At 64.5% G+C, this 42991-nt stretch carries 43 protein-coding genes and 2 pseudogenes; 10 read left to right on the top strand and 35 right to left on the bottom strand.

Annotated features, from left to right (window positions below; translation table 11 throughout):
- Positions 1 to 175: 175 nt before the first annotated feature.
- Entirely contained in the window at positions 176 to 1561 is a 1386-nt protein-coding gene (gene cysS, locus ACE3N6_RS11085; RefSeq protein WP_374245740.1) for a cysteine--tRNA ligase, read from the bottom strand.
- Positions 1562 to 1772: 211 nt separating this feature from the next.
- Between cysS and ACE3N6_RS11080 the strand changes: the two genes are divergently transcribed.
- Genes ACE3N6_RS11080 through ACE3N6_RS11060 form a run of 5 tightly spaced genes read left to right on the top strand, consistent with a single transcriptional unit; the run spans position 1773 to position 6025 of the window.
- Complete coding sequence (locus ACE3N6_RS11080; protein WP_374245738.1) at positions 1773 to 2936, top strand: tetratricopeptide repeat protein; 1164 nt, start codon at positions 1773 to 1775, stop codon at positions 2934 to 2936.
- Between the two features lie 20 nt (positions 2937 to 2956).
- Positions 2957 to 4132: a L,D-transpeptidase family protein gene (locus tag ACE3N6_RS11075; RefSeq protein WP_374245736.1), complete on the top strand. Its 1176-nt coding sequence runs from the start codon at positions 2957 to 2959 to the stop codon at positions 4130 to 4132.
- 52 nt (positions 4133 to 4184) lie between these two features.
- Complete coding sequence (locus ACE3N6_RS11070; protein ID WP_374245734.1) at positions 4185 to 4754, top strand: peptidylprolyl isomerase; 570 nt, start codon at positions 4185 to 4187, stop codon at positions 4752 to 4754.
- Positions 4755 to 4780: 26 nt separating this feature from the next.
- On the top strand, positions 4781 to 5275 hold the full coding sequence (gene ppiB / locus ACE3N6_RS11065) for a peptidylprolyl isomerase B (RefSeq protein ID WP_374245732.1): 495 nt from the start codon (positions 4781 to 4783) through the stop codon (positions 5273 to 5275).
- 24 nt (positions 5276 to 5299) lie between these two features.
- Positions 5300 to 6025 carry a UDP-2,3-diacylglucosamine diphosphatase gene (locus ACE3N6_RS11060; RefSeq protein WP_374245730.1) on the top strand — a complete coding sequence of 242 codons (726 nt, stop codon included), beginning with the start codon at positions 5300 to 5302 and terminating at the stop codon, positions 6023 to 6025.
- A gap of 48 nt (positions 6026 to 6073) precedes the next feature.
- Here the strand turns inward: ACE3N6_RS11060 and ACE3N6_RS11055 are convergent, their stop codons facing one another.
- The 26 genes from ACE3N6_RS11055 to fdxA form a co-directional block, all read right to left on the bottom strand.
- A complete protein-coding gene (locus ACE3N6_RS11055) occupies positions 6074 to 7252 on the bottom strand; it encodes an O-succinylhomoserine sulfhydrylase (protein WP_374245744.1) in 1179 nt (392 codons plus the stop codon).
- A gap of 11 nt (positions 7253 to 7263) precedes the next feature.
- Complete coding sequence (purF, locus tag ACE3N6_RS11050; protein WP_374245728.1) at positions 7264 to 8793, bottom strand: amidophosphoribosyltransferase; 1530 nt, start codon at positions 8791 to 8793, stop codon at positions 7264 to 7266.
- Between the two features lie 10 nt (positions 8794 to 8803).
- On the bottom strand, positions 8804 to 9295 hold the full coding sequence (locus ACE3N6_RS11045; RefSeq protein ID WP_374245726.1) for a CvpA family protein: 492 nt from the start codon (positions 9293 to 9295) through the stop codon (positions 8804 to 8806).
- Between the two features lie 17 nt (positions 9296 to 9312).
- Complete coding sequence (locus ACE3N6_RS11040) at positions 9313 to 10116, bottom strand: SPOR domain-containing protein (protein ID WP_374245724.1); 804 nt, start codon at positions 10114 to 10116, stop codon at positions 9313 to 9315.
- 14 nt (positions 10117 to 10130) lie between these two features.
- Positions 10131 to 11405 carry a bifunctional tetrahydrofolate synthase/dihydrofolate synthase gene (folC, locus tag ACE3N6_RS11035; protein ID WP_374245721.1) on the bottom strand — a complete coding sequence of 425 codons (1275 nt, stop codon included), beginning with the start codon at positions 11403 to 11405 and terminating at the stop codon, positions 10131 to 10133.
- 1 nt (position 11406) lies between these two features.
- Positions 11407 to 12282 (bottom strand): acetyl-CoA carboxylase, carboxyltransferase subunit beta, encoded by an 876-nt coding sequence (gene accD, locus ACE3N6_RS11030; protein WP_374245719.1) that lies wholly within the window; start codon positions 12280 to 12282, stop codon positions 11407 to 11409.
- On the bottom strand, positions 12279 to 13091 hold the full coding sequence (gene trpA, locus ACE3N6_RS11025) for a tryptophan synthase subunit alpha (protein ID WP_374245717.1): 813 nt from the start codon (positions 13089 to 13091) through the stop codon (positions 12279 to 12281). The genes accD and trpA overlap by 4 nt, the downstream gene beginning before the upstream one ends.
- A 54-nt stretch (positions 13092 to 13145) precedes the next feature.
- Positions 13146 to 14357 (bottom strand): tryptophan synthase subunit beta, encoded by a 1212-nt coding sequence (gene trpB, locus ACE3N6_RS11020; RefSeq protein WP_374245715.1) that lies wholly within the window; start codon positions 14355 to 14357, stop codon positions 13146 to 13148.
- Complete coding sequence (locus ACE3N6_RS11015) at positions 14344 to 14967, bottom strand: phosphoribosylanthranilate isomerase (protein WP_374245713.1); 624 nt, start codon at positions 14965 to 14967, stop codon at positions 14344 to 14346. Before ACE3N6_RS11015 ends, trpB begins: the two co-directional genes overlap by 14 nt.
- 2 nt (positions 14968 to 14969) lie before the next feature.
- On the bottom strand, positions 14970 to 15764 hold the full coding sequence (truA, locus tag ACE3N6_RS11010; RefSeq protein WP_374245711.1) for a tRNA pseudouridine(38-40) synthase TruA: 795 nt from the start codon (positions 15762 to 15764) through the stop codon (positions 14970 to 14972).
- Positions 15761 to 16363: an energy-coupling factor transporter transmembrane component T gene (locus ACE3N6_RS11005; RefSeq protein WP_374245708.1), complete on the bottom strand. Its 603-nt coding sequence runs from the start codon at positions 16361 to 16363 to the stop codon at positions 15761 to 15763. The genes truA and ACE3N6_RS11005 overlap by 4 nt, the downstream gene beginning before the upstream one ends.
- A gap of 51 nt (positions 16364 to 16414) precedes the next feature.
- Positions 16415 to 19180, bottom strand: a complete 2766-nt coding sequence (locus ACE3N6_RS11000) for a FimV/HubP family polar landmark protein (RefSeq protein WP_374245706.1) — start codon at positions 19178 to 19180, stop codon at positions 16415 to 16417.
- A gap of 283 nt (positions 19181 to 19463) precedes the next feature.
- A complete protein-coding gene (gene asd, locus ACE3N6_RS10995) occupies positions 19464 to 20588 on the bottom strand; it encodes an aspartate-semialdehyde dehydrogenase (protein ID WP_374245704.1) in 1125 nt (374 codons plus the stop codon).
- A gap of 39 nt (positions 20589 to 20627) precedes the next feature.
- Positions 20628 to 21689, bottom strand: coding sequence for a 3-isopropylmalate dehydrogenase (gene leuB, locus ACE3N6_RS10990; protein WP_374245702.1), 1062 nt, complete (start codon positions 21687 to 21689; stop codon positions 20628 to 20630).
- A 58-nt stretch (positions 21690 to 21747) separates the two neighbouring features.
- On the bottom strand, positions 21748 to 22386 hold the full coding sequence (gene leuD / locus ACE3N6_RS10985) for a 3-isopropylmalate dehydratase small subunit (protein ID WP_374245700.1): 639 nt from the start codon (positions 22384 to 22386) through the stop codon (positions 21748 to 21750).
- Entirely contained in the window at positions 22387 to 22512 is a 126-nt protein-coding gene (locus ACE3N6_RS10980) for an entericidin A/B family lipoprotein (RefSeq protein ID WP_374245697.1), read from the bottom strand. It abuts the gene before it with no gap.
- Positions 22513 to 22530: 18 nt separating this feature from the next.
- The gene (gene leuC / locus ACE3N6_RS10975) at positions 22531 to 23940 is read right to left on the bottom strand and encodes a 3-isopropylmalate dehydratase large subunit (protein WP_374245695.1); all 1410 of its coding nucleotides are present in this window, start codon (positions 23938 to 23940) and stop codon (positions 22531 to 22533) included.
- A gap of 50 nt (positions 23941 to 23990) precedes the next feature.
- A complete protein-coding gene (locus ACE3N6_RS10970; RefSeq protein ID WP_374245693.1) occupies positions 23991 to 24833 on the bottom strand; it encodes a M48 family metallopeptidase in 843 nt (280 codons plus the stop codon).
- Positions 24834 to 24861: 28 nt separating this feature from the next.
- Complete coding sequence (locus ACE3N6_RS10965) at positions 24862 to 26007, bottom strand: MFS transporter (protein WP_374245691.1); 1146 nt, start codon at positions 26005 to 26007, stop codon at positions 24862 to 24864.
- Positions 26008 to 26076: 69 nt separating this feature from the next.
- A complete protein-coding gene (locus ACE3N6_RS10960) occupies positions 26077 to 26319 on the bottom strand; it encodes a YdcH family protein (RefSeq protein ID WP_374245689.1) in 243 nt (80 codons plus the stop codon).
- A gap of 87 nt (positions 26320 to 26406) precedes the next feature.
- Positions 26407 to 27546 (bottom strand): chorismate synthase, encoded by a 1140-nt coding sequence (gene aroC, locus ACE3N6_RS10955; protein ID WP_374245687.1) that lies wholly within the window; start codon positions 27544 to 27546, stop codon positions 26407 to 26409.
- Between the two features lie 81 nt (positions 27547 to 27627).
- Positions 27628 to 27963 (bottom strand): acetolactate synthase small subunit, encoded by a 336-nt coding sequence (ilvN, locus tag ACE3N6_RS10950; RefSeq protein WP_284188136.1) that lies wholly within the window; start codon positions 27961 to 27963, stop codon positions 27628 to 27630.
- Positions 27964 to 27981: 18 nt separating this feature from the next.
- A complete protein-coding gene (gene ilvB, locus ACE3N6_RS10945; protein WP_374245685.1) occupies positions 27982 to 29646 on the bottom strand; it encodes an acetolactate synthase large subunit in 1665 nt (554 codons plus the stop codon).
- Positions 29647 to 29967: 321 nt separating this feature from the next.
- Positions 29968 to 31632 (bottom strand): long-chain-fatty-acid--CoA ligase, encoded by a 1665-nt coding sequence (locus ACE3N6_RS10940; protein WP_374245682.1) that lies wholly within the window; start codon positions 31630 to 31632, stop codon positions 29968 to 29970.
- A gap of 201 nt (positions 31633 to 31833) precedes the next feature.
- Positions 31834 to 32283 carry a CBS domain-containing protein gene (locus tag ACE3N6_RS10935; protein WP_374245680.1) on the bottom strand — a complete coding sequence of 150 codons (450 nt, stop codon included), beginning with the start codon at positions 32281 to 32283 and terminating at the stop codon, positions 31834 to 31836.
- A gap of 160 nt (positions 32284 to 32443) precedes the next feature.
- A complete protein-coding gene (gene fdxA / locus ACE3N6_RS10930) occupies positions 32444 to 32767 on the bottom strand; it encodes a ferredoxin FdxA (RefSeq protein WP_374245678.1) in 324 nt (107 codons plus the stop codon).
- Between the two features lie 361 nt (positions 32768 to 33128).
- Here fdxA and trxA point away from each other — a divergent pair, with 361 nt between their 5' ends.
- Together trxA and rho are read left to right on the top strand one after the other, a co-directional pair.
- On the top strand, positions 33129 to 33455 hold the full coding sequence (gene trxA / locus ACE3N6_RS10925) for a thioredoxin TrxA (RefSeq protein WP_374245676.1): 327 nt from the start codon (positions 33129 to 33131) through the stop codon (positions 33453 to 33455).
- Positions 33456 to 33621: 166 nt separating this feature from the next.
- Positions 33622 to 34881, top strand: a complete 1260-nt coding sequence (gene rho, locus ACE3N6_RS10920) for a transcription termination factor Rho (protein WP_374245674.1) — start codon at positions 33622 to 33624, stop codon at positions 34879 to 34881.
- A gap of 143 nt (positions 34882 to 35024) precedes the next feature.
- Here rho and ACE3N6_RS10915 read toward each other — a convergent pair whose 3' ends face one another.
- From ACE3N6_RS10915 to ccoN, 7 genes and pseudogenes are all read right to left on the bottom strand, one after another.
- On the bottom strand, positions 35025 to 35264 hold the full coding sequence (locus ACE3N6_RS10915) for a hypothetical protein (protein WP_374245672.1): 240 nt from the start codon (positions 35262 to 35264) through the stop codon (positions 35025 to 35027).
- An 83-nt stretch (positions 35265 to 35347) separates the two neighbouring features.
- Positions 35348 to 35869 carry a FixH family protein gene (locus ACE3N6_RS10910; RefSeq protein ID WP_374245670.1) on the bottom strand — a complete coding sequence of 174 codons (522 nt, stop codon included), beginning with the start codon at positions 35867 to 35869 and terminating at the stop codon, positions 35348 to 35350.
- A gap of 191 nt (positions 35870 to 36060) precedes the next feature.
- Positions 36061 to 36975 carry a cytochrome-c oxidase, cbb3-type subunit III gene (gene ccoP, locus ACE3N6_RS10905; protein WP_374245668.1) on the bottom strand — a complete coding sequence of 305 codons (915 nt, stop codon included), beginning with the start codon at positions 36973 to 36975 and terminating at the stop codon, positions 36061 to 36063.
- Positions 36968 to 37159, bottom strand: a complete 192-nt coding sequence (locus tag ACE3N6_RS10900) for a cbb3-type cytochrome oxidase subunit 3 (protein ID WP_374245666.1) — start codon at positions 37157 to 37159, stop codon at positions 36968 to 36970. Before ACE3N6_RS10900 ends, ccoP begins: the two co-directional genes overlap by 8 nt.
- A 39-nt stretch (positions 37160 to 37198) precedes the next feature.
- A complete protein-coding gene (locus tag ACE3N6_RS10895; RefSeq protein ID WP_374245742.1) occupies positions 37199 to 37594 on the bottom strand; it encodes an OmpA family protein in 396 nt (131 codons plus the stop codon).
- A pseudogene (ccoO, locus tag ACE3N6_RS10890) lies at positions 37580 to 38179 on the bottom strand (cytochrome-c oxidase, cbb3-type subunit II); the annotation flags it as partial. The gene ACE3N6_RS10895 and the pseudogene ccoO, both read right to left, overlap by 15 nt.
- A gap of 18 nt (positions 38180 to 38197) precedes the next feature.
- Positions 38198 to 39619 (bottom strand): cytochrome-c oxidase, cbb3-type subunit I, encoded by a 1422-nt coding sequence (gene ccoN, locus ACE3N6_RS10885; protein WP_374245664.1) that lies wholly within the window; start codon positions 39617 to 39619, stop codon positions 38198 to 38200.
- A 364-nt stretch (positions 39620 to 39983) separates the two neighbouring features.
- Here ccoN and ACE3N6_RS10880 point away from each other — a divergent pair, with 364 nt between their 5' ends.
- Positions 39984 to 40904 (top strand): Tim44 domain-containing protein, encoded by a 921-nt coding sequence (locus tag ACE3N6_RS10880; protein WP_374245662.1) that lies wholly within the window; start codon positions 39984 to 39986, stop codon positions 40902 to 40904.
- 117 nt (positions 40905 to 41021) lie between these two features.
- On the opposite strand, the gene nhaR is transcribed toward ACE3N6_RS10880, so the two are convergent.
- Positions 41022 to 41942, bottom strand: coding sequence for a transcriptional activator NhaR (gene nhaR, locus ACE3N6_RS10875; protein ID WP_374245661.1), 921 nt, complete (start codon positions 41940 to 41942; stop codon positions 41022 to 41024).
- A 123-nt stretch (positions 41943 to 42065) separates the two neighbouring features.
- On the opposite strand from nhaR, the gene ACE3N6_RS10870 reads away from it, so the two are divergent.
- Both ACE3N6_RS10870 and ACE3N6_RS10865 read left to right on the top strand, forming a co-directional pair.
- Positions 42066 to 42389 (top strand): hypothetical protein, encoded by a 324-nt coding sequence (locus ACE3N6_RS10870; protein ID WP_374245659.1) that lies wholly within the window; start codon positions 42066 to 42068, stop codon positions 42387 to 42389.
- A gap of 76 nt (positions 42390 to 42465) precedes the next feature.
- Positions 42466 to 42991: pseudogene (locus ACE3N6_RS10865) on the top strand (hypothetical protein); the annotation flags it as partial.

The raw sequence follows: 42991 nt of genomic DNA, 5'->3' as shown, positions 1-42991 counted from the left end.
ACCGAGAGCTTAAAAGCCAGGCTGTAATCCCGCTGGGTCCGCTTGTGCTTTGATTCCATTGACGCTTCCTTGCTACGGCAAAAAAGTGTCAAGCTATTTCAGGACGGGTCACCGCCAACAAAAAGGGCGCCTTGCGGGGCGCCCTTTTTGTTTCGTTTGCCTCGACCGGCTGGTCTCAGGCCCGCCGCCAGACGGTACCCTGCGGCGTGTCCTCCAGCGCGATGCCATCGGCGAGCAGCTCGGCACGAATGCGGTCGGCCTCGGCAAAATCCTTCGCCTTCTTGGCGGCGATGCGTGCGGCGATCCGCGCCTCGATGGCCGCCGCCTCGTCGCTGCCACCGGCCTCGACGCCGCCCTGCAGGAAGGCCGACGGCGCCTGCTCCAGCAGCCCGAGCACGCCACCCAGAGCCTTGAGCTGGGCCGCGGCCTCTGCCGACTGGCTGCGGTTGACCTCGTTCGCCAGATCGAAGAGCACCGCGATGGCCTCGGCCGTGTTGAAGTCGTCGTCCATCGCCAGCTTGAAGCGGGCCGGCATCGGCGCAGACCAGTCGATCTCACCCCCCTCTGCAGCCGGCACATTGCGCAGCGCAGTGTAGAGCCGCGACAGGGCCTGACGCGCATCGACCAGGTGAGCGTCGGAATAGTTGAGGGGGCTGCGATAGTGGGCGCGCAGGATGAAGAAACGCACCACCTCCGGCGCGTACTCCTTCAGCACGTCGCGGATGGTGAAGAAGTTGCCGAGGCTCTTCGACATCTTCTCGTCGTCCACCCGCACGAAGCCGTTGTGCATCCAGTAATTGACGAAGCTGCACTGGTGCGCGCCCTCGCTCTGGGCGATCTCGTTCTCGTGGTGCGGGAACTGCAGGTCGGCCCCGCCACCGTGAATATCGAAGTGATGCCCCAGCAGCTCGGAACTCATCGCCGAGCACTCGATGTGCCAGCCCGGCCGGCCCGGCCCCCAGGGCGAGGCCCACTTCACCTCGTCGGGCTCCTCCGGACGGGCGTGTTTCCAGAGCACGAAGTCGAGCGGGTCGTGCTTGCCGCCGGCCACCTCGACGCGCTCGCCGGCCCGCAGCTCGTCCAGCGACTTGCCGGACAACTTGCCGTAGCCCTCGAACTTGCGCACCGCGTAACACATGTCTTCATTGGTCGCCTTGTAAGCGAGACCGTTGTCCACCAGATTACCGATCAGCTTCTGCATCGGCTCGACGAACTCGGTCGCCCTTGGCTCGTGATCGGGCCGCAGCACCCCCAGGGCGTCCGCGTCCTCGTGCATGGCGGCGATGAAGCGATCGGTAAGGACGCGGATGCTCTCGCCGTTCTCCTGGGCGCGCTTGATGATTTTGTCGTCGATGTCGGTGATGTTCCGGACGTACGTGACGTTATAGCTGCTGGCCCGGAGCCATCGCGCAACCATGTCGAAAACCACCATCACCCGGGCGTGTCCGAGGTGACAGTAGTCGTAGACCGTCATGCCGCAGACGTACATGCGCACCTTGCCGGGTTCGATGGGGGTGAACTGCTCCTTTTTGCGCGAAAGGGAGTTATGAATTTTCAACATGAGAAAGACCGCAATGAAACCGAGTGAAAGAAGGGAACGGGACAGGATGCAGCCGGAGACGCGCCCAGCCGGGCAGGCGTACTCATCCGGCGACAGGGAATCGGGGGGCGCGCATGGTCGGCGACTGCGCTTCTTGATAAAATGGCTGGCTTGTAGCAACCCGACCAACACGCCATTTCGCGCGCCCGCGTACGCCGGCGGATCATATCACATGTCAAAACGTGCTCTCGCCGCCTCCCTGCTCCTGGCCACCCTGTTTTGCGGGCCCGCCCGGGCGGATTCCCTGCAGGATCTGCAAACCCTCGTCAAACAGGGGCAGCTTACCCAGGCCCTCGAAAAAGCCGATCAGCTCCTCGCCGCCAAGCCGCGGGATGCGCAGGTGCGCTTCCTGAAGGGTGTCGTGCTGTCCGAACTCAACCGCGGCGGCGAAGCCATCGCGGTCTTCCAGAAGCTCACCGAGGACTACCCGGAGCTTCCCGAGCCCTACAACAACCTGGCCGTGCTCTATGCCCAGCAGCGCCAGTACGACAAGGCCCGCAACGCGCTGGAGATGGCGATCCGCACCCACCCCAGCTACGCCACCGCCCACGAGAACCTGGGCGACATCTACGCCCGTCTCGCCAGCCAGGCCTACGACAAGGCGCTGGCCCTCGACTCCTCCAACACGGTCGCCCAGAACAAACTGGCGATGATTCGCGAGATGATGAGCGTCACCGGCAAGACGACCCGCCCGCCCGCGCCGGTTGCCGCAGCGCCGGCGAGCAAGCCGGCTGCAGTGGCTGTCGCCGCGCCGACGCCCGCGCCCGTCGTGCCGGCCGCCAAGCCGGTTGCGCCACCGCCGGTTGCCGCCTTGGCTACGCCAGCGCCCGCCCCGGCCAAGCCCGCCGCCGCGCCGGTCGCACCGCCAGCGCCCGCTCCCGCACCGGCAGCCAAACCTGCAGCGCCGGCCCCGGTCGCCGTCGCGCAGGCACCTGTCGTCAAGGAAGAACCCAAGCCCGCCAAACGCCCGGAGCCCAAGGACGACACCCCCGCCCAGGCCGCGGCGATCGCCAAGTCGGTCCAGAGCTGGGCCGCTTCCTGGTCGCGCAAGGACGTCAAGGGCTACCTGGGTCACTACGCCCGGGATTTCGATCCGCCGAAGGGGCTCAACCGCAAGGCCTGGGAAGAGGAGCGCAACCAGCGCCTCACCAAACCGGGTGACATCGAGGTCAACCTCGAGAACGTGAAGGTCGTCAGCGTCTCGGGCGATCGTGCAACCGTGAAGCTGCGACAGCACTATCGCTCCGCCAACTTGTCCACCTCCTCGAACAAGACACTCAATCTTGTCCTTCAGGATGGCAAATGGGTGATTCAACAGGAGCGGGTTGGCGGTTGATGCAGCACTTGCAGTCTGCGTTGCGCAGAGGGCTCGCACTCCTCCTGACGTGCGGGCCGCTGCTGGCTCTGGCGGCCGGTGAGGCGCCCGCGCGCAGCAGCGATCCCGACGCGGCGCTGGGCGCGGTGTTCCAGGACATCGAGCGGAGCCGGCTCGACAGCGCCCTCGAGAAGATCGATGCGCTGATCAACGCCTATCCCAATTTCCGCCTGGCCCACCTGATCCGGGGCGATCTGCTGCTCGCCCGGGCCCGGCCCCTGGCCACATTTGGCAATCAACCCGACGCGCCGGCCGACAAGCTCGCCGACCTGCGCGAGGAGGCCGTCGCCCGCCTCAAGGCCTACCGCAACCGCCCGCCCAGCAACTACGTGCCGCGCTACCTGTTGCAGATGGAACCGGAGCAGAAGTACGCCATCGTGGTGGACACCCAGCGGGCCCGCCTCTACATCTACCAGAACGACAACGGGCGGCCCCGCTTCGTGGCCGACTACTACATCAGCCACGGCAAGCTCGGGTCCGAGAAGCTGCGCGAGGGCGACAAACGCACGCCGGTCGGCGTCTATCACGTCACCGCCAACCTACCCCGCCAGAAGCTCTCCGACTTCTACGGCAACGGCGCCTTCCCGATCAGCTACCCCAACGAGTGGGACCGCCAGCAGGGCCGCGACGGCCACGGCATCTGGCTGCACGGCACGCCCAGCGACACCTATTCCCGCCCGCCCCGCGCCTCCGACGGCTGCGTGGTGCTCACCAACCGCGATCTCGACGCCCTCGCCAGCTACCTCCAGATCGGCCTGACGCCCGTCATCATCAGCAACACCGTCGAGTGGCTGAGCGTGGACGATTGGGCTGCCGAACGCGCCGCCCTCAACCGCCAGATCGAAAGCTGGCGCAAGGATTGGGAGAGCCGCGACGTGGATCGCTACCTGGCCCACTACTCGAAGAGCTTCCGCAATAACGAAGGCGGCTACGACCGCTGGGCCGAACAGAAGAAGGCCGTCAATGCCAGCAAGAGCTGGATCAAGGTCCAGCTCGACAAGGTGAGCGTCTTCCGCAGCCCCGGCAAGCAGGATCTGGTCGTGGTCACCTTCGAGCAGGATTACCGCAGCAACAACCTCTCCAACGTCCTCAAGAAGCGCCAGTACTGGCTCAAGGAAGGCGGGCGCTGGAAGATCGTCTACGAAGGTTTCGCCTGATCCGCTGCCCCAGCCGGCAGCGCTATTCCCCTCCCCACAGGAAAGCCCCTCCATGAACAAGATTCTGCTCGCCGTTGCCCTCGCCAGCCAGGCGCTGATCGCTGCCGCTGCCAACCCCCTGGTCGAGATGAAGACCAGCGCCGGCACCATCGTGCTCGAACTCTACCCGGAAAGCGCCCCCAAGACGGTCGCCAACTTCCTCGAGTACGCCAAGAGTGGCTTCTACGACGGCCTCGTCTTCCACCGGGTCATCGACGGCTTCATGATCCAGGGCGGCGGCATGAACGCCAAGATGGAAGAGAAAGCCACCCGCGCCCCCATCGAGAACGAAGCCAAGAACGGCCTCAAGAACGACGCCGGCACCATCGCCATGGCCCGCACCCAGAACCCGCACTCCGCCTCCGCCCAGTTCTTCATCAACCTCGAGAACAACCGCGCCCTCAACTACCCGTCGCCCGACGGCTGGGGCTACGCGGTGTTCGGCAAGGTCACCGACGGCATGGACGTCGTACGCAAGATCGGCAAGGAGCCCACCACCACCCGCGGTTTCCACCGCGACGTGCCGGCCACCCCGGTCCTCATCCAGTCGGTCCGCCAGCTGCCCGAAAAGCCCGCCAAGTAACCCCACTTTCCCAACAGGAGCACCTCATGGCTGTCAAACTCACCACCAACCACGGCGACATCGTCATCGAACTCGACGCCGACAAGGCCCCGGAAACCGTCAAGAACTTCCTCGCCTACGTCGAAGCCGGCCACTACGACAACACCATCTTCCACCGCGTCATCAACGGTTTCATGATCCAGGGCGGCGGCTTCGAGCCCGGCATGAAGCAGAAGGCCACCCAGGCCCCGGTCAAGAACGAAGCCAACAACGGCCTCAAGAACGAAGCCGGCACCATCGCCATGGCGCGCACCCAGGATCCGCACTCCGCCACCGCCCAGTTCTTCATCAACGTGGCCGACAACGACTTCCTCAACTTCAAGGCCGAGAACGTCCAGGGCTGGGGCTACTGCGTGTTCGGCAAGGTCTCCGAAGGCATGGACGTGGTCGAGAAGATCAAGGGCGTGAAGACCGGCAACGCCGGCTTCCACCAGGACGTGCCGAAGGAAGACGTGGTCATCCAGCGCGCCGAAGTGGTCTAAGCAGCCAGGCGGGGCGAACGACGCATGCCAATCCATTTCATCTCCGATCTGCATCTGGGTGCCGACCGCCCTGCCCTCACCGCGCTCTTCGAGCGCTACCTCGCCGGCCCCGCCCGGGCCGCGAGCCGGCTTTACATCCTGGGCGACCTTTTCGAATACTGGGCCGGCGACGACGATCTCGACGACCCGCTGAACACCCGCGTCGCCGACCAGCTCGCCGCCCTCGCGGATGCCGGCACGCAGGTCTTCTTCATGCCAGGCAACCGGGATTTCCTGATCGGCGGCGACTTCGCCCGCCGCGCCCGGCTCACCCTGCTGCCCGACCCAAGCCCGCTCGACCTTGACGGCCAGCCGGCCCTCCTGTGTCACGGCGACAGCCTGTGCACCGACGACCTCGCCTACCAGGCCTTCCGCCAGCAGGTGCGCAACCCCGCCTGGCAGGCCCAGTTCCTCACCCAGCCCCTGGCCGTGCGCAAGCAGATCATCGCCGGCGTGCGCATGAAGAGCGAGGAAGCCAAGTCCGAGAAGGCCGCGGCGATCATGGACGTGAACGCCGACGCCGTCGCCGCCCTCCTCCGGGCGCACAGCTTCCCGCGCCTCATCCACGGCCACACCCACCGCCCGGCTGTGCACGCCATCGACGTGGACGGGCACGCCTGCGAGCGCTGGGTGCTCGCCGACTGGCAGGACGACCAGGGCGAAGTGCTGGTCTGGGCTGATGGGCAACTCACCCGCCACACCCTGAAATGAAAAACGGCGCCCAACGAGGCGCCGTTTCTCTTTGAGCGAACAGGCGAATCAGGCGCCGAGCTTGGCCAGCCCCCGGGCCAGATCGGCTTTCAGGTCTTCGACCGCCTCCAGGCCCACCGCAACCCGCAGCAGGCTCTCGCGGATACCGGCAGCCTCGCGGGCCTCCGGCGAGATCCGGCCATGGGTGGTGGACGCCGGGTGAGTGAGGGTGGTCTTGGTATCGCCCAGGTTGGCGGTGATCGACACGACACGGGTCGAATCCACCACCGTCCAGGCTTCCGCGCGGCCGCCCTTCACTTCAAAACTCACGATCGCCCCCCCGCTGCGCTGCTGGCGCTGGGCCAGCTCGTACTGGGCGTGGGAAGGCAGGCCCGGATAGAACACCCGCGCCACCTGCGGCTGGGCCTCCAGCCAGGTGGCCAGTTCGAGCGCGCTGGCGGATTGCGCCGCCATGCGGATCTTGAGGGTTTCCAGCCCCTTCAGGATCACCCAGGCGTTGAACGGCGAGATGCACGGGCCGGCAGTGCGCAGGAACTTCAGCACCTCGTCCACCAGCACCTTGCTGCCGCACACCGCGCCGCCCAGCACTCGGCCCTGGCCGTCGAGGTACTTGGTGGCGGAATGGATCACCAGATCGGCACCCAGCTTGAGCGGCTGCTGCAGCGCCGGCGAGCAGAAGCAGTTATCCACCGCCAAGAGGGCTTTGGCCTCGTGGGCGACGGCCGCCACCGCGGCGATATCCACCAGCTCGGTGAGCGGGTTGGACGGCGACTCGATGAAGAACAGTTTCGTCGACGGCGTGACCGCAGCGCGATAGGCGTCGAGGTCGGTAGCCGGCACGAAGGTCGACGCGATGCCGAAGCGCGACAGGATGTTGCCGAAGAGCTGCTGCGTGGCACCGAACACCCCGCGGGACACCACCACATGATCGCCCGCCGACAGCAGCGCCATCACTGTGGAGAGGATCGCCGCCATGCCGGACGCCGTCGCAATGCAGGCCTCGGCCCCCTCCAGCGCCGCGAGGCGCTGCTGCATCGCGGTGACCGTCGGGTTGGTGAAGCGGGCGTAGACGTTGCCCTCCTCCTCGCCGGAGAAGCGCGCAGCGGCCTCGGCCGCGCTGTTGAAGACGAAGCTCGAGGTGAGGTACAGCGCCTCGGCGTGCTCGTTGAACTGGCTGCGCTCGATGCCAGCGCGAATCGCCAGGGTATCCGGATCGAGGCCCTGCATCGGATCGTGACTCAAGTTTCGCTCCGGGAGACGAGGTTCAGGTCCATCTGACCGCCACCCTCTTCGGAAGCCGGCTTGCTGGCCGCGTCGTTGCGCTGGTTCTCGACGCCCGACAGGTACTCGTCGGTGACGTCGCCGGTCACGTAGCAGCCGTCGAAGCAGGAGGTCTCGAACATCGAGATGGAGGCGTTGATGGCCTGAACGGCCGCCTTGAGGTCGTCGAGATCCTGATAGATCAGCGCGTCGGCACCGATCTCGCGGCAGATTTCCTCTTCGGTACGGTTGCTGGCGATCAGCTCGTTCTTGGTAGGCATGTCGATGCCGTACACGTTGGCGTAGCGAACCGGGGGTGCCGCCGAGGCCATGTACACCTTGGTCGCACCGGCATCCCGCGCCATCTGGACGATCTCGCGGCTGGTGGTGCCGCGCACGATGGAGTCATCCACCAGCAGCACCGCCTTGCCCTTGAACTCCTGGTGGATCGTGTTGAGCTTCTGGCGCACGGATTTCTTGCGGATCGCCTGCCCCGGCATGATGAAGGTGCGGCCGATGTAGCGGTTCTTCACGAAGCCTTCCCGGTACGGCACGTTCAGGTGATGGGCCATTTCCATCGCCGACGGACGGCTGGAGTCGGGAATCGGGATCACCACGTCGATCTTGAGATGGGGCATCGTGGCGCGCAGCTTGCGGGCCAGGAACTCGCCCATCTTGATCCGCGCGTCGTACACCGAGATGCCATCGATCAGCGAATCGGGACGAGCCAGGTAAACGAACTCGAACATGCACGGCGCCAGCACGGTGTGACCGGCACACTGACGGCTGTGGAAGCGGCCTTCGGTGTCGATCAGGATCGCCTCGCCCGGCGCCACGTCCCGCACCAGCTTGAAACCCATCACGTCGAGGGCGACGCTCTCGGAGGCCACCAGCCACTCGGTGCCGTTGGGGGTGTCGTTGCGGCCGATCACCAGCGGACGGATGCCGTAGGGGTCGCGGAAAGCCAGCAGGCCGGTGCCCGAGATCATCGCCACGGTGGCATAGGCACCCCGGCAGCGACGATGCACGCCAGCCACGGCGGTGAACACGGTTTCCTCGTCCAGGCGGAAGCTCTTGGCAGCGGCCTGAAGCTCGTGGGCCAGCACGTTGAGGAGCACCTCGGAGTCGGAGTTGGTGTTGATGTGCCGCAGATCCGACAGGAACATCTCCCGCTTCAGCTCTTCCGAGTTGGTGAGGTTGCCGTTGTGGGCCAGCATCAGGCCGAACGGCGAGTTCACGTAGAAGGGCTGCGCCTCGGCAGCGGCCGACGCCGAACCGGCGGTCGGATAACGCACATGGGCGATGCCCCAGTTGCCGGGCAGATCGCGCATGTTGCGGGTACGGAACACATCCCGCACGAGGCCGGAGCCCTTGTGCATGTGGAAGCGCCCGTCCTGCGACGTCGCAATGCCGGCAGCGTCCTGCCCACGGTGCTGGAGCACCTGCAGGCCGTCATAAAGAAGCTGATTGACGGGTGTCGTTGCTACTACGCCCAGAATCCCACACATTTCAAACCACCTATCGGTATCGAAGTCTTTTTGCCAGCGGCTCAGGGAGCCAGGGTCGGGAAGCGCTCACGGCGGTCTCGAGGGGTGCCGACAGGCTGGCCTCCCGCCACCACGCTTCCTTCGCGAATCCGCCGAGTCCGACGAGCAACGCCATTGCAAACACGATCAGACCGCCTCTCGCCGCGCCGAAGCAGGCTCCGAGAAGACGGTCGGCCACCCCGAGCCCGGCTGCACGAATCAGTTCGCCCAGCATCCAGCGCAGGATCGCCACAAGAATGAGTACGACCACAAAAATGGTCAGAAATGCCACCGGCCCCTGCAGAAGCGGCTCGCGCACCCAGTTGGCCAGCAGCGGCTGCACTTCGGGCAGGAAGGCCCTGGCCGCCATGAAGGCAAGCACCCAGGCCCCGAGGGCGATGATTTCCGAAAGCAGCCCGCGCCAGAAACCAAGCAGGGCGGATAGCCCCACGAGGCCAAGCAGCACGTAATCCAGTCCGGTCAAGGTTCGTCACGTCCGGACTACTTGGCCGCCACGGAAGCCTGCACGCCCAGTATCTTCTGGATCCGGGCAGCCGCCTTGTCGGCCGCAGCCTTGTTGGGGAACGGGCCGGCGCGCACGCGCACCTTGTCGCCCACGGTTTCGGTGTAAGAGGGGTAACCTTCGGCCTTGAGCTTGGCCCGCAGGATGGCCACGTTGCCCGCTTCGCGGTAGGCCCCGAGGGACAGCACGTGGGGTTTGGCGACTTCGTCCTTGGGGCTGGCGCCGGCCAGCAGCGCCTTGGCGCGCTCGGCTTCGGCCTGAGCCTGGGCTTGGGCCTTCTCGCGCTCCCGCTCCTTCTGCTCCTTCTCCTTCTGCTTGGGATCGGGCTTGGGCGGCTCGGGCTTCTTCGGCTCGGGCTTGGCTTCGGGCTTCGGCTCAGGTTTCCTGGGCTCGGGCTTGACCAGCTCGGCCTTGGGCGGATCGAGCTTGCGCGGCGGGGGGATGAGTTCCTCACCCGGCTTGAACACGGGACTGCCCTGCTCCAGATCGGGCTTGCGACCGGACTGGGGCTTTTCGTCGACGACCGGCGCGGTACTTTCCTCGGCGATCACGCCGGCGACGGGCTGGCTCGGCGCAGGCGCCTTGCCGGCGATGACGCGGGAGGTGAAGTTGCTGCCCTCCTGGCTGGGAATGCGGATCTGCACATCCTGGGACGGCGGCCGGGGCTCGTGATCCATGACCATCGGCAGCACGATGGCCGCCGCCAGCGCCAGCGCGGCAGAGCCCACCAGGCGCCGACGGGCACGTTTTTTCAGGTCGATCTGGGAATCGTTGTCGGCCATTCTTGCAGCAACACCTATTGCGGCGACTTCCTGACGGCCATGGCGTCGGCCACGGTCAGGAAAGAGCCAAAGACAACAATTCTATCACTCTCGGCCGCACGGCCCGCTGCGACCTGGTACGCACTGGCCGGCGAAGGGTGTTCGGAGATGTCGCCATTGACACCCACCTCTCGCAGGATCTCGGCCAGCCGGGCCGCGGAGAGCCCCCGCGGGCCGGGCAGCGAGGCGAGCAGCCAGTGGTCGACCCGGTCGCGCAGCAGGCGCACCACGCCGGCCACATCCTTGTCGCCCAGCATGCCGAGCACCGCCCAGGTTTCGGGGAAGAAGCCCATGCTCGCGAGGTTTTCGTTGAGCACCCCGGCCGCCTGCGGGTTGTGGGCCACGTCGAAGACCACCGCCGGACGCCCCGGCATCACCTGGAAGCGCCCCGGCAGATCGACCAGCATGAAGCCCTGGCGGATCGCCTGCATGGGTACCGGGAGGATGTCACGCACCGCTTCGCAGGCGGCCATCACCGCCGCCGCATTGAGCAACTGGTTGGTGCCCCTCAGCGCGGGATAGGCCAGACCGCCCCGGCGGCTGCCGCCAGCCGTCCAGAAAGCCCACTGGTTCTGATCGCCGGCGAAGCCGAAATCGCGCCCGCTCACCTGCAGGTGGGCGCCGATGGCTTCGGCGTGGGCCAGCAGGGATTCGGGCGGAACCGGGTCGCCGCAGATCGCCGGCTTGCCGGGCCGGAAGATCCCCGCCTTCTCGAAACCGATGGCTTCGCGGGTGTCGCCCAGGTAATCCATGTGGTCCATGGCGACGCTGGTGACGATGGAGCAGTCGGGCTCGAACACATTGACCGCGTCGAGCCGACCGCCCAGGCCCACCTCGAGGATGATCGCGTCCAGCCCGGCACGGCTGAAGGCGACCCAGGCCGCGAGGGTGCCGTGCTCGAAATAGGTGAGCGGCGTATCGCCCCGAGCACGCTCGACCTCGGCAAAGGCGTCGACGAGCACCGCGTCGCTCGCCTCGCGGCCGTCGATGCGAACCCGTTCGTTGTAGCGCAGCAGGTGCGGCGAGGTGTACAGCCCCACCCGCTTGCCGGCCGCCAGCAGCACGGCTTCGAGGAGCGCGCAGGTCGAGCCCTTGCCGTTGGTGCCGCCGACGATGAAGAGCGGACAGGTTTGCGGAAGATCGAGCGCATCGCGCACGCAGCGCACGCGGTCGAGGCCAAGCTGGATCGACTGGCCGTGGCGGGCCTCCAGCAGGCCCAGCCAGCCATCGAGTGTTTCAGGCAGCTGCATGTCAGGCGGCGGAACGGACGGACGCTTGCCGCGTCAGCAGGGTGAGGAGTTCGGCGAGGCGGTCGCGCAGCTCGCGGCGATCGATGATGAGATCGATGGCGCCCTTTTCGAGGAGGAACTCGGAGCGCTGGAAGCCCTTGGGCAGGGTCTCGCGCACGGTCTGCTCGATCACGCGGGGGCCGGCAAAGCCGATCAGCGCGCCGGGTTCGCCGATCACCAGGTCGCCCATGAAGGCGAAGCTGGCCGACACACCGCCCATGGTCGGGTCGGTGAGCAGCGTGATGAAGGGTAGCTTGCGTTCGGACAGCAGGGTGATGCCGGCGGTGGTCTTGGCCATCTGCATCAGGGAGAACAGGCCTTCCTGCATCCGCGCGCCGCCGGAGGCGGTCACGCAGATGAACGGCAGGCGCTGCTCGACCGCGGCCTTCACGCCACGGATGAAGCGCTCGCCGACCACCGAGCCCATCGAACCACCGAGGAACTCGAACTCGAAGCAGGCGATCACCACCGGCACGGTCTTGATGGCGCCCTGCACCACCACGAGGGCGTCGGACTCTTCGGCATCGGCGTTGGCGGCCGCGAGACGATCCGGGTAGCGCTTGGAATCCTTGAACTTGAGCGGATCGACCGGTACGACCTCCGCGCCGATCTCGAACTGGCCTTCGGGATCGAGCAGCAGCTCGATGCGCTGGCGAGCCCGGATGCGCTGGTGGTGGCCGCACTTGGGGCAGACGTTGAGGTTGCTCTCGAGATCGGAGCGGTACAGCACCGCCTCACAGGCCGGGCACTTGCTCCACAGGCCTTCGGGGATCGCCTTGCGGCCCGACGGGGCGTCGCGCTTGATCTTCGGCGGCAGCAGTTTCTTCAACCAGCTCATCGGCGCTCTCCTGCGTTGTCCATGGCAGTGCGGATGCCGCGCAGGAAGGCGGTGACCTTCGCCGGGGCCTCTTCGCGGCTGCTCTGTTCGATTTCCTCGATGATCCGGCTGCCGATCACCACGGCGTCGGCGAGGCTGGCGATGCGCGCCGCGGTGGCCGCGTCGCGGATGCCGAAGCCCACCCCCACCGGCATGCCGACCTTCTCGCGGATCGCCGGGATGCGCCGGGCAACCTCGTCCAGATCGAGGGTGGCCGAGCCGGTGACGCCCTTGAGGGAGACGTAGTAGATGTAGCCGCTGCCCACCGCCGCCACGTCGGCGAAACGCTGTTCGGTGGAGGTGGGCGCCAGCAGAAAGACCGGATCAAGCCCGGCCGCGCGGCAGACCTCGGCAAAGGTGACGCACTCCTCGGGCGGATAATCGACCACCAGCACGCCGTCGACACCGGCTTCGGACGCCGCTTTGGCGAAGGCCTCCAGGCCCATCGCCTCGATGGGGTTGGCGTAGCCCATCAGCACGATGGGCGTCTTGTCGCCGGTGGCCCGGAAGGCGCGGACGATGTCGAGCACCTTGCGGGTGCTCATGCCGGCCGCCAGCGCCCGCTCGGAGGCGCGCTGGATGGTGGGGCCGTCGGCCATCGGATCGGAAAAGGGGACACCCAGCTCGATGATGTCGGCGCCGCCGGCCACCAGGGCCTGCATCAGCGGGAGCGTCATTTCGGGTGCGGGATCGCCAGCGGTGATGAACGGGATGAGCGCCTTGCGCCCTTCGTCGGCCAACCGCTTGAAGGTCTGTTGGATTGTGGACATGGGTGGTATGAATGGTCAGCGACCCCACCGGCACCGCCGGCGGGGTCGTGAAGATCAGAACTGGATGCCGGATTTCTCGGCGACGGTGTGCATATCCTTGTCGCCGCGGCCGGAGAGGTTGACCAGCAGGACCTTGTCCTTGGGCAGCGTGGGAGCCAGCTTGGCGGCGTAGGCCAGGGCGTGGGACGACTCCAGCGCCGGGATGATGCCCTCGAAGCGACACAGGTCGTGGAAGGCCTGCAGGGCTTCGGCGTCGGTGATCCCGACGTACTCGGCGCGGCTGCTATCCTTCAGCCAGGCATGCTCGGGGCCGACGCCGGGGTAGTCGAGGCCGGCGGAGATCGAGTGGGTCTCGATGATCTGGCCGTCTTCGTTCTGCAGCAGGTAGGTGCGGTTGCCGTGCAGCACGCCGGGGCGCCCCGCCGACAGGGAAGCGGCGTGCATGCCGGAATCGATGCCGCTGCCGGCCGCCTCGACGCCCACCAGCCGCACATCGGCGTGCTCGATGTAGGGATGGAAGATGCCCATCGCGTTGGAGCCACCGCCCACGCAGGCGATCACGTAATCCGGCTGACGCCCGGCGAGTTCGGGCATCTGCTCGATGCACTCCTTGCCGATCACGGTCTGGAAATCCCGCACCATCATGGGGTAAGGGTGCGGACCGGCGACGGTGCCGATGATGTAGAAGGTGTTGCCGATGTTGGTGACCCAGTCGCGCATGGCCTCGTTGAGGGCATCCTTGAGGGTCTTGGAGCCGCTCTCGACCGGCACCACGGTGGCGCCCAGGAGCTTCATCCGATAGACATTGGCGGCCTGGCGGCGCACGTCTTCGGAGCCCATGTACACCACGCACTCCATGCCATAGCGGGCCGCCACGGTGGCGGTGGCCACGCCATGCTGGCCGGCGCCGGTCTCGGCGATGACCCGCGGCTTGCCCATCCGCCGGGCGAGCATCGCCTGGCCGATACAATTGTTAACCTTGTGGGCGCCGGTGTGGTTGAGGTCTTCGCGCTTGAGATAGATCTGCGCGCCCCCGAGCAGGCCCGACCAGCGCTTGGCGTGGTAGATCGGGCTCGGGCGGCCCACGTAGTGCTTGAGCTCGTACTCGAACTCGGCGACGAAGGCGGGGTCGTTCTGAGCCGCTTCATAGGCCTGCCGAAGTTCGGTCAGCGCCGGGATCAGGGTCTCCGCGACGAACACGCCACCGTACGGACCGAAGTGGCCCCGGGCATCGGGTAGATCGTAGGGGGCATCAGCCATGTGCATTTTGGACTCCGGCAACAAATTCGGTGATACGGGCGGCATCCTTGATGCCCTTGGCTGCTTCCACGCCACTCGAGACATCCACCGCCCACGGGCGGACGCGCTGGACGGCTTCGGTCACGTTTCCGGCGTTGAGCCCGCCGGAGAGTATCAGGGGCAAGGGCAGCCCGGACGGGATGAGCGACCAGTCGAAGGTTTCGCCACCGCCGCCGTAGCCCTCCACGAAGGCATCCAGCAGCAAACCCTGGGCCTCCGGGAAGGAAGCCGCGTATTTTAACAGATCGAACCCCTGCCGCATCCGGGCTGCCTTGATGTAAGGCAGCCCGAAGCCGACGCAGTCGGCCTCCGACTCGTCGCCGTGAAACTGCAGCACCTGCAGCGGCACGGCCTTCAGGGCATTGTCGACGTACTCGCGACCGGCGTTGACGAAGAGCCCGACGACGGTCACGAAGGGCGGCACGAGCCGCGCCAGCGCAGCCGCCCGCTGAAAATCGACGTAACGCGGGCTGGGCGGATAAAAGACGAAACCGATCGCGTCGGCGCCGGCCTCGACGGCGGCGCGGACGTCCTCCTCGCGGGTGAGCCCGCAGATCTTGATTCGGGTACGCGGCACGTTCAGGGGAGCAGCAGTTGGGGAGGAGCGATGATACGCCCCCCGCCCGGCAGCGGCCACCGCTGCGGATACTCGACGCCACAAAGGTAGAGGCCGTCCGGCGCGAAGGTCGGCGCGGCGATCGTGCGATTGCGCGCCGCCAGGACCTCGGCCATCCAGCCCACCGGCCGACGCCCCAGACCCACGTACACCAGCGACCCCACCAGATTGCGGATCATGTGATGCAGGAAGGCGTTGGCGTGAAAATCGAAGACCACCACATCCCCCTGGCGCGCCACCTCGACCGCGTGCATCGAGCGGATCGGCGAGCGCGCCTGGCACTCTGCCGCGCGGAAGGACGTGAAGTCGTGCTCCCCGATCAGGCACCGGGCCGCCTCGTCCATGGCCACCACATCGAGGGCGCCGTGGGTCCAACCCACCCGCCCGCCCAGCAGCGCGGGTCGCACCCGGCGGCTGAGCAGCACGTATCGGTAACGGCGGGATTCCGCGCTGAAGCGGGCATGGAACGTCTCATCCACCTCCACCGCCCACTGCACGCCGACGCTCGCCGGAAGGTGGCTGTTCACGCCACGCACCCACGCCTCGAGCGGCCGCCGGGCCGTGGTATCGAAGTGCGCCACCTGGCTCGTGGCATGCACACCGGTATCCGTGCGCCCCGCGCAGACGAGCTGGACCGGCGCCTGGGCGATCTTCCTCAGCGCCGTCTCGAGCGCATCCTGCACCGTTCGGCCGTGGGGCTGGGTCTGCCACCCCTCGAAGGCGTTGCCCGCGTACTCGACCCCGATGGCGATCCTCACAAGCTTGCCCCCAGAAACATCGCCGCCACCAGGCCGGAGATGGCCAGCCAGTCGCGCCCGTGCAGGCGGGCCTGGGTGACCAGCAGCGGCTCGGCAGGCGCCGCGTCGCCCGGCTCGTCCAGCAGCGCCCGCCAGCCCCCCGCCGGCGGCATCTCGACATAACGGAACACCAGCAGGATGCGCACCGCCAGACGTTCGACCGACAGCCCGAGCGGCTTCAACGGCGCCGCCAGCACCATCAAGCCGGCCACCAGCGCCTGCTCGCCCGTCCGCGCGAGGAGGATCGCCACCAGCATCGCGACCACCGCCAGACGGGTAATGTGCTGAGCCGCCAGCGCCACCCCTTCAAGGGTCGGACCGGCTTGCCCGACGGAGGGAATCAAGGCCTCACCGGGGGTGAAGAAAGCAAACAGGATCACAAGGACGAGCATGAGGATACGCACCCGCTTCAGCAGGCGCCGCGCTCGCTCCGGTGCCAGCACCAGCGCAGCCGCCAGAACGAAAAGCCCGAATCCCCACAGAACGGGGCCTCGGGCAAGCTGAGAACAGACCACCAGCGCAACCCAGAAGACGATGCGCGTCGCCGGGTGAAAGGACATTGTCACCGGAAGAGAAAAGAAACAAGGGGGCCAGACCGGCCCCCTTCGGGATCAGGAAAGACGGGCCAGAATCTGTCGCGCCTCGTCCTGCTGACGCCCGGAACCCTCGCGAAGCACCTCTTCAACCAGCTCCCGTGCGCCATCCTTGTCCCCCATCTCTTCGTAGGCGCGCGCCAGTTCGAGCTTGGTGGCCACCTCCTGCTGGAGATCGAGGTCGAGGGGGGGTTCGGTGGGCGGGCCGGCATCGGGAAGATCGGCGCTGGGCAGCTTGAAGTCAAGATTGGTGGACTTCAGGTCCGCCACCAGAGGCTTGCCGACGCCCTTGGTCTCCGCCTTGTCGTCCAGCTCGAAGTCGAAATCGAGCAGGCTGCTGTCGAAGCTGGTGCGCTCAAGATCGACGGTTGCCGAATCCACCGGCTCGCGCAGCGCGTCTTCGGCCAGCGTTGCGGTGAGATCCACATCGACGGTGGAATCCCCGGCCTCGCCGTTCTCGCCGAACTCGGAACTCAATTCAAAATCCAGATCGCTCGGATCGGGCAGATTGAAGTCACCGGCAAGCCGCTGCGGCCGGGTGGAGGTCGATTCCAGATCCCGCACCGTGGCATTGCCGGCCACCAGCGTGGCGCCCATGGCGCCGACCGACTTGTCGAAGCCGAGATCGAAATCCAGGCCGTTGCTTGAGGACGACGTAGCGCTGTTGAGCGTCACCGTCTTGGCGCTGTTGCCGTCGTCGCCGGCGTTCAGGTCGAGATCGAAATCCAGCACCGCAGGCTCGACCCGCGCCGGCTCGGAAGCCTGGTGGGTGTCGCTGACAGCCCGGTCGATATCCTCCATGCTGGTGTACTGGTTGAGATCGCCCGGCAGCGCCCAGGTATCCTTCAGCTGCGACGGGGACTCCAGGGGGTCTTCATTGCTCAACGACTGGGGCAGCGGCTCGTTGGCGATGAAGGCCGGCGCCACCGCAGGCGTGCGCGCGGCTACAGGTTGAGCGAACCCGGCAGCCGCCGGCGCCACCCCGGCGACGGTGCTGGGCACCGGCGGCACCGGCGCGGCCGGTGCGCTGCCCGGCGCAGGAATCCGATAGAGCGGGCTGTCTGGATCGACCTTGCGCCCAAGGGCTGCGGCCTTCTCCCAATCCTGCCCGTTGCCACCGGTGAGCGAATAGAGTTCGGTGGCGGTGGTCTCGAACTGCTTGAGGTTCTTGCGCTGGGCGTAGATCTCAAGCAGCTTGAGGTGTACGCCGGTGCGCCCCGGATCGGTCTTGAGGGCGTCGAGGAGGATCTCCTCGGCCTGGGCATCGCGCCCGTAAGCCATGTAAACGTCGGCTTCCGCCACCGGATCGACGCCTTCGTCGGTATCGATGGAGGACAGGCCGGACTGGCTGAAATCGGTCTGGATCTGGCTGCTGCTGCCGGTATCGACGCTCTGCCCCCCCGCCCCGCCGAAGACGGAACTGGAGCCGTCGCCGAACTCGGAGAGTGCCGGGGTGGTGGTGGGCGCGCCTTGCCCGTTGCGACGCTGGTAGAGCTTGTATCCGCCCCAGCCCAGCAACAACGCCAACACGCCACCGACGCCCATGTACAGCGCGGAGTCGTCCTGGGTGGAGGTAGGCTGCGCTTCAGGCGGTTTGACGGGCGCGGGGGCCGGCGCAGGCGCGGGCTTGGGCGGCTCGGGCGGCGGCGCCACCGGCTTGACCTCGGCGGCGGGCTCCGGCTCCTTGGGGGGTGCGGGGCGCTCGGGTTCGGGTGCGGGCGCAGCGGCAACCGGCGGCGGCGCAACGGGTGCGGGGGCCGGCGGCGCGACCGCGGCCGCGGGGGAGGCCTCGGACTGGATCTGGGCCATGCCCTGACTCTTCAGTTCGACGAGGCGCTGGAGTTCCTTGATGCTCTTTTCGAGTTCGGCGAGGCGGGCGTTGGCTTCCCGCAAGGCTTTGTCGCGGGAGACCAGATCTTCTTCGAGGGCCTGCAGCCGGCCGGGAGACTTGTCACCGGCGGCGCCTGCACCTCGCAGGCCTTCCTCGCTCTTCGACACCTTCAGCTGATCGGCAGAGGCGCCCGCTGCGGGGGCGCGATCCTCGACCTTGGCGCCGATCTTGCCGCCGCTCCCGCGCTGGGCCGGCGCTTCCTTGGCCGGCGCGGCGGCAGCTTGCTCGGCAAGCTTCTGGCGATAACGACCGAAATCGGACGAATGGGCTACCACCTGCTGACGACCACCGTCGCCAGCGGCCTGACGGACGCCCTCGGCGTCGGGGATGCGCAGGATCTTGCCGGCCTGGAGGCGATTGATGTCGTCCCCCGCGAAGGCCGAACGGTTGCCCTGGAACAGAGCCATCAGCATCTGTTCCATCGAGACGCCGTCCGGACGGTTCTCGAGGGCGATGCGATTGAGGGTGTCGCCGGGCTGGACGAGATACGAGCGCCCGGCGCCCGGTGCGGCGACGGCAGGACGCGCGGCACGGACCGCTGCGCGACGCGGCACGGCGGGCTCGGCCCGGCCATACGCCAGACGACTCTCCGGCGTGGCAACCGCGACGGCGGCGCGGTTTGCGCCGGTGTCGGGCGGGTCGAGGAGGAAGGTGTATTCGCGGATCAGGCGCCCGGCGGACCAGTTGAGTTCAACCAGCATGTCGACGAAGGGCTCGTTGATCGGCCGATCGCTGCTCACCTTGACGACGGCACCGTTGCCCCGGCGCTCGACGCTCATGCGAAGGCCGCTGACGGACGGGGAGAAATCGATGCCGGCCTGCCGGAATGCTTCGGCAGATGCCAGCCGGGCAGTCATGTTCTGGAGTTCTTCGGGCGCCGCGGCGATTTCCACCTCCGCACGCAGAGGCTGCCCCAAGCCGCTGAGGACCGTGATGCGCCCCAGACCGGCAGCACTTGCACTAAGGGAGAGGGCACCGATGGAAGCGGCGAGAAGGGTGCGTTTGAGCCGGCTTTTCACAAGAATCTTAGGCACGAAGGCAGATCATCGAAATCGAGTTATCGATGAACATAACATCATGGGTTTGGTGAGGCAAGTTCAAGCGTCGATTGAACTGGCTAGTAAATTACACTCGACATAAAAAAGGCGGCTTGCGCCGCCTCTTTCACCTGTCTTTTCAAGCTTCGAGCAGGATGCGCAGCATACGGCGCAGCGGTTCGGCCGCGCCCCACAGAAGCTGGTCGCCCACCGTGAAGGCTGAGAGGTACTCGCCGCCCATCGACAACTTGCGCAGCCGGCCGACCGGAACGGTCAGGGTGCCGGTGACGGCGGTGGGGGTGAGATCCCGCATCGACGCTTCGCGCTGGTTGGGGACGACCTTCACCCAGTCGTTGGCGGAAGCCAGCATGGCTTCGATCTCGTCGACGGGGATGTCCTTCTTGAGCTTGAGGGTGAGCGCCTGGCTGTGGCAGCGCATGGCGCCGATGCGCACGCACAGGCCGTCGATGGGCACCGCCGGGGCGCTGAAGCCTTCGCCGCGACCGAGGATCTTGTTGGTCTCGACGCCGCCCTTCCATTCTTCCTTGGACTGACCGTTGCCCAGATCCTTGTCGATCCAGGGGATCAGCGAGCCAGCCAGCGGCACGCCGAAGTTGGAGGCCGGGAAGGCGTCGTCGCGCATGGTGCCGGCAACTTCGCGGTCGATGTCGAGGATGGCCGAGGCGGGATCGTCGAGCAGCTCCTTGACCGAGCGGTTGAGTTCGCCCATCTGGGAAAGCAGCTCGCGCATGTTCTGGGCGCCGGCGCCGGAGGCGGCCTGGTAGGTCATGGAGGTGGCCCACTCGACCAGATCGCGCTGGAACAGGCCGCCGAGGGCCATCAGCATCAGCGACACGGTGCAGTTGCCGCCGATCCAGTCACGGCCGCCCCTGGCGAGGGAATCCTTGATGACGTGCATGTTGACCGGATCGAGGATGATGACGGCCTTCGGGTCCATGCGCAGGGACGAGGCTGCGTCGATCCAGTGGCCGTTCCAGCCCGCCGCGCGCAGCTTGGGGTACACCTCGTTGGTGTAGTCGCCGCCCTGACAGGTGATGACGATGTCCATCGCCTTCAGTTCGTCGATGTCGCGCGCGTCCTTGAGCGCGGGCGCCTCCTTGCCGAAGTTGGGCGCCTTGCCCCCGGCGTTGGAGGTGGTGAAGAACACCGGCTCGATCAAGGCGAAGTCGTTTTCCTCGCGCATGCGCTGCATGAGCACGGAACCGACCATGCCGCGCCAACCAACCAGACCCACTCTTTTCATTTGTATCCCCGATCAGACTTGAATGTTGTTTTGGATTGCTTACAGCGCCGCGATGACCGCGTCGCCCATTTCCTTGGTGCCCACGCGGCGGGTGCCGGGCTCGTAGATGTCGCCGGTGCGATAGCCGGCGGCCAGCACTTTCTTGACGGCGGTTTCGATACGCGCAGCCTGGGTTTCGAGATTGAAACTGTATCGCAACATCATCGCAGCCGAGAGCATGGTGGCCAGCGGGTTGGCGACGTCCTTGCCGGCGATGTCCGGCGCGGAGCCGTGGCTGGGCTCGTACATGCCCTTGCCGGCGGCGTTGAGCGAGGCGGACGGCAGCATGCCGATGGAGCCGGTGAGCATCGAGGCTTCGTCGGAGAGGATGTCGCCGAACATGTTGCCGGTGACCATCACGTCGAACTGCTTGGGCGCGCGCACGAGCTGCATGGCGGCGTTATCCACCAGCATGTGGGAGAGCTCCACGTCCGGGTAGTCGGCGGAGAGTTCGATCATCACGTCGCGCCACAGCTGGGTGGTTTCGAGGACGTTCATCTTGTCCACCGAGCACAGCTTCTTGCCGCGCTTGCGGGCGGCCTCGAAGGCCACCTTGCCGATGCGGCGGATCTCGGATTCGGCGTAGATCATGGTGTTGAAGCCGACGCGCTCGCCGTTTTCTTCACGGATGCCGCGGGGCTGGCCGAAGTAGATGTCGCCGGTGAGTTCGCGGACGATCAGGATGTCGAGGCCGGAGACGATCTCGGGCTTGAGGGACGAGGCGTTGGCAAGCTCGGGGTAGAGGATGGCCGGGCGCAGGTTGGCGAACAGCTCGAGCTGCTTGCGGATGCCCAGCAGGCCGCGCTCGGGGCGCTGGTCGCGGGGGTAGTTGTCCCACTTGGGGCCACCGACGGCGCCCAGCAGCAGCGCGTCGGCTTCGTCGGCCAGCTTGACGGTGGCTTCGGGCAGCGGGGAACCGGTGGCATCCACCGCCGCGCCGCCGACGAGGGCGAATTCCGCTTCGAAGTTGACGCCATCGCCGCGCAGCGCTTCGAGCACGCGCAGGGTCTGGTCCATGATTTCAGGACCGATGCCGTCGCCCGGCAGAACACAGATTTTCATCGTAAGTTTCCGTTTTTGTATCGTAAGGAGTTCCGGTGGCCCGCAGGCCGCCGGGCGATCAGGCGAACAGCCAGGGCTGGTCGATGCGGCGACGGGCTTCGAAGTCGCGGATCTTGTCGGCGTGACGCAGGGTCAGGCCGATGTCGTCCCAGCCGTTGAGCAGGCATTCGCGGCGGAACGGGTCCACGTCGAAGGGGATCGCCTTGCCGTCGGGGCGGGTGATCGTCTTGGCGTCGAGATCGACGTTGAGCCGGTAGCCGGTGGTGGCGTGGCACTGGGCGAACAGCGCGTCCACTTCGTCGGCCGCCAGCTTGATCGGCAGGAGGCCGTTCTTGAAGCAGTTGTTGAAGAAGATGTCGGCGAAGCTCGGGCCGATCAGCACGCGGAAACCGAAGTCTTCCAGCGCCCACGGGGCGTGCTCGCGGGAGCTGCCGCAGCCGAAGTTGTCGCGGGTGAGCAGCACCTGCGCGCCCTGGTAGCGGGGCTGGTTGAGCACGAAGTCGGGGTTCTTGGGGCGGCCGGAGTTGTCCTGGCCGGGCTGGCCGACATCCATGTAACGCCACTCGTCGAACAGGTTGGGGCCGAAGCCGCTGCGCTTGATCGACTTGAGGAATTGCTTGGGGATGATCGCGTCGGTGTCCACGTTGGCGCGATCCATCGGCGCCACGAGCCCGTCGAGTTTGGTGAACGGCTTCATTTACTTGACTGCCTTCTGGATGGCCTCGCCACCCTTTTCGATGTCTTTGCCCAGGCCCTGCACGGTGTTGCAGCCGGCCACCAGCAGCATGGCCAGCGCGGCGATCAGTGCGGTGAGTTTGCGCATGGTCGAATCCTCCGGAGATCAGGCGAGTTGACGGACGTCGGCGAAGTGGCCGGCGATCGCCGCTGCGGCGGCCATTGCCGGGCTGACCAGATGGGTGCGGCCGCCGGCGCCCTGACGGCCCTCGAAGTTGCGGTTGGACGTGGAGGCGCAGCGCTCGCCCGGATCGAGGCGGTCGGCGTTCATGGCGAGGCACATGGAGCAGCCCGGCTCGCGCCACTCGAAACCGGCGGCGACGAAGATCTTGTCGAGGCCTTCGGCTTCGGCCTGACGCTTGACGAGGCCGGAACCCGGCACCACCAGCACCAGCTTGACGTTGTCGGCCTTGCGACGGCCCTTGGCCACCGCGGCGGCGGCGCGCAGGTCTTCGATGCGCGAGTTGGTGCAGGAGCCGATGAACACCTTGTCGATGGCGATGGCGTTGATCGGCGTGCGCGGGGTGAGGCCCATGTATTGCAGGGCGCGCTCCATGCCTTCGCGCTTGACCGGATCTTTCTCGAGGGCCGGATCGGGGACGATGCCATCGATGGCGGCGACCATCTCGGGCGAGGTGCCCCAGGTGACCTGCGGCTTGATCTGGGCCGCGTCGAGTTCGACCACGGCGTCGAAGACGGCACCGTCGTCGGAGTGGAGGGTGCGCCAGTATTCGACGGCCCGATCCCACTGCTCGCCGCGGGGCGAGAACGGGCGATCCTTGAGGTAGGCGACGGTCTGGTCATCCACGGCCACCAGACCGGCGCGGGCGCCCGCCTCGATGGCCATGTTGCAGATGGTCATGCGGCCTTCCATCGACAGGCTGCGGATCGCGCTGCCGCCGAACTCCATGGCGTAGCCGGTGCCGCCGGCGGTGCCGATCCTGCCGATGATGGCGAGCACGATGTCCTTGGCCGTGACGCCGGCGCCGAGCTTGCCCTCGACGCGGATCAGCATGGTCCTGGACTTCTTCTGGAGCAGACACTGGGTGGCCATCACGTGCTCCACCTCGGACGTGCCGATGCCATGGGCGAGGCAGGCGAAGGCGCCGTGGGTGGAGGTGTGGGAGTCGCCGCAGACGACGGTCATGCCCGGCAGGGTGGCGCCGTTCTCGGGCCCGATCACGTGGACGATGCCTTGCCGCTCATCCTTGAACGGGAAGTAGGCCAGCGCACCGACCTCGCGGATGTTGGCGTCGAGGGTTTCAACCTGCTGGCGGGAAACCGGATCCTGGATGCCCTGATCCCAGTGGTCGGTGGGGGTGTTGTGATCGGCCGTGGCGACGATGGAGTTCACGCGCCAGGGCTTGCGCCCGGCCAGCTTGAGGCCCTCGAAGGCCTGGGGGCTGGTGACTTCGTGGACCAGGTGGCGGTCGATGTAGATCAGCGCGGTGCCGTCGTCCTCGACGTGCACCACGTGGCTCGACCACAGTTTTTCGTAAAGCGTCTGCGCTTGCATGGGCGAATGTTCGGTCTGGGTTGAAACCGGAAAGGGCGGAAAAACTTTTATTATTTCACAGGCCTAGCGCCCTGAGTAGCTTGCTCGTAGAGCGGCATCACCCGTTCGGCGTAGACCCGCAGATCCTGCTGGCGCGTTTCGTTGGACGGATGGGTGGACAACCACTGGGGCGGCGCGCCGTTGGACGCCTTCGCCATCTTCTGCCACAGCACGATGGCGGCGCGGGGGTCGTAGCCCGCGCGGGCGGCCAGCTCGACCCCGATCCGGTCGGCCTCCGTCTCGTGCTCGCGGCTGTTGGGCAGCTCGAAGCTCACCTTGGCCACCGTACCGAGCAGATCGGAACCCGCCTGCCCCACGCCCAGCGCAGCCCCCACGATGGCGACCCCGACGTTTGTCACCATCGCCCGCGAGGCCCGCTCCCGAGCGTGCTCGCGCAGCGCGTGGGCGATCTCGTGGCCCATGATCGCGGCGATCTCGTCGTCGGTCAGGTTCAGGCGCTCGATGATCCCGGAGTAGAACGCGATCTTGCCCCCGGCCATGCACCAGGCGTTGAGTTCGTTGGAGGTGAGCACATTCACCTCCCAGCGCCAGCCCGGCGCGTCGGGACGGAAGGCTCCCGTTGCGGGGATCAGCCGGCGGGCCACGGCACGCACCCGCTCCACCTGCTCCTTGTTGCGGTTGAGGGCGTTCTTCTGGCCGGCCTGCTGGAGGATCTGGTGGTAAGACTGGCTGGCCGCCTGATCCATCTCCCTGGCCGACACCATCATCGACTGCCGGCGCTCGATGCCGACCGCACCGCCCTGGGTGGTCTGGACCGTCTGGCAGGCCGTCACCGCGCCAGCCGCCAGCACCGCCGGCAGCAGGCCCCGCAGCCACGTGAATCGCTCGCTCATGTCTCTCCTGTTCCTTCTTGTGTCCCCGTCAGGCAGCGGAAGAACGCACCCGCCACCCCGTCATCAGCACGACCAGCCCGGCCAGCGCAAACAGCGAACCGGCCGAGTACGTCCAGGCCGGGCCGATCCACTCCCAAGTGTAGCCGCTAATCAAACCGCCGATCATCCCGCCCGCGCCGAACGAGACGCTGCCGTACAAGGCCTGCCCGCGGGCCTGGTGGCGGGTGCCGAACCAGGCGTTCACCGCCGCCACCGCCGCCGCGTGATAGGCGCCGAAGGTGGCGCCGTGGAGGAGCTGGGCAAACAGCAGCACCGCCAGCGACTCCGCCCCCCAGCCGATCAGCGCGAACCGCAGGACGGCCGCCACGAAGCTGAACACCAGAATCCCCCGCAGCGAGTACACCTTGACGAGCCGCGGCATCCCCATGAAGACGAGGATCTCGGCCACCACGCCCAGGGTCCACATCCAGCCCACCACCGACTTGCTGTAGCCGTGCTCCACCAGATGCACCGAATAGAAGACGTACAGCGCGCCGTGGGCGGCCGACATGAAGAAGCACGCCGCCAGCAGCGCCCGCACCTCCGGCCGCTGCAGCACCTCCCGCAGTGGCACATGGGCCTCGTGGGGCGCCTGCGAGCAGGCCTCGGGAATGGTCAGCGCACACAGCAGGATTCCGCCCAGGGTCGCCATCGAGATCCACAGCAGCGCCCGGATCGGCAGGTCGTCGAGCAGATACCCCAACCCCAGCACCGCAACGATGAAGCCGACCGAGCCCCACACCCGGATGTTGCCGTAACGCCCGGCCTGCCCCGCCAGATGACTGAAGGTGAGGGTCTCCACCAGCGGCAGCGCGGCGCTCCAGAAGAACGCCAGCAAGGCCATGCTGACAAACTGCGCCCCGTAGGCGTCGCTCACCAGAAACCCGCTGAACCCCATCACCGAGAGCAGCGCCGACAGACGCACGATGGGCGTGCGCACCCCCACCCTGTCGGCGAGCCAGCCCCACAGGGTGGGCGCCAGCATCCGCATCACCGACATGAGGGACATCAGCACCGCGATCTGCCCGGCGTTGCGACCGATCGCCTGAAGGTAAAGGCTGAAGTACGGAGAGAAGGCGCCGATGAAGGCAAAGTAGAAGAAGTAGTAGCCCGACAGGCGCCAGTAAGGAATCATCGCTGCGATTGTACCGCCCAAGAAAAAAGAGCGCCCGAGAGCGCTCTTTCTGTAACGGCACGCTGCCGATCAGTTGACGGCGTGGGTCTTCAACATCTCGTGCAGTTCATCCTTCAACTTCAGACGACGCTTCTTGAGGTCTTCGAGTTCGAAGTCGGTGGCCAGTTCGGCATTGATCTCGACACGTACCACATGGCGGTTGATGTCGTGGTACTCATCGAACAGCCGGGCGAAGTGGCCGTTGGACACCTTGAGTGCATGAATCTGATCCCGATACTCGGGGAACTCGTGGTGAAGATCGTGTTGCTCCATGCGTTTGCCTCCCAATCAATGATCGTGTTTCTGTTGGTATCGTGGTTTGACTGTACGCCCCCGACGCCCACAAAAAGTTGACCGCGATCAATCCTTGCGGAGCGGCGAGGGGACCGCCTGCACGCCTTCAGGCGCCAGCCCGGCGATCTTCGGGGTGGCGCAGGCGACGTCAGCATTCTGGGCACGGTGGCGCAGGGCGTGATCCATCAGCACCAGCGCCAGCATGGCCTCGGCGATGGGCGTGGCGCGGATGCCGACGCACGGATCGTGACGGCCGTGGGTGTTCACCACCACCGGCTCGCCTGCGGTGTCGATGGAGCGACGGTCGAGCCGGGTGCTGGAAGTCGGCTTGATCGCCATGCTCACCAGGATGTCCTGGCCGGTGGAGATGCCGCCCAGCACGCCGCCGGCGTTGTTGGACAGGAAGCCTTCCGGCGTCATCTCGTCGGAGTGCTGGGTGCCAAGCTGGGCGACGCTGGCGAAACCGGCTCCGATCTCGACCCCCTTCACCGCATTGATGCCCATCATCGCGTAGGCGATCTCCGCGTCGAGGCGGTCGTAGACCGGCTCGCCCCAGCCCACCGGCACGCCGGTGGCCACCACGTTGATGCGCGCCCCCACCGAATCGCCGGACTTGCGCAGCGTGTCCATGTAGGCCTCGAGCTGCGGCACGATGGCCTGATTGGGCGCGAAGAAGGCGTTGCCGTCGATCTCGTCCCAGGACACGAAGGGGATCTCGACCGGGCCGAGCTGCGCCATGTAACCGCGGATCGCGATGCCGAAACGCTCCTGCAGCCACTTGCGGGCAATGGCGCCGGCCGCGACGCGCACGGCGGTCTCGCGCGCCGACGAGCGGCCGCCGCCGCGGTAGTCGCGGATGCCGTACTTCTGCCAGTAAGCGTAGTCGGCGTGCCCCGGGCGGAACTGCGCCGCGATGTTGCCGTAGTCCTTCGAGCGCTGATCCTGGTTGCGGATCAGCAGCGCGATGGGCGTGCCGGTGGTGACGCCCTCGAACACGCCCGAGAGGATCTCGACGGTGTCGGGCTCGCGCCGCTGGGTGACGTGCCGCGAGGTGCCAGGCTTGCGCCGGTCCAGTTCGATCTGGATGTCGGCCTCGCTGATCGCCAGCCCCGGCGGACAGCCATCCACCACGCAACCGATGCCCGGCCCGTGGGATTCGCCGAAGGAGGTGACGGTGAACAGCGTGCCGAAGGTATTACCGGACATGAAACACTCTCGCAGGGAACGAAAAACCGCCGGAGTCTAGCACGCCGCCGGCACCGGGCCAGCAGCGTGAAGACCGCTGACTTACTGGAAGAACTCGTCGAGGCGCCCGAAGACCGGGTGCTCGCCGTCATGCTTTTTGACGTACAGCACGTCTTCGAGTTTCTCGACCTGGCGGATCATCTTCTCGAGACGCTCGTCCTCGAAGATCAGCAGCCAGATGCGGCTCGTCTCGCCGCCGCCGACCGGCATGCACAGGATGCCCTCGACGTTGAACGCGCGGCGGGCAAACAGGCCGCAGATGTGGCTCATCACGCCGGGGTGGTTAGCCACGCCCAGCTCGAGCACGACCTTGTGAAAGCCGTTGTGCTCGGGAACATCGGGGATGTACTCGGAAAGGTTGGTGTTCTGTTCGGACATCGTGTTCTCTCCTCGGGCTCAGCCGATCATCTCGGAGTTGGCGGCACCCGGCGGCACCATCGGGTAGACGAATTCGTTCGGATCGATCGTCGCGTGGATCAGGCAGGGGCCCGGCGTGTGCAGGGCTTCGGCCAGGGTGGCGCGGGGGTTCGGCGAGGGATCGAGATTGACCGCACGCATGCCGAAGCCTTCGGCGATCTTCAGGAAGTCGGTCGGGCGCTCGTAGCGGGACGCCATGATGCGCTTGCCGTAGAAAAGGTTCTGCTGCTGATGCACCAGACCGAGGGACTGGTTGTTGAACAGCACGATCTTGACGTTGACGTTCTCCTGGGCGGCGGTGGCCATCTCCTGGATGTTCATCTTCAGGCTGCCATCACCGGAGAAGCACACCACGGTGCGATCCGGTTCGGCCAGCGCGGCGCCGATGGCCGCCGGGAAGCCGAAGCCCATGGTGCCCAGGCCGCCCGAATTGAGCCACTGGCGCGAACGACGGAACGGATAGGCCTGGGCCACCCACATCTGGTGCTGGCCCACGTCGCTGGTGATGATCGCGTTGTCGTCCAGGCAGTTGGCCACGGCGTGGATCAGGCCGTAGGGCGAGCGCGGGTTGTCGATGCCCGGCATGGCCAGCGGGAAGCGGCCCTTGAGGCTCTCCACGTGGGACAGCCAGCGCTTGCGCAGCTGCGGCTTGACCCGCGGCAGCAGCTCGGAGAGCACCTGCCCCACGTCGCCGGCGATGGCCACGTGGGCGTTCTTGACCTTGTGCAGCTCGGAGCGATCGATGTCGATGTGGATGATCTTGGCGTTGGGGCAGAACTCGGCGGTCTTGCCGATGGCGCGGTCGTCGAAACGGGCACCGACGCAGATCAGCAGGTCGGCCTCTTCGAGCACGTAGTTGGTGTAGCGCGCGCCATGCATGCCCAGCATGCCGATGGACAGCGGGTGGTCCATCGGCATTGCACCGAGGGCCATCAGGGTCATGGTGGTGGGCAGCGAAGCCTGCTCGGCCAGGGTCACCGCCATCTGGGCGGCGCCGGAGTGGATCACGCCGCCACCCAGGTAGAGCACCGGACGCTCGGCGGCCTCGATCATCTTCGCGGCCTCTTCGATGGCGGCGATGTCGAAGCTGGGCGCCGCATCGGGCACGACCACATCGGGGAACGCGTCGAAGCTGACCATCTGGTTCTGGACGTCCTTCGGCACGTCGATCAGCACCGGGCCGGGACGATCCGACATGGCGATGCGGAAGGCAGCCGGCACCACGTTGAGCAGATCCTTGGCCGAACGGACCAGGAAGTTGTGCTTGGTGATGGGGATGGTCAGCCCGTAGGTATCGACCTCCTGGAAGGCGTCGGTACCGATCATCGACAGAGGCACCTGGCCGGTCAGCGCGATCATCGGGATCGAGTCGAGCTTGGCGTCCGCGATGGCGGTGATCAGGTTGGTCGCACCCGGGCCGCTGGAGGCCAGGCAGACCTCCGGGCGGCCCGACACCCGGGCCATGCCCTGGGCGATGAAGCCGGCACCCTGCTCGTGACGACACAGGACGTGGTGAATCTGCTCGCTCTTGGAGAGCGCGTCGTACATCGGCAGCGCCGCGCCGCCGGGCACACCGGCAATGGTGCGGATTCCTTGCCGTTCGAGCAGCTTCACAATCAGGTCTGCTCCAGTCATTTGCATCATCGAGATTCTCCTAGTGGCTTGGGAGCCGAACCGCGCAATCCAGGCCGGGGCGCAACAAAAGACAAGACCCCCGCCGGTTGCGCGCCGGCGGGGGTCTGAAATTTCCTTGGACTGAGCTGGACCCTTACGACGCGCGAACACCTACGCTTACTACGCGTACTACGGCTACGACGTCGACAGGCAGGGAGGTAGCGAAAAGAGTCACGGCAAAGTCACGAAGTCATATACAAGACTGACTCTGGATTATTCTCACAACGGCTCGAAAACACAAGTGATTTTTTGCGACTCGGGCTCATCCGATGACGCATGTCACACCGCGGCCTACGAATCGCGCAACACCCGACGAAGAATCTTGCCGACATTGCTCTTGGGCAGCTCATCCCGGAACTCCACGAACTTGGGCACCTTGTAGCCCGTGAGCCCTGCCCGGCAGTGGGCGATCAAGCCTTCGGCGGTCAGACTGGCGTCCTTGCGGACGACGAAGATCTTCACGGCCTCGCCGGAATGCTCGTCGGGCACACCCAGCGCCGCCACCTCCATCACGCCAGGGTGCGACGCAACCACGTCTTCGACCTCGTTCGGGTACACGTTGAAACCCGACACCAGGATCATGTCCTTCTTGCGATCGACGATGCGGACAAAACCCTGCTTGTCGATGGTGGCCACATCGCCCGTGCGCAAATAGCCGTCGTGGGTGAAGGTTCGCGCGGTTTCCTCCGGGCGGTTGTAATAACCCTTCATCACCTGCGGCCCCTTCACGCACAGTTCGCCGGGCATACCCAGGGACACCTCGTAGCCGTCGTCGTCCCGCAGGCTCACATCGGTAGACGAAATCGGCAGCCCGATCGAATGGTTGAAGTCCGGCAGATCGAGCGGGTTGATGCACACCGCCGGCGAGGTCTCGGTCAGCCCGTAGGCCTCGGCCAGGGTCTTGCCGGTCACCTTCTTCCAGCGCTCGGCGACCGCCTGCTGAACCGCCATCCCCCCACCCAAGGCCACCTTCAAGGACGAGAAGTCGAGCTTCTCGAACTCCGGATGGTTCAGCAGCGCGTTGAACAGGGTATTCACGCCCGTAATCACCGTGAACGGGTACTTGCCAAGCTCGGCCACAAAGCCGGGAATATCCCGCGGATTGGTAATCAGGATGTTCGTCGCGCCGATCTTGAAGAAGGTCAGGCAGTTCGCGGTGAGCGAGAAGATGTGATACAGCGGCAAGGCCGTGACGATGATCTCCTCGCCCTCCTTCACGTAGGGGCCGATCCAGGCGTGCGCCTGCTGGAGATTGGCAACGATGTTGCCGTGGGTCAGCATCGCGCCTTTGGCAACGCCGGTCGTACCGCCGGTGTACTGAAGGTAAGCCAGATCGTCGTGCCCGATCTCGACGGGCTTGAGCGGATGTGCGGCCCCCTGCCCCAGCGCCTCACGGAAGCCCACCGACCCAGGCAACTGCCACGGGGGCACCATCTTCTTCACATGGCGAACCACGAAATTGACCAGCAGCGACTTCGGAAAACCCAGCATGTCGCCAAGGCCCGTCACCACCACATGACGCAACGCCTTCGCGTTGGCGATGACCTCCTGCAACGTGTGGGCGAAGTTCTCGACGATGACGATCGCCTCGCACCCCGCGTCGTTGAGCTGATGCTCCAACTCCCGCGCAGTGTACAGCGGATTGACATTCACCACGGTGAAACCGGCCCGCAACACACCGAACATCGCCACCGGATACTGCAGGCAGTTCGGCATCATCAGGGCGACGCGTGCGCCCTTGGCAAGCTTCAACTCGCCCTGCAGGTAGCCGGCGAACTGCCGGGACAGCAGATCAAGCTCGCCATAGCTGATGGACTTGCCCATGCAGACATAGGCGGTACTGTCGGCGAACTTGCGAACGCCTTGATCGAATAGATCGGCCAGCGACGAGAACTCGCCGAGATCGATTTCGGCGGGCACGCCAGGGGGGTAGCTTTGCAGCCAGATCTTGTCCATCTTGTCTCCTTTGTAGTTGGTGATCGAGCCCGGACAGGCCGTGCTCTGCGGCACGACGCCATCGGAACCCCGCCCTCCCCAGGCGGCCCCGGCACCCACGGGCGCCGGCCTCCAACATACCTTTCGACAGGCGTTTTGACGCCTTGTTTTATCGGCCGCTCACCCCCTGCGCGAACGGCCTTGAATCACATCGACCTGAGGTCAGGCCTGATCTTCTTCTGCCGGCCAGTTCCGGATGTAGTTCTTGAGCATCCGGTTCTCGAAACTCTGCTCCTCGAGCACAGCCTTCGCCACATCGTGGAACGACACAACGCCCATCAGCGTGGTCTCATCCATCACCGGAAGATAGCGCTGGTGATGCTCCACCATCTGGCGACGCAACTCGTCCATTTCCATGTTCACCGACGCCGCCACCGGATTCTTGAGCATCGCCTCTTCGACAGGCAGCGCCTGCCAGCTCGGCCCCGCCTTCTGGGTGGCAAGCAGCACCTCCCGGAAGGTCAGCAGACCGACCATCGAACCCTTGTCAAAGACGACGAGCGAGCCGACGTCCTGCTCCGTCATGATCGCAACGGCTTCGGAGAGAGGCCGGGCAGGCGAAACAGTAAAAAGAACCTTGCCCTTGATCGCCAGAATTTCGCTAACCAGCATATTGATTCCTCAGAACGGCGCGCTTACGCCTAAAACCATACTGTCCCGCATGGTATTCGATTGCACGAGCCGGGAGAAGCCTTGGGGGATCAGGGCTTACCCTGAGAGCGCGTTCGTCCATCACGGCCTCGTGCAGGTCCGCAACGTCGCGCGCCAGGAATCAGCGCTCCAGAAGGCGGAGCTTGTCTTTGACGCCCCGCCACTCATCGGCGTCCGCCGGCGGATCTTTCCGCTCGACGATCGGCGTCCAGGTCTTGGCCAGTTCGGCATTCAGCCCGATGAAAGCCTGCTGATCCGCCGGTACATCGTCTTCGGCGAAGATCGCTTCAGCGGGACACTCGGCCACACAAAGCGTGCAGTCGATGCACTCCTCGGGATCGATCACCAGAAAGTTTGGCCCTTCCCGGAAACAATCGACCGGGCACACATCAACACAGTCCGTGTATTTGCAGCGAATGCAGTTTTCAGTAACGACATAGGTCATGGAGTACTCCTGAGCACACATCGACGCTCAACACGCCCGTCGCCAAAACCGACGGCTCGCGCGATGCAAGGAGGTGAAATATACCCCATTACCAGTTTCTGCGAGCCAACGGCCGAAACATCGCCCCACCCAGCCCACAGACCGTTTAGAAATGAGACAAGCACGAGCCTGACAGACTGTCGCCCCCACCCCCGGATAACACAGATTCCTCCCGGCAGCGAGAAAAGCGCTTTTCTTGAGGGAGAATATTCGCTAGCATCCCGCTGTCCAAGTGTGCTACTTGAGCACACCGGTATCCTTGACCCGGCTCACTCTTGCCCGGCGGCATCACCAACACCCCAAAAGATATTCGAGAGGAATCATGAGCGAACATATTCACTACGTCACCGACGCAAACTTCGAGGCCGAAGTGCTGCAGTCCTCCACGCCGGTCCTGGTCGACTACTGGGCTGAATGGTGCGGTCCCTGCAAGATGATCGCCCCCATCCTGGACGACGTGGCACAGGAATATAACGGCAAACTCAAGGTTGCCAAGCTGAACATCGACGAAAACCAGGAAACGCCCGCCAAGTACGGCATCCGCGGCATTCCGACCCTCATGCTGTTCAAGGGTGGCAACATTGAAGCCACCAAAGTGGGTGCCCTGTCCAAGTCCCAGCTGGCTGCTTTCATTGACAGCCACCTCTAAGCAGGTTAGATTCATACCAGCATTCAGTTTTGACGGCACCGTCGGGGTTATCCACAAGTAACCCCGGTGCCTCGTACAGTCCGAGCACTTCTGCTGCTGTACGCATCGCGGCAATCTCGCCGCCACCTCCTTACACCCCTTTCCTCCTCTCCCCTCGCAGCCAGCCATGCAACTCTCGGAGCTCAAGTCTCTCCACGTCGGCCAATTGCTCGAAATGGCCATCGCCAACGAAATCGAAGGCGCCAATCGCCTGCGCAAACAGGAACTCGTCTTCGCGCTGCTCAAGAACCGCGCCAAGAAAGGCGAACCGATCTACGGCGACGGCGTCATGGAGATTCTACCGGATGGCTTCGGCTTCCTGCGCTCGCCCGACACGTCCTACCTCGCCGGCACCGACGACATCTACGTCTCGCCGAGCCAGATCCGCCGCTTCAACCTGCACACCGGGGACACAGTCGAAGGGGAAATCCGGACACCCAAGGAGGGCGAACGTTACTTCGCGCTGGTAAAGGTCGACAAGGTCAACTTCGAACCGCCCGAGGCGGCCAAGCACAAGATTCTGTTTGAGAATCTGACGCCGCTCCACCCCAACCAGTGCCTCAAACTCGAGCGGGACATCCGAGGGGAAGAGAACATCACCTCGCGAGTGATTGACATGATCTCCCCGATCGGCAAGGGTCAACGCGGTTTGCTGGTCGCACCGCCAAAGAGCGGCAAGACGGTGATGCTGCAGCACATCGCCCACTCCATCACCTCCAACCACCCGGACGTCGTGGTGATCGTCCTGCTGATCGACGAACGCCCGGAGGAAGTAACCGAAATGCAGCGCTCCGTAAAGGGCGAGGTGGTCGCCTCTACCTTCGACGAGCCTGCCATCCGGCACGTCCAGGTGGCCGAAATGGTCATCGAGAAGGCCAAGCGCCTGGTCGAACACAAGAAGGATGTGGTCATTCTTCTTGACTCCCTCACCCGACTGGCCCGGGCCTACAACACCGTTGTTCCCGCCTCCGGCAAGGTGCTCACCGGCGGCGTGGATGCAAACGCCCTTCAGAAGCCGAAGCGATTCTTTGGCGCTGCCCGCAACATCGAAGAAGGTGGCTCCCTGACCATCATCGCGACAGCCCTCATCGACACAGGCAGCCGCATGGACGATGTGATCTACGAAGAGTTCAAGGGCACGGGCAACATGGAAATCCACCTTGATCGCCGCATGGCCGAAAAGCGGGTTTATCCAGCCATCAATGTCAATCGCTCTGGCACACGTCGGGAAGAGTTGCTGCTCAAATCGGACGTACTCCAAAAGGTCTGGGTCCTGCGCAAGCTACTCTACGGCATGGATGACATCGATGCGATGGAGTTCCTGCTCGACAAGATCAAGGCCACCAAGAACAACGGGGAGTTTTTCGACGCCATGCGTCGAGGTTGAGCTTCAATCCTGTTCAATCGGTCGCCTGCACAGACAAAGGCCTCGCAAATGCGAGGCCTTTGTCTATTCTCGATACAGTCCTGAAACAATCAGCCGGATCGCCTGCCGCGCAAGCGTCCTCAAACAGCGAGCACAAACGCCCCTCAGCTATCGATCCTGTTGATCTGTTCCGATGTCTGCTGAAAGAAAAGCGTCGCCAGACTCGAGGCGGCACAAACGAGCCAAAATCCAAAAAAACCGAGGGAGTAGGTCGCAACCCCAGAAAAATGCACTGGCGCACCAAATAAATAAAGTGCCTGCGGATCAATGACCGTGAAGAAGACGATCTCTGCAATGCCCGCCACAAGAAAAGACGGCCACAAAACCTGGATCAATTTCAACATTCAATTTCTCCCTCTGCACAAACCAAGCTGCTTGATCGACCGGAGCCGCAAACCGCCGGCCTCAAGCTGCTACAAACCGCAGGTCAATCGACCGGCTTTACGTCCGCTGCATCCATTTTAAGCTCAGTGACAGTCGGTAGAAATGCCGTACCAGACAACCGCCAACTCTGCGCCTCGTCTTCCAGTAATACTTTCCAATGGGCACTCGCGATTGCAGCAGTGACGACACCCAGATAACGGCCATCATCTCTACGCTCAAGGAAAAATTGCTGATCCAAGCCCCCCTTGGTCGGGTGCGCGAGCGTGAACAACAGCCGCGTGGGCAATTCGATGCCCGGCTTTGCCCTCAACTCAACCACAATATTCTCTGCCGAGAACCGGACGACACCCACGAGACCATTTTCCCGAGCGGCGATAACCTTTGCCAGCGTCTGGTTGATGGCTAGCCCCTGCTTGTAGTAGTCATCTGCAACCAAGCCGTCAAAAGACTTGATCGCAAGCCATAGCGTGATGAAACCTGCAACGATGGCTGTTGCGGGCATCAACATCAACAGCCACGTCCAGGGTTCTTTGTACCAAGGCTTTGATTGCTGCGCTGCTTGCATATTAATCACATTCAAAGATGGAAAAGACTGAAGCCAAAACCACATAGACTCACTGCATTCAAGCAGTTATCCACTAGGCACCTAAGCAGCCAAACAACAAACACACAGAGACAGCCGCCAACATAAAGCGAAAGAGCTCCCCAAGGAAAACCTCGGGGAGCCCAATCCGATGTGCAACCTCAGCAGAACAATTACTTCGCGTCAGCAGGTGCAGCCTTGGAGAGGCTCAGCACATAGGCAGCCAGCAGATGAACCTTATCTTCACCCAAGAATTCCTTGAATGCAGGCATCTGATTGGTGCGACCGTTGGTGACGGTTTCGATGATCGTCGCTTCCGCCGAACCATACAGCCAAGTCTTGTCCGTCAGGTTGGGGGCACCAAGAGCCGGGGTACCTTTGCCTTCCGGACCGTGACATGCGGCGCAATTCTGGGCAAAGAGATCCTTGCCCTGCTGAGCACGCAGGGAATCGTGAGCCAGACCAGACAGGGAGCGGACGTAGTTTGCGACGTTCTTGACGCCATCGGCACCAAGCGCCGGACCAAACGGAGGCATCATGCCCTGACGACCACCAAGAATCGTGGTACGGATCGTCTCCGGTTCGCCACCATAAAGCCAGTCAGCGTCGGTCAGGTTCGGGAAGCCCTTGGCACCTTTCGCATCGGCACCGTGACACTGGGCGCAGTAGGTCAGGAACAGGCGCTGCCCCATCGCATTGGCTTCCTTATCACCCGCAACGGCATTCAGATCCATACTGCGGAACTTGGCGAAGATCGGACCATATTTTTCAGCTGCCGCCTTCTGCTCATCAGCCCACTGCTTGCCCGAAGACCAGCCCAGTTTGCCTTCGTTATTACCAAAACCCGGGTACATGGCCAGATACACGATCGCAAAGATGATCGTGATCCAGAACATGTACATCCACCAACGCGGCAGCGGGTTGTTGTACTCCTGGAGAGTCTCATCCCAAACGTGATCGTGCAGCTCAACAGGACCAGACGTACGCTTGGTGGTGTTGGTGACGAGCACGAACACGCAGAACCCGATACTCAGGAACACCAACACCATCACATAGGCGTTCCAGAAACCGCTAACAAAGTCAGCCATTTTTATTTCCTTCCTTGGTTTGCCGGCCCCCTTCGGGCACAGGCAAGTCGTCCTCGCTGAACGGCAGGAGTGCAGCCTCGTCAAATCCCTTGCGAGCACGACCGCTGAACGCCCACAGGGAAATTGCGATGAAACACAACAGCCCTAGAACAGTAACTACCGAACGTGCATCATTGATATCCAAGATCTGACTCCCGCGTTCTTAGAATGGTCACCAAACCGCCTAGCTACCCGGATTGATCTCGACACGACGAGCTTCGGCGTTATCGCCGGAACCCGTGATGCTGACCGGAGGCTTCATGTTGATCCGATCTTCGGCAACCCCGGCAGCCTTGAGCGCTTCGCGAACGGCCTTTGCCCGCTCCTTGGCGAGTTCAAGGTTCTTCTCGACATCACCCGTCTTGTCGGTGTAACCGGTCAGATCGATCTTCGCATCAGCCTTGGTCTTGAGGAACTCGGCAGCAGCAGTCACCGCTGCCGCAGCATCGGCAGGCAGCGCACTGGAGCCAACCTCGAAGAAGACCTTGCCAAGCGCCTCAGCCGCAGGGGCGGCAACGGGTGCGGGCTCCGCGGCGACAGCCGGAGCAGCAGCCTTACCGGCCGTGAGGGCCGTCCCCAGGCCCTGCAGGTAGGCAACAACGGCATCAAGCTCGGTCTTGCCCTCGAGCGCCTTACGAGCACCGGCGATCTCTTCATCCGAGTAAGGAACACCAACCTTGCGAAGGGCGTTCATCTTGGCCTCGATGTCGTCGATCTTCGCCGGGCGGTCCAGCCACGGGAAGGCAGGCATGTTGGACTCAGGTACCACATCGCGAGGATTCAGCAGGTGAATACGGTGCCACTGATCGGAATAGCGGCCACCCACGCGATGGAGATCCGGGCCGGTACGCTTCGAACCCCATTGGAAGGGGTGGTCGTAAACATACTCACCGGCCACGGAGTAATGGCCATAGCGCTCGGTTTCTGCGCGGAACGGACGGATCATCTGCGAGTGGCAGTTGTAGCAGCCTTCGCGGATGTAGATGTCGCGACCGACCAGGCGAACCGGGTCATACGGCTTAAGCCCTTCAACCGGCGTGGTTGTGGACTTCTGATGGAACAGGGGAACGATCTCCACCAAACCGCCGACGCTCACGGTTAAGAGCGTGAAGACGATCAGCCAGCCAACCTTGCGTTCAATAAAGTCGTGATTCGATTGAGCCATGATTATCTTTCCTCCCGATCAGGCGTGAGCGCCAGCAGGAGCCAGCACCGGTGCTTCGTAAGCCTTTTGACCGGCAATCGTCTTCACCATGTTGTAGAACATGATCAGCATGCCACCCAGGAACAGCAGACCGCCCAGAACACGAATAGCCCAGAACGGATAGCTGGCCTTGACGGACTCAACGAAGGAGTAGGTCAGCGTGCCGTCCAGGTTGGTGGCACGCCACATCAGGCCTTGCATCACACCGGAAATCCACATGGAAGCGATGTACAGCACGATGCCGATGGTCGCGATCCAGAAGTGGGTGGTGATGAGCTTGGTGGAATACATCTCGGTCTTGCCGTACATACGCGGAATCAGGTAGTACATGGCGCCGATGGACACCATCGCAACCCAGCCCAGCGCACCCGAGTGCACGTGACCAACGGTCCAGTCGGTGTAGTGGGAGAGCGCATTCACCGTCTTGATCGACATCATCGGACCTTCGAAGGTGGACATGCCGTAGAAGGACAGCGAGGTGATCAGGAACTTGAGGATCGGGTCGGTGCGCAGTTTGTGCCAAGCACCGGACAGGGTCATGATGCCGTTGATCATGCCACCCCAGGACGGAGCCAGCAGAATCAGCGAGAAGATCATGCCGACGGACTGGGTCCAGTCAGGCAGCGCGGTGTAGTGCAGGTGGTGCGGACCTGCCCACATGTAGGTAAAGATCAGCGCCCAGAAGTGGACCACCGAGAGACGGTAGGAGTAAACCGGACGACCGGCCTGCTTCGGCACGAAGTAATACATCATGCCCAGGAAGCCCGCGGTCAGGAAGAAGCCCACCGCGTTGTGACCATACCACCACTGGATCATTGCATCCTGAACACCAGCGTAGGCAGAGTACGACTTGGTCAGGGAAACCGGGATTTCAGCGCTATTGACGAGGTGCAGCAGCGCAACGGTGAGGATGAACGCACCGTAGAACCAGTTTGCAACATAGATGTGCGTGGTCTTGCGGGTACCAATGGTGCCGAAGAAGACGATGGCGTAGGAAACCCACACGATGGTAATCAGGATGTCGATCGGCCACTCAAGCTCCGCGTACTCCTTGCCGGACGTGAAACCCAGCGGAAGGGAGATTGCTGCGAGCAAGATAACCAACTGCCAACCCCAGAACGTGAAGGCAGCAAGACCGGGCGCGAAGAGCCGGGTATGGCAGGTACGCTGCACGCAGTAGTAGGAAGTCGCAAAGAGAGCACAGCCACCGAACGCAAAGATCACCGCGTTGGTGTGGAGCGGGCGAAGCCGTCCGAAGTGCAGCCATTCGGCAACGTTCAACTCAGGCCATACGAGCTGTGCTGCGGCGATGACGCCGACCAGCATGCCCACGATGCCCCAAACCACCGTCATGATGGCGAACTGCCGCACGACTTTATAGTTGTAAGTCTGCGATTGCATGTGAGTCACCTCAAGAAAAGAAAACAAAACCCCCCAACGCCTGCCGGAAAACGGATTACCGGCAAGCTTCGCGGAAGGATACCCCGCGATCAGGGCGACATTTTGACACAGATCAACTTCATTGCAGCGCAGTAAGGCCGAACTCTTTGTGCCGCGAGGGTTTCCAAGGGTTTCGCTGCTGAAAAACAGTGTTTCCGGGCACGCTCCGGAAACACTGTTTGGCGCCAGAAACAGGCGCGAAGCGACGCTGCGGGCCGTTCATTCAATTTTTCTCGAAACTAAAGTACCGACAATCTTGATTTTATTTATCGACGGAGCACGCTAAGCTTCGATGGAGTCCCCCATCCCCCAAACAGGAGATCACATGAAAATCCTCGCCCTCATGACCGCCACGCTCGCGCTCGGTCTCACCCTGGTATCAGGTGACGCCGATGCCGCCAAGCGCTTTGGTGGCGGCAAGTCGTCCGGAATGCAGCGCCAGGAGATGAGTCAGCCCCACACGAACAACGCCACGCCGGCCACACCGGCTCAAGCGCCCGGAGCCGCTGCGGCGCCGTCTCGCGCGCAGCAGGCGGGAGCGCCGGCAGCAGCCCAGGCTCAGCCCAAGCGATCCTGGATGGGCCCGCTGGCCGGTCTGGCGGCAGGTATCGGCCTGGCAGCGCTCGCCTCGCACTTCGGGTTCGGTGAAGAACTGGCGTCGATGATGACGATGGCGCTGCTTGCCTTCGCGGTTGTGGCCGTAATCGGTTTCTTCATGCGCAAGCGCGCTTCCGCCCAGCAGCCTGCACTGGCAGGTGCGGGGGCCGGCAATGGCGGAATGCAGTACGCCGGCCTTGGCAACGAGCAGCCGTCGGCACCCCAGACGTCGACGGGTGCGAGCCTCGCCCCTGCTGCCGCTCCGACGGGCACCCTCCCCGCCGACTTTGACGCCGATGGCTTTGCCCGCAATGCGAAGGTGAACTTCATCCGCCTGCAGGCCGCGAACGATGCGCGCAATCTGGAAGACGTCCGCGAGTACACCACGCCGGAACTGTTCGCCGAGATCAAGATGAACTGGATGGAAGAAGGCAGCGCGCCGCAGAAGACCGACGTCGTCTCCCTCAACGCCGAGGTGATCGACGTGACCGAAGAGGCAGGCCGCTACATCGTCAGCGTGCGCTTCACCGGCCTGCTCCGCGAAGCCGTAAATGCAGCACCTGAGCCCATCGACGAGATCTGGCATCTCACCAAGCCGCGCTCGGGCGACGCAGGCTGGGTGGTTGCCGGCATCCAGCAGACTCACTGAGCCTCACCCCGCGCGGCGCATTTGCCGTCGCGCGGGTTTTTCTGCACAGCAAGACCAGGCTCTTCCCACCGCGGCTGGCACAGGGTTACATATTAGTAAACGCACAGCGCGGGGGCTTCACGGCGAAGCCTCCGCGCTGCCGCCCTCCAGCGACTCGAAACCCGCCTTCGCCGCTTCGGAAATCGCCAGCACGCACGGATGGGTGAGCCGGCGTTCGACCGAGATCGCGTAGTACTCCACCCTCACCTCCTCCGCCCGACCGAGCAGCACCAGTTCGCCTCCCGCGAGCGTTTCGTGCTCAATGGCCGTCGGGACCGCAAAGACCCCGACCCCCGCCCGTCCAAACGCCGTCATCAGCGCCGTGTCGTCGAACTCGCCGACAATGCGGGGACGCAGACGCTTCCGATCCAGCCACTCCAGCAGCTTGCGCCGGATCGCAGAATCCTCGCCCGGCAGCAGCGCCGGCAGATCGGCCACGCAGTCCGGAAAGGGCGATACCCCATCGCCCAGCAGCGACCGCGCCGCAAGGAAACTCAGGCCGGAATCGCCCAATCGGTGGTTGTAGGCCCGCACATCGACCGACGACGGAATCGGCGAATCGGCGATCACCAAGTCGAGGCGATGGATGGCCAGCTCGGCCAGCAGGCGGTCGAGGCGCCACTCCCGGCAGATGATCCGCACCGGATCCGCCGGATTCACGGCCGGATGAAGCAGCCGGTAAGCCAGCGACTTGGGCACCGCGTCGGATACGCCAACCCGGAACTCCGCCGGCCGGCCCTTCGGATAGTGGCGCAACGCCTGCTCCAGCTCGGCGCCGAGGGTGAACATCTCGTCGGCGTACTCCATCGCCAGCCGGCCAGCCGGCGTGAGTTCGAGCGAGCGGCCATCGCGGGAAAAGAGCTGGGTATCCAGGCTCTCCTCCAGCAGCCGGATCTGCCCGCTGATCGTCTGCGGGGTGATGTGCAGCGCCTCGCCCGCCTTCACCACACCGCCGCTGCGCGCCGTCTTCCAGAAGTAATACAGGTGCTTCAGGTTCATGCCGAACTCCAGGGCTTGATCGACTATGCGATATTTTCGAAATAACGATCATTATATTGCGACTTTATTTTACACCCCGACGCTCCTAGAGTTAACCGAAGACATGACCCTCGGAGCCCTTCCATGGAGATCCAGATCAAAACCAGCGGCGTATCCGGCGCCAAGAAGTTTCGCGGCATTGCGGCCAAGCACATCGGCGCAGCCATTGGCCGGGTTGGTCACATCGTCCAGTCGGTCAGCGTGCGCCTGAGCGACATGCAGAAACCCCGGGGCGTGGCCGACAAGCTGTGCCGCGTGGTCATTCAGATGAAAGGGCGCTTCGTGGTGCTGGAAGAGCTTGGCCCGGACATGGCCCGCGTGATCGAACGGGCGGCCATCCGCGTCCAGACCACGATCGCCGGTCAGGGCGGCGCACGCCGCCCCATCGGAGCGACACAACCGGCCTGACGCCCGACGGCCGGCGTTTCCGGATAAAATCGCGGCCTGATCGCCATCTGCGGGACACGACGCCCGCCATGCCTCCATGCTCCGAATCTCCGAACTCCGGCTTCCCCTCGACCACCCCGATGACGCGCTGCCCGCCGCCATCGCCCAACGCCTGGGCGTCAAGACCATCGATCTCGTCAGCTTCACGGTGTTCAAGCGCAGCTACGACGCGCGCAAGAACCAGTCGCTGTCGTTCATCTACATCGTCGATGCCGACGTCCGGAACGAGGCGGCGCTGCTGAAGAAGTTCTCCGGCGACCTTCACATCAAACCGACGCCGGACATGGACTACAAGTTCGTCGGTCAGGCGCCCGCCGGCTTCCGTAACCGCCCGGTGGTGATCGGTTTTGGCCCCTGCGGCATCTTCGCCGCGCTGGTGCTGGCTCAGATGGGCTTTCGGCCCATCGTGCTGGAGCGCGGCAAGGCCGTCCGCGAGCGCACCCAGGACACCTGGGGCCTGTGGCGCAAGAACAATCTCAACCCCGAATCGAACGTGCAGTTCGGCGAAGGCGGCGCCGGCACCTTCTCCGACGGCAAGCTCTACAGCCAGATCAAGGATCCGC

The organism is Zoogloea sp., assembly GCF_041904905.1.
In the GTDB taxonomy this organism is placed as follows: domain Bacteria; phylum Pseudomonadota; class Gammaproteobacteria; order Burkholderiales; family Rhodocyclaceae; genus Zoogloea.
Note: the sequence above shows the minus strand (reverse complement) of the source record. Positions and strands in the feature narration are given on the sequence as shown.

Bases quoted from the DNA above. Each gene is read 5' to 3' on its own strand.
- cysS (WP_374245740.1), bottom strand. From the start codon at position 1,561: ATGTTGAAAATTCATAACTCCCTTTCGCGCAAAAAGGAGCAGTTCACC.
- ACE3N6_RS11080 (WP_374245738.1), top strand. From the start codon at position 1,773: ATGTCAAAACGTGCTCTCGCCGCCTCCCTGCTCCTGGCCACCCTGTTT.
- ACE3N6_RS11070 (WP_374245734.1), top strand. From the start codon at position 4,185: ATGAACAAGATTCTGCTCGCCGTTGCCCTCGCCAGCCAGGCGCTGATC.
- ppiB (WP_374245732.1), top strand. From the start codon at position 4,781: ATGGCTGTCAAACTCACCACCAACCACGGCGACATCGTCATCGAACTC.
- ACE3N6_RS11060 (WP_374245730.1), top strand. From the start codon at position 5,300: ATGCCAATCCATTTCATCTCCGATCTGCATCTGGGTGCCGACCGCCCT.
- ACE3N6_RS11055 (WP_374245744.1), bottom strand. From the start codon at position 7,252: ATGCAGGGCCTCGATCCGGATACCCTGGCGATTCGCGCTGGCATCGAG.
- purF (WP_374245728.1), bottom strand. From the start codon at position 8,793: ATGTGTGGGATTCTGGGCGTAGTAGCAACGACACCCGTCAATCAGCTT.
- ACE3N6_RS11040 (WP_374245724.1), bottom strand. From the start codon at position 10,116: ATGGCCGACAACGATTCCCAGATCGACCTGAAAAAACGTGCCCGTCGG.
- folC (WP_374245721.1), bottom strand. From the start codon at position 11,405: ATGCAGCTGCCTGAAACACTCGATGGCTGGCTGGGCCTGCTGGAGGCC.
- accD (WP_374245719.1), bottom strand. From the start codon at position 12,282: ATGAGCTGGTTGAAGAAACTGCTGCCGCCGAAGATCAAGCGCGACGCC.
- trpA (WP_374245717.1), bottom strand. From the start codon at position 13,091: ATGTCCACAATCCAACAGACCTTCAAGCGGTTGGCCGACGAAGGGCGC.
- trpB (WP_374245715.1), bottom strand. From the start codon at position 14,357: ATGCACATGGCTGATGCCCCCTACGATCTACCCGATGCCCGGGGCCAC.
- ACE3N6_RS11005 (WP_374245708.1), bottom strand. From the start codon at position 16,363: ATGTCCTTTCACCCGGCGACGCGCATCGTCTTCTGGGTTGCGCTGGTG.
- asd (WP_374245704.1), bottom strand. From the start codon at position 20,588: ATGAAAAGAGTGGGTCTGGTTGGTTGGCGCGGCATGGTCGGTTCCGTG.
- leuB (WP_374245702.1), bottom strand. From the start codon at position 21,689: ATGAAAATCTGTGTTCTGCCGGGCGACGGCATCGGTCCTGAAATCATG.
- leuD (WP_374245700.1), bottom strand. From the start codon at position 22,386: ATGAAGCCGTTCACCAAACTCGACGGGCTCGTGGCGCCGATGGATCGC.
- ACE3N6_RS10980 (WP_374245697.1), bottom strand. From the start codon at position 22,512: ATGCGCAAACTCACCGCACTGATCGCCGCGCTGGCCATGCTGCTGGTG.
- leuC (WP_374245695.1), bottom strand. From the start codon at position 23,940: ATGCAAGCGCAGACGCTTTACGAAAAACTGTGGTCGAGCCACGTGGTG.
- ACE3N6_RS10970 (WP_374245693.1), bottom strand. From the start codon at position 24,833: ATGAGCGAGCGATTCACGTGGCTGCGGGGCCTGCTGCCGGCGGTGCTG.
- ACE3N6_RS10965 (WP_374245691.1), bottom strand. From the start codon at position 26,007: ATGATTCCTTACTGGCGCCTGTCGGGCTACTACTTCTTCTACTTTGCC.
- ACE3N6_RS10960 (WP_374245689.1), bottom strand. From the start codon at position 26,319: ATGGAGCAACACGATCTTCACCACGAGTTCCCCGAGTATCGGGATCAG.
- aroC (WP_374245687.1), bottom strand. From the start codon at position 27,546: ATGTCCGGTAATACCTTCGGCACGCTGTTCACCGTCACCTCCTTCGGC.
- ilvN (WP_284188136.1), bottom strand. From the start codon at position 27,963: ATGTCCGAACAGAACACCAACCTTTCCGAGTACATCCCCGATGTTCCC.
- ilvB (WP_374245685.1), bottom strand. From the start codon at position 29,646: ATGATGCAAATGACTGGAGCAGACCTGATTGTGAAGCTGCTCGAACGG.
- ACE3N6_RS10940 (WP_374245682.1), bottom strand. From the start codon at position 31,632: ATGGACAAGATCTGGCTGCAAAGCTACCCCCCTGGCGTGCCCGCCGAA.
- ACE3N6_RS10935 (WP_374245680.1), bottom strand. From the start codon at position 32,283: ATGCTGGTTAGCGAAATTCTGGCGATCAAGGGCAAGGTTCTTTTTACT.
- fdxA (WP_374245678.1), bottom strand. From the start codon at position 32,767: ATGACCTATGTCGTTACTGAAAACTGCATTCGCTGCAAATACACGGAC.
- trxA (WP_374245676.1), top strand. From the start codon at position 33,129: ATGAGCGAACATATTCACTACGTCACCGACGCAAACTTCGAGGCCGAA.
- rho (WP_374245674.1), top strand. From the start codon at position 33,622: ATGCAACTCTCGGAGCTCAAGTCTCTCCACGTCGGCCAATTGCTCGAA.
- ACE3N6_RS10915 (WP_374245672.1), bottom strand. From the start codon at position 35,264: ATGTTGAAATTGATCCAGGTTTTGTGGCCGTCTTTTCTTGTGGCGGGC.
- ACE3N6_RS10910 (WP_374245670.1), bottom strand. From the start codon at position 35,869: ATGCAAGCAGCGCAGCAATCAAAGCCTTGGTACAAAGAACCCTGGACG.
- ccoP (WP_374245668.1), bottom strand. From the start codon at position 36,975: ATGGCTGACTTTGTTAGCGGTTTCTGGAACGCCTATGTGATGGTGTTG.
- ccoN (WP_374245664.1), bottom strand. From the start codon at position 39,619: ATGCAATCGCAGACTTACAACTATAAAGTCGTGCGGCAGTTCGCCATC.
- ACE3N6_RS10880 (WP_374245662.1), top strand. From the start codon at position 39,984: ATGAAAATCCTCGCCCTCATGACCGCCACGCTCGCGCTCGGTCTCACC.
- nhaR (WP_374245661.1), bottom strand. From the start codon at position 41,942: ATGAACCTGAAGCACCTGTATTACTTCTGGAAGACGGCGCGCAGCGGC.
- ACE3N6_RS10870 (WP_374245659.1), top strand. From the start codon at position 42,066: ATGGAGATCCAGATCAAAACCAGCGGCGTATCCGGCGCCAAGAAGTTT.